51 protein-coding genes (1 of these 51 running past the window's edge) are annotated in these 55,967 nt (G+C 70.8%); 32 read left to right on the top strand and 19 right to left on the bottom strand.

Translation table 11 applies throughout. The annotated features are described in order from the left end of the window. The 3 genes in view from ACK4UM_RS04310 to ACK4UM_RS04300 are tightly spaced (each overlapping or abutting the next) and all read left to right on the top strand, a layout consistent with a single transcriptional unit that may run on beyond the window. Positions 1-754: the 3' portion of an ABC transporter ATP-binding protein gene (locus tag ACK4UM_RS04310; RefSeq protein ID WP_409796137.1), read on the top strand. 332 nt of this gene lie to the left of the window's left edge; 754 of the gene's 1,086 nt are visible here — the last part of the coding sequence; its start codon lies off the left edge, out of view; it ends in the stop codon at positions 752-754. Then, a complete protein-coding gene (locus tag ACK4UM_RS04305; RefSeq protein ID WP_409796134.1) occupies positions 747-1,628 on the top strand; it encodes an ABC transporter permease in 882 nt (293 codons plus the stop codon). The genes ACK4UM_RS04310 and ACK4UM_RS04305 overlap by 8 nt, the downstream gene beginning before the upstream one ends. Further along, positions 1,625-2,485 carry an ABC transporter permease gene (locus ACK4UM_RS04300; protein WP_409796132.1) on the top strand — a complete coding sequence of 287 codons (861 nt, stop codon included), beginning with the start codon at positions 1,625-1,627 and terminating at the stop codon, positions 2,483-2,485. The genes ACK4UM_RS04305 and ACK4UM_RS04300 overlap by 4 nt, the downstream gene beginning before the upstream one ends. 22 nt (positions 2,486-2,507) lie before the next feature. Here the strand turns inward: ACK4UM_RS04300 and ychF are convergent, their stop codons facing one another. The 6 genes from ychF to ACK4UM_RS04270 all read right to left on the bottom strand — a co-directional run bounded on the left by ychF (position 2,508) and on the right by ACK4UM_RS04270 (position 6,763). After that, positions 2,508-3,605, bottom strand: a complete 1,098-nt coding sequence (gene ychF / locus ACK4UM_RS04295; protein ID WP_409796130.1) for a redox-regulated ATPase YchF — start codon at positions 3,603-3,605, stop codon at positions 2,508-2,510. Between the two features lie 21 nt (positions 3,606-3,626). Then, positions 3,627-4,067 (bottom strand): PIN domain-containing protein, encoded by a 441-nt coding sequence (locus ACK4UM_RS04290; protein WP_409796128.1) that lies wholly within the window; start codon positions 4,065-4,067, stop codon positions 3,627-3,629. Next, a complete protein-coding gene (locus tag ACK4UM_RS04285) occupies positions 3,976-4,281 on the bottom strand; it encodes a hypothetical protein (RefSeq protein ID WP_409796126.1) in 306 nt (101 codons plus the stop codon). Before ACK4UM_RS04285 ends, ACK4UM_RS04290 begins: the two co-directional genes overlap by 92 nt. 68 nt (positions 4,282-4,349) lie before the next feature. Beyond that, positions 4,350-4,961 carry an aminoacyl-tRNA hydrolase gene (gene pth / locus ACK4UM_RS04280; protein WP_409796124.1) on the bottom strand — a complete coding sequence of 204 codons (612 nt, stop codon included), beginning with the start codon at positions 4,959-4,961 and terminating at the stop codon, positions 4,350-4,352. Positions 4,962-5,044: 83 nt separating this feature from the next. Continuing rightward, a complete protein-coding gene (locus ACK4UM_RS04275; RefSeq protein ID WP_409796122.1) occupies positions 5,045-5,665 on the bottom strand; it encodes a 50S ribosomal protein L25/general stress protein Ctc in 621 nt (206 codons plus the stop codon). A 165-nt stretch (positions 5,666-5,830) separates the two neighbouring features. Next, complete coding sequence (locus ACK4UM_RS04270) at positions 5,831-6,763, bottom strand: ribose-phosphate pyrophosphokinase (protein WP_409796120.1); 933 nt, start codon at positions 6,761-6,763, stop codon at positions 5,831-5,833. Positions 6,764-7,010: 247 nt separating this feature from the next. Here ACK4UM_RS04270 and ACK4UM_RS04265 point away from each other — a divergent pair, with 247 nt between their 5' ends. The 7 genes from ACK4UM_RS04265 to ACK4UM_RS04235 all read left to right on the top strand — a co-directional run bounded on the left by ACK4UM_RS04265 (position 7,011) and on the right by ACK4UM_RS04235 (position 17,679). After that, a complete protein-coding gene (locus tag ACK4UM_RS04265; RefSeq protein ID WP_409796117.1) occupies positions 7,011-8,213 on the top strand; it encodes an MFS transporter in 1,203 nt (400 codons plus the stop codon). A gap of 76 nt (positions 8,214-8,289) precedes the next feature. Next, a complete protein-coding gene (locus tag ACK4UM_RS04260) occupies positions 8,290-9,000 on the top strand; it encodes a hypothetical protein (protein ID WP_409796114.1) in 711 nt (236 codons plus the stop codon). Positions 9,001-9,190: 190 nt separating this feature from the next. Next, a complete protein-coding gene (locus tag ACK4UM_RS04255) occupies positions 9,191-12,037 on the top strand; it encodes a cation-transporting P-type ATPase (protein WP_409796111.1) in 2,847 nt (948 codons plus the stop codon). A 288-nt stretch (positions 12,038-12,325) separates the two neighbouring features. Beyond that, positions 12,326-13,903 carry a trehalose-phosphatase gene (gene otsB, locus ACK4UM_RS04250; protein ID WP_409796108.1) on the top strand — a complete coding sequence of 526 codons (1,578 nt, stop codon included), beginning with the start codon at positions 12,326-12,328 and terminating at the stop codon, positions 13,901-13,903. Continuing rightward, complete coding sequence (locus ACK4UM_RS04245; protein ID WP_409796105.1) at positions 13,900-16,326, top strand: glycoside hydrolase family 65 protein; 2,427 nt, start codon at positions 13,900-13,902, stop codon at positions 16,324-16,326. Before otsB ends, ACK4UM_RS04245 begins: the two co-directional genes overlap by 4 nt. Positions 16,327-16,413: 87 nt before the next feature. After that, the gene (locus tag ACK4UM_RS04240; protein WP_409796102.1) at positions 16,414-16,605 is read left to right on the top strand and encodes a hypothetical protein; all 192 of its coding nucleotides are present in this window, start codon (positions 16,414-16,416) and stop codon (positions 16,603-16,605) included. A gap of 63 nt (positions 16,606-16,668) precedes the next feature. Next, positions 16,669-17,679: a L,D-transpeptidase family protein gene (locus ACK4UM_RS04235; RefSeq protein WP_409796099.1), complete on the top strand. Its 1,011-nt coding sequence runs from the start codon at positions 16,669-16,671 to the stop codon at positions 17,677-17,679. Positions 17,680-17,700: 21 nt separating this feature from the next. Here the strand turns inward: ACK4UM_RS04235 and ACK4UM_RS04230 are convergent, their stop codons facing one another. After that, complete coding sequence (locus tag ACK4UM_RS04230; RefSeq protein ID WP_409796096.1) at positions 17,701-18,426, bottom strand: GntR family transcriptional regulator; 726 nt, start codon at positions 18,424-18,426, stop codon at positions 17,701-17,703. A 110-nt stretch (positions 18,427-18,536) separates the two neighbouring features. On the opposite strand from ACK4UM_RS04230, the gene ACK4UM_RS04225 reads away from it, so the two are divergent. Then, positions 18,537-19,565: an aldose epimerase family protein gene (locus ACK4UM_RS04225; protein ID WP_409796093.1), complete on the top strand. Its 1,029-nt coding sequence runs from the start codon at positions 18,537-18,539 to the stop codon at positions 19,563-19,565. Between the two features lie 8 nt (positions 19,566-19,573). On the opposite strand, the gene ACK4UM_RS04220 is transcribed toward ACK4UM_RS04225, so the two are convergent. The 4 genes from ACK4UM_RS04220 to ACK4UM_RS04205 form a co-directional block, all read right to left on the bottom strand. After that, complete coding sequence (locus tag ACK4UM_RS04220; protein ID WP_409796090.1) at positions 19,574-20,395, bottom strand: carbohydrate ABC transporter permease; 822 nt, start codon at positions 20,393-20,395, stop codon at positions 19,574-19,576. A gap of 13 nt (positions 20,396-20,408) precedes the next feature. After that, complete coding sequence (locus tag ACK4UM_RS04215) at positions 20,409-21,404, bottom strand: carbohydrate ABC transporter permease (RefSeq protein WP_409796087.1); 996 nt, start codon at positions 21,402-21,404, stop codon at positions 20,409-20,411. A 374-nt stretch (positions 21,405-21,778) separates the two neighbouring features. Beyond that, positions 21,779-23,041: an ABC transporter substrate-binding protein gene (locus ACK4UM_RS04210; protein WP_409796085.1), complete on the bottom strand. Its 1,263-nt coding sequence runs from the start codon at positions 23,039-23,041 to the stop codon at positions 21,779-21,781. A 96-nt stretch (positions 23,042-23,137) separates the two neighbouring features. Further along, positions 23,138-24,232, bottom strand: coding sequence for an ABC transporter ATP-binding protein (locus ACK4UM_RS04205; protein WP_409796081.1), 1,095 nt, complete (start codon positions 24,230-24,232; stop codon positions 23,138-23,140). A gap of 127 nt (positions 24,233-24,359) precedes the next feature. Here ACK4UM_RS04205 and ACK4UM_RS04200 point away from each other — a divergent pair, with 127 nt between their 5' ends. The 6 genes from ACK4UM_RS04200 to ACK4UM_RS04175 all read left to right on the top strand — a co-directional run bounded on the left by ACK4UM_RS04200 (position 24,360) and on the right by ACK4UM_RS04175 (position 32,691). Continuing rightward, positions 24,360-25,274: a PfkB family carbohydrate kinase gene (locus ACK4UM_RS04200; RefSeq protein ID WP_409796078.1), complete on the top strand. Its 915-nt coding sequence runs from the start codon at positions 24,360-24,362 to the stop codon at positions 25,272-25,274. Next, the gene (locus tag ACK4UM_RS04195; RefSeq protein WP_409796075.1) at positions 25,274-26,299 is read left to right on the top strand and encodes a tagatose 1,6-diphosphate aldolase; all 1,026 of its coding nucleotides are present in this window, start codon (positions 25,274-25,276) and stop codon (positions 26,297-26,299) included. Before ACK4UM_RS04200 ends, ACK4UM_RS04195 begins: the two co-directional genes overlap by 1 nt. A gap of 3 nt (positions 26,300-26,302) precedes the next feature. Further along, on the top strand, positions 26,303-27,706 hold the full coding sequence (locus ACK4UM_RS04190) for an L-fucose/L-arabinose isomerase family protein (protein WP_409796072.1): 1,404 nt from the start codon (positions 26,303-26,305) through the stop codon (positions 27,704-27,706). Positions 27,707-27,717: 11 nt separating this feature from the next. Continuing rightward, complete coding sequence (locus ACK4UM_RS04185; protein ID WP_409796069.1) at positions 27,718-29,721, top strand: TIM-barrel domain-containing protein; 2,004 nt, start codon at positions 27,718-27,720, stop codon at positions 29,719-29,721. 464 nt (positions 29,722-30,185) lie between these two features. Further along, positions 30,186-31,901 carry a hypothetical protein gene (locus ACK4UM_RS04180; protein WP_409796066.1) on the top strand — a complete coding sequence of 572 codons (1,716 nt, stop codon included), beginning with the start codon at positions 30,186-30,188 and terminating at the stop codon, positions 31,899-31,901. Between the two features lie 109 nt (positions 31,902-32,010). Further along, entirely contained in the window at positions 32,011-32,691 is a 681-nt protein-coding gene (locus ACK4UM_RS04175; RefSeq protein ID WP_409796426.1) for a 3-oxoacid CoA-transferase subunit A, read from the top strand. Positions 32,692-32,943: 252 nt separating this feature from the next. On the opposite strand, the gene ACK4UM_RS04170 is transcribed toward ACK4UM_RS04175, so the two are convergent. Then, positions 32,944-34,371, bottom strand: coding sequence for a carotenoid oxygenase family protein (locus ACK4UM_RS04170; protein ID WP_409796063.1), 1,428 nt, complete (start codon positions 34,369-34,371; stop codon positions 32,944-32,946). Positions 34,372-34,925: 554 nt separating this feature from the next. Here ACK4UM_RS04170 and ACK4UM_RS04165 point away from each other — a divergent pair. Further along, positions 34,926-35,525: a pyridoxamine 5'-phosphate oxidase family protein gene (locus ACK4UM_RS04165; protein WP_409796060.1), complete on the top strand. Its 600-nt coding sequence runs from the start codon at positions 34,926-34,928 to the stop codon at positions 35,523-35,525. A gap of 12 nt (positions 35,526-35,537) precedes the next feature. On the opposite strand, the gene ACK4UM_RS04160 is transcribed toward ACK4UM_RS04165, so the two are convergent. Continuing rightward, positions 35,538-36,875, bottom strand: coding sequence for a dihydroorotase (locus tag ACK4UM_RS04160; protein ID WP_409796057.1), 1,338 nt, complete (start codon positions 36,873-36,875; stop codon positions 35,538-35,540). A gap of 226 nt (positions 36,876-37,101) precedes the next feature. Here ACK4UM_RS04160 and ACK4UM_RS04155 point away from each other — a divergent pair, with 226 nt between their 5' ends. The 4 genes from ACK4UM_RS04155 (at position 37,102) to ACK4UM_RS04140 (ending at position 40,767) form a co-directional block, all read left to right on the top strand. Continuing rightward, positions 37,102-38,796, top strand: a complete 1,695-nt coding sequence (locus tag ACK4UM_RS04155) for a methyl-accepting chemotaxis protein (protein ID WP_409796055.1) — start codon at positions 37,102-37,104, stop codon at positions 38,794-38,796. Positions 38,797-39,028: 232 nt separating this feature from the next. Next, positions 39,029-39,955: a glycine--tRNA ligase subunit alpha gene (locus ACK4UM_RS04150; RefSeq protein ID WP_409796052.1), complete on the top strand. Its 927-nt coding sequence runs from the start codon at positions 39,029-39,031 to the stop codon at positions 39,953-39,955. 115 nt (positions 39,956-40,070) lie between these two features. Then, a complete protein-coding gene (locus ACK4UM_RS04145; protein WP_409796049.1) occupies positions 40,071-40,436 on the top strand; it encodes a type II toxin-antitoxin system RelE/ParE family toxin in 366 nt (121 codons plus the stop codon). Between the two features lies 1 nt (position 40,437). Beyond that, positions 40,438-40,767, top strand: a complete 330-nt coding sequence (locus tag ACK4UM_RS04140) for a helix-turn-helix domain-containing protein (RefSeq protein ID WP_409796047.1) — start codon at positions 40,438-40,440, stop codon at positions 40,765-40,767. A 108-nt stretch (positions 40,768-40,875) separates the two neighbouring features. Here ACK4UM_RS04140 and purC read toward each other — a convergent pair whose 3' ends face one another. Further along, positions 40,876-41,670, bottom strand: coding sequence for a phosphoribosylaminoimidazolesuccinocarboxamide synthase (gene purC / locus ACK4UM_RS04135; RefSeq protein ID WP_409796044.1), 795 nt, complete (start codon positions 41,668-41,670; stop codon positions 40,876-40,878). Between the two features lie 299 nt (positions 41,671-41,969). Between purC and ACK4UM_RS04130 the strand changes: the two genes are divergently transcribed. Continuing rightward, positions 41,970-42,287, top strand: coding sequence for a DUF1476 domain-containing protein (locus ACK4UM_RS04130; RefSeq protein ID WP_409796041.1), 318 nt, complete (start codon positions 41,970-41,972; stop codon positions 42,285-42,287). Positions 42,288-42,385: 98 nt separating this feature from the next. After that, positions 42,386-42,646: a DUF6455 family protein gene (locus ACK4UM_RS04125; protein WP_409796038.1), complete on the top strand. Its 261-nt coding sequence runs from the start codon at positions 42,386-42,388 to the stop codon at positions 42,644-42,646. Positions 42,647-42,654: 8 nt separating this feature from the next. Here ACK4UM_RS04125 and ACK4UM_RS04120 read toward each other — a convergent pair whose 3' ends face one another. Next, a complete protein-coding gene (locus ACK4UM_RS04120; RefSeq protein ID WP_409796035.1) occupies positions 42,655-43,236 on the bottom strand; it encodes a histidine phosphatase family protein in 582 nt (193 codons plus the stop codon). Between the two features lie 139 nt (positions 43,237-43,375). Between ACK4UM_RS04120 and ACK4UM_RS04115 the strand changes: the two genes are divergently transcribed. Then, the gene (locus ACK4UM_RS04115) at positions 43,376-43,762 is read left to right on the top strand and encodes an acyl-CoA thioesterase (protein WP_409796033.1); all 387 of its coding nucleotides are present in this window, start codon (positions 43,376-43,378) and stop codon (positions 43,760-43,762) included. 488 nt (positions 43,763-44,250) lie between these two features. After that, entirely contained in the window at positions 44,251-45,405 is a 1,155-nt protein-coding gene (locus ACK4UM_RS04110) for a M20 family metallopeptidase (RefSeq protein ID WP_409796030.1), read from the top strand. Between the two features lie 14 nt (positions 45,406-45,419). Here ACK4UM_RS04110 and ACK4UM_RS04105 read toward each other — a convergent pair whose 3' ends face one another. Next, on the bottom strand, positions 45,420-45,629 hold the full coding sequence (locus ACK4UM_RS04105) for a hypothetical protein (RefSeq protein WP_409796028.1): 210 nt from the start codon (positions 45,627-45,629) through the stop codon (positions 45,420-45,422). Continuing rightward, positions 45,626-46,138: a transposase gene (locus ACK4UM_RS04100; RefSeq protein WP_409796025.1), complete on the bottom strand. Its 513-nt coding sequence runs from the start codon at positions 46,136-46,138 to the stop codon at positions 45,626-45,628. The genes ACK4UM_RS04105 and ACK4UM_RS04100 overlap by 4 nt, the downstream gene beginning before the upstream one ends. A gap of 462 nt (positions 46,139-46,600) precedes the next feature. Here ACK4UM_RS04100 and ACK4UM_RS04095 point away from each other — a divergent pair, with 462 nt between their 5' ends. Both ACK4UM_RS04095 and ACK4UM_RS04090 read left to right on the top strand, forming a co-directional pair. After that, positions 46,601-47,845 carry a cytochrome P450 gene (locus tag ACK4UM_RS04095; RefSeq protein ID WP_409796022.1) on the top strand — a complete coding sequence of 415 codons (1,245 nt, stop codon included), beginning with the start codon at positions 46,601-46,603 and terminating at the stop codon, positions 47,843-47,845. Then, positions 47,842-48,744, top strand: a complete 903-nt coding sequence (locus ACK4UM_RS04090; RefSeq protein WP_409796019.1) for a histone deacetylase — start codon at positions 47,842-47,844, stop codon at positions 48,742-48,744. Before ACK4UM_RS04095 ends, ACK4UM_RS04090 begins: the two co-directional genes overlap by 4 nt. 10 nt (positions 48,745-48,754) lie before the next feature. Here the strand turns inward: ACK4UM_RS04090 and purQ are convergent, their stop codons facing one another. After that, positions 48,755-49,441 carry a phosphoribosylformylglycinamidine synthase subunit PurQ gene (gene purQ / locus ACK4UM_RS04085; protein WP_409796016.1) on the bottom strand — a complete coding sequence of 229 codons (687 nt, stop codon included), beginning with the start codon at positions 49,439-49,441 and terminating at the stop codon, positions 48,755-48,757. Further along, on the bottom strand, positions 49,441-49,680 hold the full coding sequence (gene purS / locus ACK4UM_RS04080; protein ID WP_409796013.1) for a phosphoribosylformylglycinamidine synthase subunit PurS: 240 nt from the start codon (positions 49,678-49,680) through the stop codon (positions 49,441-49,443). Before purS ends, purQ begins: the two co-directional genes overlap by 1 nt. Positions 49,681-49,884: 204 nt before the next feature. Here purS and purH point away from each other — a divergent pair, with 204 nt between their 5' ends. The 4 genes from purH to ACK4UM_RS04060 all read left to right on the top strand — a co-directional run. Next, a complete protein-coding gene (gene purH / locus ACK4UM_RS04075) occupies positions 49,885-51,477 on the top strand; it encodes a bifunctional phosphoribosylaminoimidazolecarboxamide formyltransferase/IMP cyclohydrolase (RefSeq protein ID WP_409796010.1) in 1,593 nt (530 codons plus the stop codon). Positions 51,478-51,603: 126 nt separating this feature from the next. Continuing rightward, a complete protein-coding gene (gene xdhA / locus ACK4UM_RS04070) occupies positions 51,604-53,091 on the top strand; it encodes a xanthine dehydrogenase small subunit (RefSeq protein ID WP_409796007.1) in 1,488 nt (495 codons plus the stop codon). Positions 53,092-53,107: 16 nt separating this feature from the next. Continuing rightward, positions 53,108-55,447, top strand: coding sequence for a xanthine dehydrogenase molybdopterin binding subunit (gene xdhB / locus ACK4UM_RS04065; protein ID WP_409796004.1), 2,340 nt, complete (start codon positions 53,108-53,110; stop codon positions 55,445-55,447). 14 nt (positions 55,448-55,461) lie between these two features. Continuing rightward, positions 55,462-55,967: XdhC family protein (locus ACK4UM_RS04060; protein WP_409796001.1), on the top strand; the 506-nt coding region annotated here is incomplete at its 3' end.

Genomic DNA, 55,967 nt, shown 5'->3' with positions numbered 1-55,967 from the left:
CAAGCGCACCCGCCGTCGCCGCGCGGAAGAGCTCCTGGAGCTCATCGCGCTGCCCGGTTTCGCGGATCGGCGCATCGACGAATTGTCGGGCGGACAGAAGCAGCGCGTCGCCATCGCCCGCGCGCTCGCGGTGGAGCCGCAGGTGCTGCTCCTCGACGAGCCGCTCTCCGCGCTCGATCTCAAGCTCCGGCAGCACATGCGTGCGGAATTGCGCGACATCCAGAAGCGCACCGGGGTGACCTTCCTCTACATCACCCACGACCAGTCCGAGGCGCTCGCCATGTCGGATCGGGTGGCGGTGATGTCGGAGGGCGTGGTCCAGCAGGTCGACGCCCCGCGCGTTCTCTACGACGACCCCGCGACGCCCTTCGTCGCGCGCTTCGTCGGCGAGACGAACGTGTTCGCCGGCCGCGTCGCGGCGATCGCCGACGGGATGGCGCGGATCGAGACGGGCGAGGGGCTTCTCCTCGGCCGCGCCGGGCCCGGTATCGCGGAGGGCGCGCGCGCGAGCCTCTACGTCCGCCCCGAGGCGATGGCGCCCGCGCGCGACGACGAGGGCGACAACGGGATCCCCGCGCGCGTCGAGCGCCTCGATTTCGAGGGCGCCTACGGCCTCCTGCACGCCCGCACGGCGGGCGAGGCGCCGCTCCTCGTCGCGATCACGTCCACCGGGCTCGGCGGGGCGCCGGCCCCGGGCACGCGAGCCCGCTTCGCCTTCGCGCCGGGCAATGCCGTGGTGCTCGCCGATGCGTGAGCTCGCCCACCGCTTCGGGCCCGGCCTCTCGGGCGTCCTCGTCACCCTGGTCGGGCTGTGGCTCGCGGTCCTCGTGATCGCGCCCAACCTGATGATGATCGACTTCGCGCTGAGGCCGAACCTCCTCCCGGCGGAGGTCGGCGGCCCGCGCGACGTCTATTCCCTCGACAACCTCCTTTTCCTCGCGGGCGAGGCGACGCACCGGTCGATCTTCCTCAAGACGATCTGGGCCTCGGCGCTCGTGACGCTCGTCACCTTCGTCGTGTGCTACCCCCTCGCCTTCTGGCTCGCGCAGACGGCACGGCCGGGGGTGGTGCCGATCGTGATCCTCCTCCTGATCGTGCCCTTCTGGATCAACGAGGTCCTGCGCACGCTCGCCTGGTACATCCTCCTCGCCTTCCGCGGGCCGATCAACGTCGTGCTGCTGGAGCTCGGGATCATCGACAGCCCGGTGCGCTGGTACGGCGACGGCGGCGTCGTCGCGGGCATGGTCTACGCCTACATCCTGTTCATGCTCTTTCCGATCTACAACGCGATCGAGAGCCTCGAGCGCGCGCAGATCGAGGCGGCGCGCGATCTCGGCGCCTCGGTCTGGCGCATCCACGCGCGCATCGTGATCCCCCACGCCAAGGCGGGCATCGCGACGGGATGCGTGTTCACCTTCATGCTGGCGGCGGGAAGCTACGTCGCGCCCGCGCTGCTCGGCGCCCCGGGCAGCCGCTGGTTCACGCAGATCATCTACAATTGGTTCTTCGAGGGCGGGGACTGGAATCGCGGGGCGGCCTACGCCCTCGTGCTCCTGGTGCTCTGCCTTGCCTTCGTGCTCGTGGCCCTGCGCGTCGCGCGCGTCGATCTCGCGGACGTCGCCAAATGAGGCAGGCGCCCGCGCTCCCCCGCACGCGCACGCCGCGCGCCGCCGCCGACAGGCTGATCCCGGCCCTCGTGACCGGCATCCCGAAGCTCCTGTTCGGGCTCTATCTGGCGGCCTTCTTCCTCTATCTCTTCGCGCCGCTCGTCGTGATGTCGGCGGCCGCCTTCAACACCAGCCGCTTCCCGACCGTGACGCCCTGGCTCGGCACCACGCTCGACTGGTTCGAGGCGATGGCGGCGGATCAGGCGATGTGGCGGGCGCTGTGGACCTCGGCGCTCGTGGCCCTCGGCGTCGTCGTCGTGGCGGTGCCGGTGGGGACCGCCGCCGCGCTCGTGCTGACGAGCCTGCATTCGCGCGCGCGCGGTTTCCTCTACGCGCTGATGGTCTCGCCGCTCCTGATGCCCGGCGTCGTCATCGGCATCGCGACCTTGATCCTGTGGCGGCAGATCGGGGTCGGCGGCGGCACCTTCCTCATCGTGATCGCGCAGGCGAGCTTCATCACGGCCTACGTCATGCTGATGGTGACGGCGCGCCTGCAACGCTTCGACCGCACGCTGGAGGAGGCCGCGCTCGGGCTCGGGGCGTCGCGCGCGATGATCCTGCGGCGCATCCTCCTGCCCTTCCTGCGCCCGGCGCTCCTCGCCGCCGCCTTCATCGCGGTGCTCCAGAGCGTCGAGAACTACAACACGACGCTCTTCGTGCGCGGCTTCGACACGCCGCTGACCGTCTACATCGCGACGAAGGTCCGCACCGGCCTCACGCCGGCCGTGAACGCGCTCGGCCTCGTGATGATCGCGATCACGGTCGCCGGCGCGGTGATCTGGGAGATCGCGCGCCGGCTCGACGCGAGGCGACGGTGAGGCGAGTGGGGCCGCGCGCGCCTTACGGCGCGAAGCGGAAATGCATTACGTCGCCGTCCTGGACGACGTATTCCTTGCCTTCGAGGCGCATCTTGCCGGCTTCGCGCGCGCCGGCCTCGCCGTCGAGGCGCACGTAGTCCTCGTAGGCGATGGTCTCGGCGCGGATGAAGCCCTTCTCGAAATCGGTGTGGATCACGCCGGCGGCCTGCGGCGCGCGGGTGCCGCGCACGATCGTCCAGGCGCGCGCCTCCTTCGGCCCCACCGTGAAATAGGTGAGGAGACCGAGCAGCGCGTACCCTGCGCGGATGACGCGGTTCAGCCCCGGCTCCGTAAGGCCCACCGCCTCGAGATAATCCGCCTGCTCGTCCGCCGGCAGCACCGCGATCTCGCTCTCGATGCGCGCCGACACGATGACCGCCTGCGCGCCCTCCGCGACCGCGCGCTCCATCACCCGCGCCGAGAAGGCATTGCCCGCATCGGCGGAGGCTTCTTCCACGTTGCAGACGTAGAGGACGGGCTTGGCGGTGAGGAGCTGGAGCATGTCGAAGGCGCGCGCCTCCTCCGGCTTCACCTCGACGAGGCGTGCGGGCTTGCCGTCGCGCAGGAGGACGAGGGCGCGGTTGACGAGCTCGAGGCTCTCCTTGGCCTCCTTGTCGCCGCCGCGCGCCCGCTTCTCGAGGGCGACGACGCGGCGCTCCAGGCTGTCGAGATCGGCGAGCATCAATTCGGTCTCGATCGTCTCGATGTCGGCGATCGGATCGATCTTGCCCTCGACATGGGTGACGTCCTCGTCCTCGAAGCAGCGCACCACGTGGGCGATGGCATCGACCTCTCGGATATTGGCGAGGAACTGGTTGCCGAGCCCCTCCCCGCGCGAGGCGCCGCGCACGAGGCCGGCGATGTCGACGAAGGTGAGCCGCGTCGGCACGATCTGCGCCGATTTCGCGATCGCCGCGAGCTTGTCGAGCCGCTCGTCGGGCACGGCGACGTCGCCCACGTTCGGCTCGATCGTGCAGAAGGGGTAATTCGCCGCCTGCGCGGCGGCCGTCTGCGTCAGCGCGTTGAAGAGCGTCGACTTGCCGACGTTCGGCAGCCCGACGATACCCATCCGAAAGCCCATCTCGTAATCCCGTCTCGTCGCTCAGATGTCCCGAAGGACCGTGTTGATGTCTGCGGTGAAGGGGTTCAGGACGCGCAGTCCTTCGATGGTCCAGCCGTCGTGCAGGTCCTCGCTGAGCAGCATCTCGCAGCCATGATCGAGTGCCGACGCGACGAGCAGAGCGTCCCACCAGGACACCATCCGTCCCTCCCGTATCTCCAGCGCCCGAAGCGCCGTGCGCGCCGTCGTCTCCGCCTTGCAGAAGGCCGCGAGGAACCGCGCGCGCGTGACGATCTCATCGGTCGTCTCGTCGAAGCGCCTCAGCGAAACCGAGAGGAACTCGTTGAGGACCTGCGGGCTGATCACGATGCTGCCGCGTTGCGCCAGTCGCTCAACCCAGGCCCTCGCCGCTTCCCGTTTCGTCGGCTCCCCGGGGTCGCGCATGTAGATCAGCACGTTCGTATCGACGAAGACGCTCTTCATAGATCTCCTCCCGCTTGGGGAGAGGGCCGCCGCGGGACCGCCAATCGGGGCCGGCGAGGAACCCCTCGAGCGCCTCGGATTGCGTCATCTGCCGCCCGATCCGCTCCTCGATGAGCTCGCCGACGTAACGCGACAGGCTCTTGCCCTGCTTGGCCGCCTCGACCCGCGCCCGCGCCGCGAGCTCGTCGTCGAGGCTGATCGTGACGTTCTTCATGGGGCCGGCCTCCGTCACGGGAACACGAGATCCGTGTTTGTGTGATTTCGTGCAGCGCGCCTGCGAAGTCAACCGCCCTTCTCGCCCGGCCGCTTCACGTCTCCCCAGCCGCGGCCCTCCATGGCGAGGTGGACCTTGTTCTGGAAGGAGGCGTCGTCGCCGCGGGCGAGAAGCTCGGCGTGATCCGCGACTGCCCGGCAGAGATCCTCCACCCAGGGCTGCTCGGACTTGGCGAAATCGTTGAGGACGTATGCGTGGACGAGCGCCTTGTCGCCGGGATGGCCGATGCCGAGGCGCACGCGGCGATACTCGTTGCCGCATTGCGCCGTGATCGAGCGCAGGCCGTTGTGGCCGGCATTGCCGCCGCCCTTCTTCGTGCGCAGCTTGGCGGGGGGCAGGTCGAGCTCGTCGTGCAGGACGGCGACGTCGTTGAGCGGGATCTTGTAGAAGCGCATCGCCTCGGCGACGGCCCGCCCGCTCTCGTTCATGTAGGTCTGCGGCTTGAGGAGCAGCACGCGCTCGCGGCCGATCAAGGCCTCGGTCGCCTCGCTTTGAAAGCGGCGGCGCCAGGGGGCGGCGTTGTGCACGCGCGCGATCTCATCGATCGCGAGGAAGCCGATATTGTGCCGGTTGCCGGCATATTTCTGGCCGGGATTGCCCAGCCCGACGATGAGGCGCACGTCTTCCTCCCCGTCGAAGGCGGAGCGCTCCGGGCTCTCGGCCGGAGCGCTCGCCGGGAACAAGCGGCGGAGGAGGGCCCGGATCAGCCCTCGCTCCCCTCGCCGGCGGCAGCCTCCTGCTGCAGCGCCTCGCGGACGCCCGCGGGCACGGCGATGGTCGCGATCGTGAAGTCGCGATCCTGGATGACGGGCTTGGCGCCCTTCGGCAGCGTGACGGCCGAGATGTGCAGGCTGTCGCCGAGCTCGAGCTTCGAGACGTCCACCTCGAGCGCGTCGGGGATCGCGTCCGCCGGCACGTTCAGCTCGACCGTGTGGCGCACGACGTTGAGCGTGCCGCCGCGCTTGAGGCCGGGCGACTTCTCCTGGCCGACGAAGTGCACCGGCACCTCGACCGCCACCGTCTGGCCGGCGCCGACGCGCAGGAAGTCGACGTGGATCGGGAAGTCCTTGACGACGTCGAGCTGGTAGTCGCGCGGGATCACGTGCTCGGTCTCGCCGCCGACCGTGATCTCGAAGGTCGTCGTCTTGAAGCCGCCGGCGAAGATCAGCTTCTTGAGCGCGTTGAAATTGATGGCGATGGCGCGCGGCGGCTGGCCGGCCCCGTAGATGACGGCGGGCGTGAGTCCCTGGCGACGACATTCCCGAGCGGCCCCCTTGCCGACCCGGTCGCGCGCCACGGCCTCGAGCGTCTTGGTCTCGCTCATGGCGGTGGTCCTTATGTAAGAGTATGTGCGAAAGCGTAAAGCCGCCCGATCGGGCGGCCTCCAGCCGACGCGCGCCCGTGCCTCCAAGGGTGTCTCGCGGGCGCGAGGGGCTTATAGGGGGGATGAGCGGGGTTGGCAAGCCGGGGCGGCGTCAGGCCCACCCCGTCAATCGAACAGGCTCGACACCGAGCTCTCCGTCGCCGTGCGGGTGATCGCCTCGCCCATCAGGGGGGCGATCGAGAGGACGCGGATGTTGCGGGCGACCTTCACGGCCTCGGTCGGCTGGATCGAGTCCGTGATCACGAGCTCTTTCAGCTTCGAATTGGCGATGCGCGAGACGGCGCCGCCCGACAGCACGCCGTGGGTGATGTAGGCGTAGACCTCCTTGGCGCCGTTGGCGAGGAGCGCGTCGGCGGCGTTGCAGAGCGTGCCGCCGGAATCGACGATGTCGTCGAGGAGGATGCAGGAGCGGCCCGAGACGTCGCCGATGATGTTCATCACCTCCGATTCGCCCGGCCGCTCGCGGCGCTTGTCGACGATCGCGAGCGAGGCGTCGAGCCGCTTGGCGAGCGCGCGGGCGCGCACCACGCCGCCGACGTCCGGCGACACCACGATCCGGTCGCCCTCGGCGAGGCGCTCCTTGAGATCGCGGGTGAAGACCGGGGCGGCGAACAGGTTGTCGGTCGGGATGTCGAAGAAGCCCTGGATCTGGCCGGCATGCAGGTCGATCGTGAGCACGCGGTCGGCGCCGGCTTCCGTGATCAGGTTCGCGACGAGCTTCGCCGAGATCGGCGTGCGGCTCGCGGTGCGCCGGTCCTGCCGGGCATAGCCGAAATAGGGGATGACCGCCGTGATCCGCCGCGCCGAGGAGCGGCGCAGGGCGTCGATCAGGATGAGCAGCTCCATCAGGTGGTCGTTCGCCGGAAACGACGTCGATTGCAGCACGAAGACGTCCTCGCCGCGCACGTTCTCCTGCAATTCGACGAAGATCTCCATGTCGGCGAAGCGCTTCACCGTGCAGCGCGCGAGCGGCACGTCGAGATAGGCGGCGATCGCCTCCGCGAGCGGACGGTTCGAGTTTCCGGCGACGAGCTTCATGGGGGATCGGACCTTCGTCGAGCTGGCGCGCCGCGCGGAGCGCCTGGGGCGCGGGCGTCATATCAGCGATGCGGGTGACGGGGCAAGTCGCGGGGGTGGGGGGCGGGGGTGGATGCTCACGCCCGGGGCACACAAGAGGGCGCATCTATAGATCGTAGCGAGTAATTGAAGATCTCCTCGGGTTGACTCGGCCGCGGTCGTCGCGATCATGCGCGCGGGGCAGTGCGAACATCCGAGGTGGCTTCTCTTGCGCGAGCGATCCCGTCTCCCCATCGCTATGGCCGCCGCGGCCTCGTTCTTCGTCTGGGGCGTGCTCAGCGTGCTCGTCGGATCGATCCTGCCGCAGGTCACGGATGCGCTTGCGCTCTCGTCCTTCCAGGCGGGGATGATCTTCGTGGTCTGGTCGGCCGGGTTCGTCGCCGGATCGGCGGCGGCGCAGAGGTTGTTGCAGGCCGCTCCGGCGCATCGCCTGCTCCTCGTCCTCTCCGTCGCGACGGGAGCGGCGGCGCTCGCCCAGACGCAGGCGCAGAGCTACCTCGTGTTCACGGCGCTCTACGGTGCGCTCGGCCGGTTCGGGGGCGCCGTGTTCACGTCGTCGCACACGCTCTACGGCGCGCTGTACCCGGAGCGGCGGACATCGGCGCTCGCGAGCCTCGATCTCGTCTTCAGCGCCGGCAACATCGCAGCCCCGCTCCTCGTCGTGGCGCTCATTGCGGGCGGCCTGTCCTGGCGCGTGGCCTTCGCGCTGATCGGCGCGGCGTTCCTCCTGTGCGCCGTCGGCTTCGCCGTCGCGGGGCGCTTGGCGAAGCGGCCGGCGGCGCGGGAAGCGCACCGACGGGAGGCGCCGGCCGACGAGGCCAGGCCTGCGGCGGAGCCCCTCGATCGGCTGCGCCTCGCCGCGCTCGCGATCGGCGCCTTCGGGCTCGGCGCGACCGAATGGGCGCAGCACGTGTGGTTCGTCACCTACGCCCTCGCGATGGGCGCCGACGACGTGTTCGCGCGGCTCGCTCTGTCCGCGTTCACCGCTGGCATGGTCGTGGCGCGCGTCGGCGCGATCGCCATGGGCGACGCGCTGCGGTCGGCTTCATGGGTGCGCTTCCTGCTCCTCCTCGCTGTCGTATCGCATGCCACGCTGGTCGCGGCGCCGAGCGTGCCGACGATGCTCGTCGCCAATCTCGCGCTCGGCCTCGGCATCGGCGCGCTCCTGCCCGTCTTCCTCGGGCTCGCCATGGATGGCGACCCCGCCCGCGGCGCGAGCTTCTCCGCCGTGATGATCGTGAGCCTCACCCTCGGCGGACAAGCGGCGTCCTTCACGATCGGCGCCCTCGCCGAACGCGCGGACGTCGCGACGGCCTATGCCGCCGCCTTCGGCGCCGTCGTGATCATGGCGGTGGGGTTCGAGACGTTCCGCATCGCCGCGCACCGCGCCGCGCTCGCGGCGGCGCGGTGATGCGCGCTCGAGCGCGGCGCTTTCGGCGGGGCGGGGGATGTGCGATGCTCGCGTTGCTCTCCGCCTCGGATCCGCCATGACCCGTCCCGTCTCCGATCCCGCCCGCACCCTCCGCGACCTGCGCGAGGAGGTCGCCGCCCTTGCGCGCGAGAGCCGTCTTCGGCGCGCGAGCGGGGGGCGGCGGCGCGAGCGGCTGCACGCGCTCCTCGTCCGCCACGGCGAGGCGGGGAGCGCCGAGCCCGTCGAGCCGGCGGATTTCGAGATCGCCGCGCGGCTCGAGCGCCTGCACCGGGCCGAGCGCCTCGCCGCGCGCCCGCTCGCGGCGCTGCGGCGCGGCTATGCGATCACCGCCGCGGGCCCCCTCGCGCTCCTCGCGGTCGGGCTCCTGACGCAAGGCGGGGCGCAGATCGAGAGCGTGGCGATCGTCGTCGGCGGCGTCGCGCTCTGGGACGTCGCGACCGGGCCCTTGCGGGCGACGGCGTCCCGGCTGCGGCGCGCCCGCGCGGAGGCCGGCGCGCGCATCGCACGTCTCGTGGAGGAAGCCGTCGCGCTCGGGCGCGAGCACCTCTACGCCGTCCTACCCGGCGCGGGCGGCGCGCCGCTCGCCTCGGCGATCGCCTATCGCGCCATCCTCGCCGCCCGCTACGAGCCGACGGACGGCGCGGTCTCGCTCGTGGGGCTCGACGGGCGCGAGATCGTGCGGCTCGAGGCGGTCGACCGCGCGGCCTGCGCCGAGATCGCGCGGCGGATCGCGGCGGCGAAGGAGCTCTCCGGCCGCGCCGCCTGACGCCGCCGCCCCGCCTGGCGCGTGCGCTCCGGTGGGAAAACATGCCGCATACGGCTCAGCCCGGACGACGGGAACAAACGATTGAAGTAGAGGCTTGGCAAGCCGTGCGCCTCGCGCCGCAGCGAGCGCGCTCGCCTGCGCGCGCGTACGGGTCCGCACGAGCGTTCCCTCACGAGGACGAGGAGCCGCCATGGCCGAGAAGAGCCTATCCAGAGACGAGGTGCGGGGTCGCGACTGGCATGCGCTCCCCCCCGGCGAGGTCGTCGGCGCCCTCGGCGTCGATCCGGAGATCGGGCTCGACGACGCGACGATCGAGGAGCGCCGCCGCGTCTTCGGGGCGAACGCGCTGACCCCGGCCTCGCAGCGCACGAGCCTGCAGCGCTTCCTCTCCCAGTTCAACAACCTGTTCATCTATCTGCTGCTGGTCGCGGGCGCGATCACCGCCGCGCTCGGCGAATGGATCGATGCGGGCGTCATCTTCGGCGTCGTCTTCATCATCGCGATCATCGGCTTCATCCAGGAAGGCCGCGCCGAGAAGGCGCTCGAGAGCGTGCGCGGCATGCTCTCCACCAAGGCCTGGGCGATCCGCGGCAAGCGTCGGCGCGAGATCGCGGCCGACCGGCTCGTCGTCGGCGACGTCGTGGTGCTCGACGCGGGCGACCGCGTGCCGGCGGACGTGCGGCTGATCCGGGTCAAGAACCTGCAGGCGCAGGAGGCCGCGCTCACGGGCGAATCGACCGCCGTCGAGAAGACGAGCGACGCCGTCGAGAAGGAGGCGGAACTCGGCGACCGCGTGTCGATGGCCTATTCCGGCACCGTCGTCACGGCGGGCCAGGGCATCGGCATCGTCGTCGCGGTGGGCGACGACACGCAGATCGGCCGCATCTCGGGCATGCTCTCGGAGGTCGAGAAGACGAGGACGCCGCTGATGGAGCGGCTCGACGGGTTCACGAAGCTGCTCAGCGTCGTGATCGTCGGCGTCGCGCTCCTCACCTTCGCCGTCGGCGTGCTCGTCTGGGGGCGCGATTGGGGCGAGATGTTCCTTGCCGCCGTCTCGATCGCGGTCGCGGCGATTCCCGAGGGCCTGCCCGCGGTGATGACGGTGACGCTCGCGATCGGCGTCGAGCGGATGGCGCGGCGCAACGCCGTCATCCGCCGCCTCCCCGCCGTCGAGACGCTCGGCTCGGTGACCACGATCTGCGCCGACAAGACCGGCACGCTCACCCGCAACGAGATGACCGCCAAGACCGTGCGCACCGCGAAGGACGACATCGAGGCGGAGGGCGTCGGCTACGCGCCGCACGGCGGCTTCCTCGGCGGCGGCGAGGCGATCGAGATCGAGGCGCGTGCGAGCGCGCTCGAGGCGATCCGCATCGGCCTCCTGTGCAACGACGCCTCCGTCGAGCAGGAGGGCGACGAGTGGAAGCCGGAGGGCGACCCCACCGAAGCCGCCCTCGTGGTGCTCGCCCGCAAGGCGGGGCTCGATCCCGAGCGCGAGAAGGAGGAGCGCCCCCGCCGCGACGTCATCCCGTTCTCGTCCGAGCGCCGCTACATGGCGACCCTGGTCCACGATCACGAGGGGCAGCGTTTCGTCTACGTGAAGGGCGCGCCCGAGCGCGTGCTCGACATGTGCACCCACGAGGACCGCGACGGCGAGAGCGTGCCGCTCGATCGCGCGGCCTGGGAGGCCTGGGCGGAGGAGATCGCCGCGCGCGGCCAGCGCCTTCTGGCGGCTGCGCGCAAGAAGGTCGAGGGGCTCGACGAATTGACGGAGGCCGACGCCGAGAGCGGCTTCGTCCTCGTCGGCCTCTACGGCCTGATCGACCCGCCGCGCGACGAGGCGATCGCGTCCGTCGCCATCTGCCACGAGGCCGGGATCGGCGTGAAGATGATCACCGGGGACCACGCGCTGACCGCGAAGGCGGTGGCGCAGGCGCTCGGCCTGCGCAAGACCGAGCGCGCGGTGACGGGCCGCGAATTGGAGGGGCTCGACGACGACGCTTTGCGCGGGATCGTGCGCGACACCGACGTCTTCGCCCGCGCGAGCCCCGAACACAAATTGCGCCTCGTGCGCGCGCTCCAGGAGGAGGGCGAGGTCGTCGCGATGACCGGCGACGGCGTCAACGACGCGCCCGCGCTCAAGCGCGCCAATGTCGGCATCTCGATGGGCAAGAAGGGCACGGAAGCCGCCCGCGAGGCCTCCGAAATGGTGCTCGCCGACGACAATTTCGCCTCGATCGAGAAGGCGGTGGAGGAAGGCCGCACCGTCTACGACAATCTGCGCAAGGCGATCCTCTTCATCCTGCCGACGAACGCCGCACAGGCGCTGATCGTCGTCACCGCGATCCTCGCCGGGCTGACGCTCCCCGTCACGCCGGTGCAGATCCTGTGGGTGAACATGATCACGGCGGTGACGCTCGGCATCGCCTTCGCCTGGGAGAAGGCCGAGGGCGATCTGATGCGCCGCCCGCCGCATCCGGTCGAGGAGCCGCTCCTGACCGGCTTCGTGATCTGGCGGGTCGCCTTCGTGGGCGTGCTGCTGCTGGTGGGCGCCGGCGGGCTCTTCCTGTGGGCCGAGGCGGACGGGAGCATGACGCAAGCCTATGCGCGCACGATGGCGGTGAACGCGCTCGTGATGGGGCAGATCTTCTACCTCCTCAACACGCGCTATTTCTACGCATCCTCGGCGAGCGCGGAGGGCATCTTCGGCAATCGCGTGGCTTTGATCGCGATCGGCGCATGCATCCTCTTCCAGCTCGCCTTCATGTATCTGCCGATCATGAACCTCCTGTTCGAGACGCAACCCCTCGATCTCGGCGCCTGGGCGCTGACGATCGGCGTCGGGATCGCGGTCTTCGCGATCGTCGAGCTCGAGAAGCTCGCCGCGCGGCGCGGGCTCCACCCCCTCGTCTCGGCGGCGGATCGGGGCGAGGCGAAGCCCGCGCGCCGGATCGCCTCCGACGGCACGCCAGGGGTCGACCCGAGCGCCCGCATGCCGCAAAAGGAGACGGAACGCGCCGGCGCGCGCGAGGAATAAGCCAGCGCCTCGGCCGCGCTGTCGTGCACGGTCGCGAATGTCGGGCCGCGCCCCTTGTCCTTCCCCCTTGGGGGAAGGTGGCTCCGGGCGAAGCCCGGAGACGGATGGGGGTCGTGCAGGATGTGGCGTTACGGTGCCTCCTGCACGACCCCCACCCCAAAAGGGGGAGGGGAGACCGTCGCGCTCTTCGTCGGCGATGGAGATCGGGCGAACGATTGGGCGCCCCTTGTCCTTCTCCTGAGCGCAAGGAAAGCGGCGTTGCAACGAAAACCGAAGGGAGAGAACGACATGAACGGCGGTGAACGCAGCGTGAGGATCGAGGCGGCCCTTCTCGACATGGACGGGGTCGTCACCGATACCGCGCTCGCGCATGCCGCGGCCTGGAAGCGGCTCTTCGACGATTGGCTCGGCGCCCGCGCGCAACGCACCGGGGAGAGCTTCGTCCCCTTCGACGCGGATGCCGATTACCAGACCTTCGTCGACGGCAAGCCGCGCCTCGACGGGATCGCGAGCTTCCTCGCCTCGCGCGGCATCGACCTGCCCCGCGGCGACGAGAGCGACGCCCCCGGCAGCGACACGCTCTGGGGCCTCGGCCACGCCAAGAACGCGCATTTCCAGGCCTGGCTCGGCGAGAGCGCCGTCGAGGCCTTCCCCGGCACGCTCGCCTTCGTCGCCGACCTGCGCGCGGCGGGCGTGAAGGTCGCGCTCTTCACCTCGAGCCGCAACGCGCAGGCCGTCCTGCGCTCGGCGGGGATCGCCGATCTGTTCGACGCGATCGTCGACGGCGAGGCGACGGCGCAGGCGGGCCTGCCCGGCAAGCCCGACCCCGCGATCATGCTGGAGGCCGCCCGGCGGCTCGGCATCGCGCCCGAGCGCGCGCTCGTGGTCGAGGACGCCACGGCCGGCGTCGAGGCGGGCGCGCGCGGGCCCTTCGCCTGCGTCGTCGCCGTCGATCGCGAGAAGCACGCGGACGCGCTCGCGCGGGCCGGCGCCGACATCGTGGTCGCGGATCTCGCGGAACTCGCCTACGACGCGCGCGAGGGCCTGCGCGTCAAGACGCTCCGGAACCTCCCCTCCCTCTTCGATCGCGAGGACGAGATTCGCGCCCGGCTGCGGGGAAAGAGCATCGCCGTCTTCCTCGATTACGACGGCACGCTGACCCCCATCGTCGAGGACCCGAACGCCGCCCGCTTCGGCGAGGCGATGCGCGAGGCCGTGGTGGGGCTCGCGCGCGCGTGTCCCACCGCCATCGTGTCGGGCCGCGATCTGCCCGACGTGCAGCGCATGGTCGCCCTCGACGCGGTCTATTACGCCGGCAGCCACGGCTTCGACATGGCCGGCCCCGACGGCTGGCGCGAGACGGTGGCGCTCGGCCGCGCCTTTCAGCCCGATCTCGCCCAGGCCGCCGATGCGCTCGAGGCGGCGCTCGTCGGCATCGACGGGACCGCGGTCGAGCGCAAATCCTTCTCGCTCGCGGTGCATTATCGCCGCGTCGCCCCCGCCGACGAGGCGCGCGTCTTCGAGGCGGTCGAGCGGACGATCGCCGCCTTCGGGCGCCTGAAGCTGTCGCGCGGCAAGAAGGTCTTCGACGTCAAGCCGCGGGCGGATTGGCACAAGGGGCGCGCCATCCGCGCGCTCATCGCCAAGCTCGGGCTCGACCGCCCGGACGTGGTGCCGGTCTTCGTCGGCGACGACGTGACCGACGAGGACGCCTTCCGCGCCATCGCCGATCGGGGCTTGTGCGTCGTGGTGCGCAGCGAGGAGCCCCGCCCGACCTCCGCCCGCTACGCGCTCGACGACGTCCCCGACGTCGCCCGCTTCCTCCAGCTGCTGCGGAGGATGCAGGACGAGGGAGGCCCCGCATGAGCCCTTGGTCGCTCGTCTACGACGCCTACGATCCGCAAGCGGAGGGCTTGCGCGAGGCGCTCTGCACGCTCGGGAACGGCTATGTCTGCACGCGCGGCGCGGCGCCCGATTGCGACGCCGACGGCGTCCATTATCCGGGCACCTATGTCGCCGGCCTCTACGACCGCGCGACGAGCCGCATCGCCGGGCGCGACGTCGAGAACGAGGACCTCGTCAACCTGCCCAATTGGCTGCCGCTGACGTTCCGCATCGAGGACGGCCCGTGGGTCCGCCTCGACGACATGGAGATCCTCTCCTTCCGCCAGGAGCTCGACCTGAAATCCGGCATGCTGCGGCGCGACATCTCCTTGCGCGACCACGAGGGCCGCACCACGCTCTGGCGCGAGCGCCGGCTGGTCAGCATGGACGACCAGCACATCGCGGCGATCGCGCTCGAGATCGAGCCTCAGGACTGGTCCGGGCGGATGTGGGTGCGCTCCTGCATCGACGGCGGCGTCATCAACGACAACGTCGCCCGCTACCGCGCTCTCGAGAGGCGCCATCTCGAGACCCTCGCCAAGTCCTCGCCGGAGGAGGATACCGTCTTCCTGCGCTCGCGCACGCGCCAATCCCGGCTCGAGATCGTGCTCGCCGCGCGCACGCGACTCTATCGCGGGGACGCGCGCTGCGACGGCGAACGCCGCGCCTGCCCGCCGGTGCAGGACCGGCTCGGCCACGAGATCGCGGTCGACATGCGCGAAGGCGAGGCGGTCGCGATCGAGAAGATCGTCGCGCTCCACACCTCCGACGACCGCGCGATCTCCGAGCACGGGCTCGAGGCCTGCGCGGCGGTGAAGCGCGCCCCGCGTTTCGAGGCGATCGCGCGCGCCCACGTTCTCGCCTGGGCGCGGCTGTGGGACGATTTCGACATGTCGATCGTGGCGCCCGCGATCCCCGACGCCGACATGAAGCTGCGGCTGCACGCCTTCCACCTGCTCCAGAGCGTGAGCGAGCATTCGATCGACCGCGACGTCGGCGTGCCGGCGCGCGGCTGGCACGGCGAGGCCTATCGCGGGCACGTGTTCTGGGACGAGCTCTTCATCTTCCCCTTCCTGAACCTGCGCCGTCCGGTGATCACCCGCGCGCTCCTGCGCTATCGCTATCGCCGCCTCGGCGCGGCGCGGCGGCACGCGGCGCAGAGCGGGTATGCGGGCGCGCTCTATCCCTGGCAGAGCGGCAGCGACGGGCGGGAGGAGACGCAGGTCATCCACCTCAACCCGAAATCGGGCAAGTGGAAGCCCGACGCCAGCCACCGCCAGCGCCACATCGACGCGGCGGTGGCCTACAATGTCTGGCACTATTACGAGGTGACGGGCGATCACGAATTCATGCGCGATTACGGCGCCGAGATGATCCTCGAGATCGCGCGCTTCTGGTCGAGCATCGCGCAGTGGAACGCCGCGCGCGGGCGCTTCGACATCCGCGGCGTGATGGGCCCCGACGAGTTCCACACCGCCTATCCCGGCCGTCCGCCGGAGGAGGAAGGCGGGCTCGACAACAACGCCTACACGAACGTCATGGCCGCCTATTGCCTCCACCGCGCGCTCGACGTCGTCGACATGCTCCCGCCCGCGCGGCGCACGCGCCTGCTCGAGCGGCTCGGCATCTCGGACGACGACCTCGCGCGTTTCGACGAGATCAGCCGCAAGCTCTTCGTGCCCTTCCACGACGGGTGCATCATCAGCCAGTTCGAGGGCTACGAGCGGCTCGACGAGCTCGATTGGGACGGTCTGCGCGCGCGCCACGGCGACATCCAGCGGCTCGACCGCATCCTCGACGCCGAAGGCGACGACCCCAACCGCTACAAGGCCTCGAAACAGGCCGACGTCCTGATGCTGTTCTACCTCTTCTCGGCCGAGGAGCTGACGATCCTCTTCGAGCGGCTCGGCATTCCGTTTCGGCGCGAATGGATCCCGGCGAATATCGACTATTACATGGCCCGCACCTCGCACGGCTCGACGCTCAGCCACGTCGTCCATTCCTGGGTGCTCGCGCGCGCCGACCGCCCCGCGGCGCTCGACCATCTGCGCCGCGGCCTCGACGCGGACATCGCCGACATCCAGGGCGGCACGACGAGGGAGGGCATCCATCTCGGCGCGATGGCGGGCACCGTCGACATCGTCCAGCGCTGCCTCACGGGGCTTGCGACGCAGGGCGGCATCCTGCATTTCGACCCGGTTCTGCCGAAGGGCCTCGACCGCATCCAGGCGATCCTCCACTACCGCCGCCACCGCCTCCACCTCGACATCGACCGCAAACGCCTGACCGTCCACAGCGAACAGACCACCGCCCCCCCGATCACCATCGCCTATCGCGGCCATTACCGGGAGATGTCGCCGGGCGACACGTACGCGTTCAGGCTGGTGGTGCGGGGGGAGGGATGAATGCCCCCCTTTCATCTCCCGTACATCCGGGTTCCCGCTTGCTCCCGCATTCCCTCCGTGCGATGATTCGCACCTCAGGAGATGCAGATGACCTACAAGGTGCAAGCCCGCGGCGAGAACGGCGCGGTGGCTGTCATCGTCGACGACGAGGCGCAGGCGCGCGAGAAGGCGCAGGAGCTGCGCGAGGCGATGCGCGGCGACGTGTCGGTGGAGCCGGCGCTCGCGTCGCCGGAGCCGGCGGGCTCGGTGCGCGACGCGGAGCGCTCCGAGAAGGCCTGATTCGGAACTCATCTCCCCTCGCTCGTATTCGCCGGTGGGGGCGCTCGTTCGACGAGGCCCCTCATGCTGCTCCCGAGTGCCAATCCCCCTTCGGTCTCCTCTTCCTGCCTCGCAGCGCGATTGCGGGCGGGCGCGCTCGCCATCGCGCTGCTGCTGCCCGGGTCGCTCGCGCACGCGATCTCCGCGGACGCGGTCGAGGACGCCGCGCTGTCGGACATCGTCGGCGAGGGTCGCGAGCCGGCCGTGGTGCGCCTCCAGATCCTGCTCGACCGCGCGCGCTTCTCGCCCGGCGCGATCGACGGCTATGTCGGCCGCAACCTGGAGGAGGCCGTCGCCGCCTTCGCGCGCGCCAAAGATCTCTCCGAGACGACGCTCGGCGAGGCCGTGATCGAGGCCCTCGCCCGCGACGAGGGCGATGTGCTGCGTAGCCACACGATCGCCGAGGAGGATGTCGAGGGGCCGTTCCGCGAGACGATTCCCGAGCGCTACGACGAGATGGAGGCGCTCGATCGTCTGCCCTATCGCGGGCCGGCCGAGGCGCTCGCGGAGCGCTTCCACATGGACGTCGCGCTCCTGCGCATGCTCAACCCGGAGGCGGATTTCGGCGCGGCCGGCACCGAGATCGTCGTCGCCGCCGTGCGTGAGGCGCCGCCCGAGCGGAGGCTCGCGCGCATCGAGGTCGACGCGGATCGCGGCGTGCTGCGCGGCTACGACGAGGACGGCGATCTCGTCTTCTTCTACCCGGCCACCGTCGGCAGCGAGGAGATGCCGAGCCCGGAGGGCACCCACGCGATCGAGATCATCGTGCACGAGCCGAACTGGACCTACGATCCGGACGGGCCGGTCCGTCAGGCGGGCGTCGAGGAGGCGGCGATCGTGCCGCCGGGGCCGAACAATCCGGTCGGCCTCGTCTGGATCGGCCTCGACGAGGAGGGCTACGGCATCCACGGCGCGCCGGACGCCACGAGCGTCGGCCACGCCGCCTCCCACGGCTGCGTGCGGCTCACGAATTGGGACGCGCTGGAACTCGCCGTGCTGGTCGAGGCAGGCGTGAGCGTGGAATTCGTGCGGTAGGGGGGTGCGCCCGTGAAGCCCTCACCGCAGCTCCGCCTTGTAGTGCCAATGATCCGTGCGGCAGATCGAGACGCGCCATTCGCCGATGCGGCCGTCGAGCGCCGTGGCGATGCGGTCGACGACGAGGAGGGGCGTGCCCGGCGCCACCGCCAGGTGCTCCGCCTCGTGGGGCCCGGCGACCATCGCCTTGAGCCGCTCCGTCGCCCCGGCGATGGTGACGCCGAAGGCGGTCGCGTAGAGATCGTAGAGGTTGTTCGGCAGGCCACGCGCGGCGAGGCCGGGGAACATCGCCTCGCTGAGCACGATCCGCTCGAGAATGCACGGCGTCTCGTCGAGGAAGCGCACGCGCTCGAAGGCGATCACCGGGGCGCCCGCCGCGATGCCGAGCGCCTGCGCGTCCGCTCGCGTCGCGGGCCGCGCCGTCACGCCGAGCACCCGGCTCTCGGGGAAGCGCACCTCGCCGGTATCGGGCAGGAGGCGGAAGAACTGGAACAGGATGCGCGCGTCGTCGTGGCGGGCGACGAAGGTGCCCTTGCCCTGGAGGCGCACCACGAGCCGCTCGGCCGCCATCTCGTCGAGCGCCTTGCGCACCGTGCCCTGGCTGACCCCGAGATCGGCGGCGATCTCGAACTCGCTCGGGATCGCCTGGCCGGCGGCCCAGGCGCCCTCGACGATGCGCCGGACGAGCTCGTCGCGCACTTGGCGATAGAGCGGTTTGGGCTTGAGGCTGCGCGGGGCGACCTCCATGCTGCGTCCTCGTCGCGGATGCCGAGCTTTTCTCGGCGCGGAAGACCTTTATCTTATACAAGAGTGAGGCGGTGTCCACGGGAGACGCCGCGAATCGGGAGTGGGCGTCGATGACGGTACGGGATTTCGGCACGTTCGAGGGCGAGGGCGTCGTCGAGGCGACGATCCGCTCGGAGGCAGGGGCCGAGGCGAAGGTGATCTCCTGGGGGGCGGTTCTGCGCGATCTCGTCGTGCCGACGCGCGCCGGAGCGCGCCGCGTGGTGCTCGGCCTCGGCAGCCTCGAGGATTACGTCGCGCGCTCCCCGCATTTCGGCGCCATCGCCGGCCGCTTCGCGAACCGCATCCGCGAGGGCCGGTTCACCCTCGACGGCACCACCTACCAATTGCCCAAGAACGAGAACGGCCGCACCTCGCTGCACGGCGGCGGCAAGGGTTTCGGCAAGCGCGCCTGGCGGCTCGTCGAGGCGCGCGCCGATGCGGTGACGCTCGCGCTGCGCTCCCCCGACGGCGATTGCGGCTATCCCGGCGCGCTCGACGTCGCCTGCACCTACACGCTCGACGGCGCGACGCTGCGGGTCGCGCTCGAGGCGCGCGCGGACGCGCCGACGCCGGTCAATCTCTGCCACCATTCCTATTTCACGCTCGACGATGCCGACGACATCCTCGACCACGAGATCGAGATCGACGCCGCCTTCCGCACCCCCGTCGACGCCGACAACGTGCCGACGGGCGAGATCCTGCGGGTGGACGGCACGCCCTTCGATTTCAGGACGCCGCGCCCGATCCGGCGCATGGTCGAGGGGGAGCGGCTGCGCTACGATCACAATTGGGCGCTCGCGCGCACGCGGACCGAAAAATCGGGGATCGACGAGCCGCTCGCCTTCGCCGCGCGGGTGCGCTCCCCGCGCAGCGGCGCGACGCTGGAGGTCTGGACGACGGAGCCCGGGCTGCAATTCTACGACGGCTGGAAGACCGATCTCGACGTCCCGGGCCACGACGGGCGCCGCTACGGCCCCTGTTCGGGTTTCTGCCTCGAGCCCCAGCACTTCCCCGACAGCCCCAACCATCCCCACTTTCCCGGGACGATCCTGCGTCCCGGTGCGGTCTATCGGCAGGTGACGGAATATCGGTTCGGGTGAGGCGCGCCTCACCCCTTCACCCCGCCCTGCGTCAGTCCGCCGACGACGCGCTCCTGGAAGACCGCGATCAGGATCGAGATCGGCACGATCGCGATGATCAAGGCCGCCGAGATGATCGGCCAGGGAAAGGCGAACTCGCCCTGGTAGAGCGTGATCCCCACCGGCAGGGTGCGGCTCGACACGCGCGGGGCGAGGGTGAGCGCGAGCAGGAACTCGTCCCAGGCATTCACGAAGGCGAGGATCGCCGCCGTGAACACGCCGGGCGCGGTGAGCGGCAGGATCACGTGCCAGAGCGCGCCGAGCCGCGAGCAGCCGTCGATCATCGCGGCGTTCTCGAGATCGCGCGGGATGTCCTGGAAGAAGGCGATCAGCACCATGGTGCAGACCGGCATCGAGAGGACGGCGTAGGGGAAGATCAGCGCCCACCAGGTGTTCAGGAGGCCGACCGTGCGCATCGTCTGGAAGAGCGGCACCATCAGCGAGATGAGCGGGAACATCGCCACCGCGAGCAGCGCGGAGAGGATCAGCCCGGGCGCGGGCAGGCGCAGGCGCACGAGCGCATAGGCCGCGAGCGCCGACACGAAGACGCAGAGCAGCGTCGAGAGGGTCGCGACGCCGAACGAGTTCCACATGAAGAGCAGGATCGGCTGGTCGGTGAACACCCGCACGTAATTGTCGAGCGTCGGCGCGGTCGGCAGGATCGTGATCGGGATGCGCATCAGCTCGCTCTCGGTCTTGAGCGAGGTGAAGAGGATCCAGAGCGCCGGAAAGAAGCCGTTGGCGGCGACGATGAGCGCGGCGAGCCAGACGACCGCGCGGCGCGACGGCATGCGATAGCCCATCTCAGGCCCCCTTTCCGGACGGATCGCGGCGCGTGTAGCGCAGATATCCCGAGGTGACGATCACCGAGACGACGAACATCAGCACCGCGAGCGCCGAGCCGTAGCCGAGATCGAGAAAGTCGATCGTGGTCTTGTGGATGTACATCGCGAGCGACTCGGTCGAATTGCCCGGCCCGCCATTCGTCATCGCGTAGGGGATGTCGAAGGTCTGGATGGCGGTGATGGTGCGGAAGATCAGCGCCACGACGATGGCCGGGCGCAGCATCGGCAGCGTGATCTCCCAGAATTGCCGCCAGCGCGAGGCCCCGTCGATCTCCGCCGCCTCGTAGAGCGAGCGCGGGATGGTCTGGAGCCCCGCGAGCAGCACGAGCGCGACGAAGCTCGACGTCTTCCAGACGATCGCGATGCAGATCGCCACGAAGGCGAGATCGGGGTTCGTCAGCCAGGGCTGCGGCGCGAGGCCGACGAAGACGAGCGCGTTGTTCACGAGCCCTTGCGAATATTCGAAGAACCAGCGGAAGATCAGCCCCGCGAAGACGAGCGGCAGTGCCCAGGGCAGCAGGAGCCCGAGCCGCACCGGCCATTTCACGCGAAACGGCTGGTTGGCGAGGAGCGCGAGCCCGAGCCCGACGACGACCGCCCCGGGCACCGTCACCAGGATGTAGAGGAACGTGTTGATGGTCGCGTTCCAGAAGGCCGGATCGTCCATCGCCCGCTGGAAATTCTCGAGCCCGACGAAGGGCGTGCCCATCCACGGCTGGGTGAGCTGGTTGAAGCGCAGGCTCGTGATCAGGAGCTGCGAGATCGGGTAGAGGACGATCGCGCAGAGCAGCAGGAAGGCCGGCGCGAGCAGGAGAAAGCCGAGGCGGCGCTCCGAGCGCTCGAGCGGGGTGAGCGGCACGCGCGCCTTCTTGCCGCGCGCGGGCACGCCCTCGCGCGCGCCTTCGACGAGGCTCTCGGGGTGCGGTGGCGGCGTCGAGACGGTCGCGCGCGGCATCGGTCACGGGCTCTCGGGCAGGGGAAGGGAAGAGTCACGCATCGTGATCTGCGCAGGGGTTCGAGACGCGGAGGCGGCCGCCCCTCTCCTTCCCCTCAGGGGAAGGTGGCCCGGCGCCGGAGGCGACGGGTCGGATGGGGTTTTTCGCCGCGCGAGCGGCGAAGGGGCGTCGTCATAGAGCTCCGTACGTAAGGCGGCTCCCGACGCCCCTTCGACCCTGCGGGTCGAAAGACCCCATCCGTCTCCGGACGCTGTGCGCGTCCGGAGCCACCTTCCCCTGAGGGGAAGGAGAGGGGTGGCGATTCCGTCACACGGACGGCGATGAAAGAACCGGCGCGGGCCGGAGGGAGAGCCCGCGCCGGTGGAGGAGGGGGTCAACGCAGGATCGGCCCGAGCCGGTTGCGCATGTCGGCGAGCGCGTCCTCGGCCGAGCGGGTGCCCGAGAGGAAGGCGTTCATGTTGGTACGGATGATCTCGGAGACCTCCGTATAGCGCGGGCTCACCGGCCGGGCGCGGGCCGTCTCGACGACGGGCAGCGCGTCCTCGAACCACGGATTGGCCTCGAGCACGTCCGGATCCGTATAGACCTCGGGGAAGACCGGCAGATGCGAGGCGAGGATCGCCTGCATCTTGGAGATTTCCGGGCTCGACAGGAATTCGGCCAGCGCGAAGGCCGCGTCCTTGTTGTTCGAGAAGGCGCTCACCGCGATCTGCCAGCCGCCGATGCAGGTCGCGGCGGCGTCCGCCGTGAAGCCCGGAAGCGGCACGACGCCGACCGCGCCCTTCACCTGGCTGTCGTCGTCGTTCTGGGTGCGGTTCCAGACATAGCCCCAGTTCATCGCCGTCACGAGATTGCCGGCCTGGAAGTTCTGGCGGATGCGGTCGGTGGCGATCTCGCCGATATTGGGCGGCAGCACGCCGCTCTCGCGGAAGGAGCCCCACAATTCGAAGGGCTTCATCGCGGTCTCGTCGTCGAGCGCGAGCGAGCCGTCCTCGGCCTGAAGCCGCCCGCCCGCGCCCCAGAGCGGGACGAGATAGGTGCAGACCGCGCCCTCGATCGGCGCGCCCGCCGTCTCGAAGCCGCGCAGGTTGGGATTGCCCTCCGCCTCCATGATCCGCAGCGTCGCGGCCTGGAGCTCGTCCCAGGTCTGCGGCGGTTCGACGCCGTGCTTCTCGAAGAGGTCGCGGCGGTAATAGAGGAATTGCGCGTCGGCGAAGTACGGCAGAGCGATCACCTGCCCGTTCACGATGTTCGCCTCGCGATAGGCGGGCAGATAGCGCGCCATGACCTCGTCGCGACGATCGCCGAGGAAGTCGTCGAAAGGCGCCGCCCATTCCGCGGCGGCGTATTGGGCCGGGCGGATCACGTCGATCAGCATCAGGTCGATCGCCGAATCGCGCGAGGCGAGGACGGTGTTGAGATATTGCTGCTGCTGCTCCGAGGTGGCGCCGCCGACCTCGATCTCGACGCGCACGTCCGGATTGCGCTCCTGATAGAGGTCGAGGATCTGGCGCATCACGTCCGGGCGCTGCTGGCCGCCGGTGAAGATGCGCAGTTCCGTCTGCGCGGCGGCGGTGCCGAGGCTGCCCGTCACCATCAGAGCGGCGAGCGACGCCGCTACGAACAGTTTCCTCATGGTTTCCTCTCCTTGCCTTTTGGTTCGGCGGTTCCTCTCGGGTGTTCTCGTCCGGGCTTGTCGCCCTGTTGTGTCGTGGTGCTCGTCGCGGCCCGCTCAGGCGGCGAGCGCGGCGCCGGTCTCGCGGTCGAACAGGTGCATGCGGCTCATCGCGAGCGTGACGCGCACCCGCGCGCCGGGCCGCGCCCCGGCTTCCGGGGGGAAGCGGCCGGTGAGGCTGACCTCGCCGACGCGCAGCCAGGTGAGCGTCTCCGAGCCGAGCGGCTCGACGATCTCGACGGGCGCCTCGAGGCTATGGTCGCCCGGATCGCGGGCCTCGCCGGCGCGCACGTGCTCGGGCCGCAGCCCGAAGGCGATGTCGCGCCCGCGGGCGCTCTCCATCCGCCCCCGCAGCGGCTCGGGCACCGGCAGCGCGACGCCGCCCGAAATCTCGATCCGCTCCCCGCAAGCGCTGAGCGCGGCGGGCACGACGTTCATCGGCGGCGAGCCCATGAAGCTCGCGACGAAGCGCGAGGCGGGGCGGTTGTAGATGTCGTCGGGGCTCGCGAATTGCTCGAGCACGCCCGAGCGCAAAACCGCGATGCGATCGGCCATCGTCATCGCCTCGACCTGGTCGTGGGTGACGTAGACGATCGTCGAGCCGAAGCGCTGGTGGAGCTTCTTGATCTCGATGCGCACCTCGCCGCGCAATTGCGCATCGAGATTGGAGAGCGGCTCGTCGAACAGGAAGACCTGCGGCCGGCGCACGATGGCGCGGCCCATGGCGACGCGCTGCCTCTGGCCGCCGGAGAGTTGGCCGGGGCGGCGATCGAGCAGGTGGCCGATCTGCAGGATCTCCGCCGCTTCGCCGACGAGCGTCTCGATCTGCGGCTTCGGCGTGCCGCGCATGCGCAGGCCGAAGGCCATGTTGTCGTAGACGGTCTTGTGCGGATAGAGCGCGTAGTCCTGGAACACCATCGCGATGTCGCGATGGCGCGGGGCGAGGTCGTTCACGACCCGCCCGCCGATCGCGATCTCGCCGTCGGTGACGGATTCGAGCCCGGCGATCATGCGCAGCAGCGTCGACTTCCCGCAGCCGGACGGGCCGACGAGGACCACGAATTCCCCGTCGCGCACGGATAGGTCGATGCCGTGGATGACGGGCACCTGGCCAAAGACCTTCCTGACGCTTCGGATCGCGACGTCCGCCATTCGATCCTCCCTGACCGCCCGCGTGAAGCGGATCTCGTTCAAGTCTTGTAAAAGACATAAGACATGATAGCGTGCCGCAAATCAAGGGGCGCGTCGAGACGCCCCGCAGCGGGGCGACGGGAGGAGCATGTCGCAGATGTCGGAGGCGCCGCTGGTCGTCTGTGTCGGCATCGCGGTCCTCGACCTCGTCTTCCGGGTCGAGGCGATGCCGCGCGCGGCCGAGAAGTATCGTGCGCGCGATTTCGCGAGCGTCGGCGGCGGCATCGCGGCCAATGCCGCGGTGGCGATCGCGCGGCTCGGCGGACGCGCGGCGCTCGCGACGCGGCTCGGGGATGATGCGATCGGCGCGGAGATCGTCGCCGGGCTCGAGGCGGAGGGCGTCGATTGCGCGCTCGCGCGGCGGATCGAAGGCCGCCGCTCGCCGCTCTCCTCGATCTACGTGGACGGGGAGGGCGAGCGCCAGATCGTCGCCTATGCCGATCCCGACATGCCGATCGACCCCGCTTGGCTGCCCGAGCGGCTCGCGGAGGGCACCCGCGGCGTCCTCGGCGACACCCGCTGGTCGGCGGGCGCGATCCGGCTGTTTCGCGCGGCGCGCGAAGCGGGGGTGCCTTCCGTGCTCGATGCGGACCGGAGGCCGGACGATCCCGACCTCCTCGCGCTCGCGACCCATGCCGTCTTCGGCCAGCAGGGCCTCGCCGAGACGACCGGGATCGACGATCCGCGCGCGGCGCTCGCCGCGCTCGCGCGGAGCCATCGCGGCTTCCTCGCGGTGACGCTCGGCGCGGACGGGGTTCTGTACACGGGGGAGGGGGGTGCGATCGTCCACGCGCCCGCGCCCCGCGTGGCGGTCGTCGACACGCTGGGCGCCGGCGACGTCTGGCACGGCGCCTTCGCGCTGGCGCTCGCCGAGCGCATGGACGAGGCGCGCGCCGTCGCCTTCGCGAGCGCGGCCGCCGCGCTCAAATGCACCGCCTTCGGCGGCCGCGCGGGCGCGCCGACGCGGGAGGCCCTGGAAGAATTCATGAGGGAGCGTTCGTGATGGAGCTGTCGCCGGGCAAATTGTGGGGCATGCGGCGCATGGCGGACGAGGCCGGCCGCTTCAAGATGGTCGCGGTCGACCAGCGCCCGCCGATCAAGAACCCGATCCGCGAAAAGCGCGGCACGGCGGAAGCGCCCTACGAGGACGTCGCCGGCTTCAAGCTGATGCTGGTCGCGGAATTGCAGCGCCACGCGACCGCCATGCTGCTCGACCCGCATTTCGCCCTCCCGCGCGGGTTCACGCTCCTCTCCCCGCGCATCGGCCTCGTGGTGACGCTCGAGGATTCGCTCTTTCGCGAGACGGATGGCGGGCGGCTTTCCGCCGAGATCGACGATTGGTCGGTCGAGAAGATCAAGCGCTGCGGGGGCGATGCCGTGAAGGTGCTCGCCTGGTACCGGCCGGATGCGGAGGCGTCGGTCATCGCCGCGCAGAAGGATTTCGCCGCCCGCATCGGCGAGGCATGCGCGCGCTTCGACATCCCTTACGTCTTCGAGCTCCTGGTCTACCCGCTGCCGGGCGAGAAGAACCAGACGAGCCAATATATCGAGATGGCCGACAAGCGCGCGGACCTCGTCCTCGACAGCGTGCGCGCCTTCGCCGAGCCGCGCTTCGGCATCGACCTGTTCAAGGTCGAGAGCCCCGTCCCGGCGCGCGCGGTGGCTGATGGCGGCGATGCGGCGCAGGCCGCGTTCGACGACTTGGGGCGCCTGTGCGGGCGGCCCTGGGTGATGCTCTCGGCGGGCGCAGGGATGGCGGAATTCGAGGCGATCCTCGCGCGCGCCTACCGCGCCGGCGCCTCCGGCTATCTCGCCGGCCGTGCCATCTGGGCCGAGCCGTTCAAGGCGTTCCCCGATTGGGAGGCGATCCGGGCGGGGCTGCGCGCGACGAGCGTGCCCTATATGGAGCGCATCAACGCGCTCACCGACGCGCAGGCGACGCCCTGGCACGCGCATCCGCTCTTTGCGGACGGCGTCTCGGTGCCGTCGCCCGATGCCGGCTTCCGCCACGCCTATGAGGGGTTCTGAGCCATGGCCCGCATCGGAACGCTCGCGCTCGCGCGGCCCACCTTCGACGTCCCCTTCGCCGAGGAGATTGCCGCCGCCGCCTTCGCGGCTCTCGAACGCGAGGGCCACGAGATCGTCGGGCCGCGCACGCTCCTCTGCGACGCGGTCGCCGCCGAGGCCGCGCTCGCGGCGCTCGAGGGGGAGGCGCTCGATCTCCTCCTCCTCCTGCAGGTGACCTTCACCGACGCTTCGATGACGGTCGCGATCGGAAAACATGCCGGCGCGCCGCTCGCGCTCTGGGCCTTTCCCGAGCCGCGTACGGGCGGGCGGCTGCGGCTCAATTCCTTCTGCGGGCTGAACCTCGCGGCCCACGCGCTCGGCCGGGCGGGCATCGCCCATCGCTGGCTCTACGCGGCGCCGGACGCCGCCTCGCTCGACGCCGATCTCGCCGAGCTCGTCGCCGGCACCCGCGCCGTCGAGCCGCCGCTCCCCCACCCGCCGCCGGAGCCGGAGGAGGCCGACGCCCGCGCCGCCGATTCCGTGCTCGAGCGCTTGGCCGGCACGCGCATCGGGCTCGTCGGCGAGCATCCCGTCGGTTTCGACACCTGCCGCTACGATCCCGGCGCGCTGCGGGCGATGGCGGGGATCGGGGTGGAGCCGATCGCGCTGCCCGATCTCTTCGCCGCCGCCCGCGCGGTCGCGCCCGAGCGCATCGCGCAGACGAAGAGCGAGGTCGCCGCGCGGCTCTCGGGGACGGAGGCGCTCGATCAGGAGCAGCTCGAGCGCTCGCTCGCGGTGTACCATGCGCTCGCCGGGCTCGCGCGGGAGAAGAACCTCTCCGCGCTCGCGGTGCGCTGCTGGCCGGAAATGTTCACGGAATTCGGCTGCGCGTCCTGCGGGCCGATGGCCTTCCTCTCGCAGGAGCGCACCCCTTGCGCCTGCGAGGCGGACGTCTACGGCGCGCTCACCTCGCTGATCCTGCAGGAGCTCGCCGGCGCCCCCGCGTTCCTCGCCGACATCGTCGACATGGACGCGGCGAGCGAGACGGGCGTGCTGTGGCATTGCGGGCTCGCGCCGGCCTCGATGGCCGATCCCGCGACGCCGCCCGCGGCGCAGATCCACTCGAACCGCAAGATGCCGCTCCTCCAGGAATTCGCGCTCGCGCCGGGCCGCATCACGCTCGCGCGGCTGAGCCAGGCGCATAACGCGCCCGCTCTCGTGATCGCAGGGGCCGAGATCGTGGCGGGGCCGAAGAGCTTTTCGGGGACGTCGGGCCTCGTGCGCTTCGACAAGCCCGTCGCCGACGTCACGCGCGCGCTGATCGACGGCGGCCTCGAGCACCACGTCTCCCTCGTCTATGGCGACGTGCGCCCCGCTCTGCGGGCGCTCGCCGCGCGCCTTTCCCTTCCGATCGTCGAGCTTTCCTGAGATCGCACGCCATGCACGCCTTCGACGTCGTCGAGCCGAATTGGGGCCGCATCCCGCCCGTCGCCGCCGCCGCACGCCCCGAGCGCCTCGCGGACGGGCGCATCCGCATCGCGACGAGCGCCGGGCCGCTCCTCGTCGCGGGCCTCGCCGACGGCGTGCGGCTCACGCTCGGCGAGACGAGCGCGCCGACCTATCCGATCCTCGTCGCCGAGCCGGGGGTGCGCCCGGCGACCCTCTCCGAGGACGCGGACGGGGGCGTGCGCGTCGCCTGGGACGATTTCGTCCTCACGCTGACCCTCGACCCGCTCGCCTTCGTGCTCGCGCGCAAGGCCTGTGTGGTGCAGCGCTCCTCGCAGGACGGCCATTTCGTGCGCCGCCACCGCCTGCCGCCCTTCGCGCGCACCGAGCGCGGCACGCTCGTGTCGCTCGACCTCGCGCCCAGCGAGCGGGTCTACGGCTTGGGCGAGAAATGGGGGCGGCTCGACAAAGCGGGGCAGCTCGTGCGCTCGCACGTCGTCGATGCGCTCGGCGTCAATTCCGACCGCGCCTACAAGAACACGCCCTTCGCCTGGTCGCCGCGCGGCTGGGGCGCCTTCCTGCACACGCCCGCCGAGGTGACTCATGCGGTCGGCCACCCGCTCTGGTCGCACCGCACCTATGCCGCGCTCGTGGCGGAGGAGGTTCTCGACCTCTTCCTCCTCGCCGGCGAGACGGGCGCCGACATCCTGCGCGCCTATACGGACCTGACCGGCCGCGCCCCCGAGATCCCCGATTGGTCGATGGGCGTGATCCTCTCCAAGGCCTATTACCGCACGCCCGACGAGCTCCTCTCGGTCGCCCGGGAGGTGCGCGCGCGCGGCATGCCCGTCGAGACGATCACCTTCGACGGGCGCGCCTGGCAGGACACGCAGACCCGCTTCGCCTTCCAATGGGACCCCGCGCGCTTTCCCGACCCGAAGGCGGTGCTCGACGAGGTCCGCGCGCTGGGGCTGCGCGTCTGCGTGTGGGAATACCCGCTCGTGTCGGAGGCGAACCCGCTCCATGCGGAGATGGCGGCGAAGGGCTGGCTCCTGCGCGATCGCCGCACCGGTGCGCCCTATCGCTACCGTTTCGACCCCGAGCCCTTCGGCGCCGTCCTCACCCAGCTCCCCGATTCCGGCATCGTCGACTTCACCCACCCGGACGCCTATGCCTATTGGCGCGACCGCCACCGCGAGCTGTTCGAGGCTGGCGTCGAGATGATCAAGTCCGATTTCGGCGAGCAGGTCGAGGACGATTGCCTCGCGCATAACGGCGATGAAGGCGCGCGGCTGCGCAACGTCTATCCGCTCCTCTACAATGCCTGCGTCCACGAGGCGGCGACCCTTTATTGCCCCTCGGGTGCCTATCTGTTGGGGCGCGCGACATGGGCCGGCGGGCAGCGTTATCCCGGCCATTGGGGCGGCGATCCGCAGGCCGACTGGGGCGGGCTCGCGGCCTCCCTGCGGGGCGGCCTCTCCTGGGGCCTCTCGGGCGGACCCTTCCACGCGACCGATATCGGCGGCTTCTACGGCGACACGCGCGATCCCGAGCTCTACGTGCGCTGGACGCAGGCCGCGATCTTCTTCTCCCACATCCGCTTCCACGGCATCGGCCCGCGCGAGCCCTGGAGCTACGGCGCCGATGCCGAGGCCGCGGTGAACGCCGCGCTCGTTCTGCGCGAGCGGCTGCGCCCGCGTCTGCGCGAGGCGGCCCGCGAGGCGAGCGCGACCGGTCTGCCCGTCCAGCGCGCCATGGTGCTGGCCTGCCCCGACGACCCCGCCGCCTGGGCCTTCGAGGAGCAGTTCTTCTGCGGAAGCGATGTCCTGGTGATGCCCTGCGTCGAGCCGGGCGGGCGCGTGGTGGGATATCTGCCCCACGGCCTTTGGCGGCGCTGGCCGGACGGGGCGGTGGTCGAGGGCGGACGGGTGGTGCGCCTCACCCTCGCGCTCGACGAGATCGCGGCCTTCGAGCGGGTGCGACATCCCTCCCCGTAGGGGAGGGTGGCCTCGGAGGCGCAGCCGAACGAGGTCGGGTGGGGCCGACGCTTCGAGGAGAGACTCCCACCCGGGCCCCACCCGACCCCTGTCGCTGACGCTCCAGGGGCCACCCTCCCCTCCGGGGAGGGATAGGGCGGCAGAATCCCTCCCCGTAGGGGAGGGTGGCCTCCGCGGCGGAGCCGCCGGAGGTCGGGTGGGGCCCCACGCTTCGAGGAAAGCCTCCCACCCGGGCCCCACCCGACCCCTGTCGCTGACGCTCCAGGGGCCACCCTCCCCTCCGGGGAGGGATAGGGCAGCAAAATCCCTCCCCTCCGGGGAGGGAGTACCGTTCGGGATGAAACTCCCGCCGCATCCGTTCTTCTACCGATCACGAGAATGCGATCGCGGATCGCCGTGGTTTCTTTTGCACAGGAGGCGCGGCTGTGGCTTCCTGCGGGGCAACGTTCGTCGGGAGGCAAGACATGTCAGCCAGCGTGCCGAAGCGCGAGTGCGATCTGATCATGAAGGGCGGCGTCACGTCCGGCGTCGTGTATCCGAAGGCGGTGCTGCGCCTCGCGCGCGACTACCGCTTCCGCTCGATCGGCGGCACCTCGGCGGGGGCGATCGCGGCGGCGATCACGGCGGCGGCCGAGCTCAACCGCGCCGGCGGCGGCTTCGAGCTCGTCGCGAGTCTGCCCGCGAAGCTGCGCACGAGCCTCGCGAGCCTGTTCCAGCCCTCGCCCGAGGCGCGGCCGCTGTTCCGGGCGCTCGGCGCGCTCCGCGGCGGCGCCTTCTGGCCGGCTCTGCGCATCCTGATGTTCTCCCATGCGCAATACCTCATCGTCGCGCTGATGCTGTTCGTGACGCTGGGCCTGTTCTCCAGCGCCGTCGCGGGCGGGCCGTTCGGCGTGCTCTTCGCGCTGATCGTGTTCGCGGTCGGCGCCGTCCTGCTGTTCGGGCTGTCGGTGCTCAAATCGGCGCGCGACGTGCTGGTCGAGGGCGATTTCGGGATGTGTCCCGGCACGACGCAGGAGGACGAGGAGGGCGTCGGCCTCTCCGATTGGCTCGCGGAAGAGATCGAGGCGGCGGCCGGGCGCGGCCTGCCGGAGGATCCGGACGCGCTGCGCGTGCCGCTCACCTTCGGCGATCTCGAGCGGGCGGGCATCAAGCTGCGGGTGATCACCACCAATCTCGGCCAGCGCCGCCCGCACGTCCTGCCCGAGCTCGCCGCGACCGCGGCCGCCACCGGCGAGGCCTTCTATTTCGATCCCGCCGAGCTGCGCCGCGTCGTGCCGGGCTGGGTGGTCGATTGGATGACCCGCGAGGGGGTCGAGCCCGATGCGTCCGGCCTCTATCCCTTCCCCGCGGCGCAGGACCTGCCGGTCGTCCTCGCGGTGCGCATGAGCCTCTCCTTCCCGCTCCTGATCGCCGCGGTGCCGCTGCATCACGAGGCGGCGGGCCATCGCAGCCGGGTCCTGTTCAGCGACGGCGGGATCACGAGCAATTTCCCGATCCAGTTCTTCGACGCGCTCCTGCCCTCGCGGCCCACCTTCGGCATCGCGCTCGAGCCGCTGCGCGAGGAGGACGGGCGGCGCGTGCGCCTGCCGATGTCCGATCCGAAGGGCGCGCCGCTCGGCGTCGTCCCGATCACGGGGCTGCGGGCCTTCGCCGCGACGCTCTTCGCCGCCGCCGCCGATTGGCACGACCGGCTGCAGGGCACGCTGCCGGGCTATCGCGAGCGGATCGTCACGATCGGGTTGAAGAGCGGCGAGGGCGGGCTCGACCTGACCATGTCGCCCGAGGCCGTCGACGCCATCGGCGCGCTCGGCCAACGCGCCGCCGCGCTCCTCGCCGGCGGCCCGGCGGAGAGCCCGGACGACCGCGAGGATTTCGACTTCGACCACCACCGCTTCCGCCGCTTCCTCGTCGCCTACATGGTGCTCGAGCACACGCTCGCCGACGCGGCCAAGGCCTGGGGCGACAAGGACGACGCGGAGAGCTTCTGCGCCTTCGTCGAGAGCCGCATCGACGACGAGGCCTATCTCGGCGGGGCGAGCCCGGAGATCCGCCGCGCCATGGTCGATCGCTTCGCGGCCCTGATGGCGCTCGCCAAGGGCTGGGAGGAGAAGCTCGCGGGCCGGCCCGACGCGGCGATGCCGGGTCCGCGCCCGCACCTGCGCCTCACGCCGCATTACTGAAGCGACCTCTGCCGCAACAACCCAATCCGGTTCGAGCCCCCGCGCGGCTTCTCGCGCGGGGGCTCCTCGTTTATGCCTGGGCGTGGACCCAAGCGGAGGCTCGCGCATGATCGACAAGATCGTCCCTGACCCGGCGGCGGCGCTCGCGGGCGTTCCGGACGGCGCGACCGTGCTGATCGGCGGCTTCGGCACCGCCGGCATGCCCTTCGCGCTGATCGACGCGCTCATCGCCCAGGGCGCCCGCGACCTTACGGTCGTCTCCAACAATGCCGGCAACGCCGATACGGGCCTCGCCGCGCTCCTCGCGGCCGGGCGCGTGCGCAAGGTGATCTGCTCCTTCCCCCGCCAGCACGACAGCTGGGTGTTCGAGCGCCTCTACCGCGCGGGCGAGCTCGAGCTCGAGGTCGTGCCGCAGGGCAATCTCGCCGAGCGCATCCGCGCCGCCGGCGCCGGCATCGGCGCCTTCTACACGCCCACCGGCGCCGGCACGCTGCTGGCGGACGGCAAGGAGACGCGGATGATCGGCGGGCGCGAGCACGTGCTCGAATACCCGATCCACGCCGATCTCGCTCTGATCAAGGCTCGCGCCGGCGATCGCCACGGCAACCTCGTCTACAACAAGACCGCGCGCAATTTCGGACCGATCATGGCGACGGCGGCGAAGCTCACGGTGGCGCAGGTGAGCGAGATCGTCGAGCTCGGCGCGATCGACCCCGAGCACGTGGTCACGCCGGGCATCTTCGTCTCGCGGGTCGTCGCCGTCGCCGAGGCGACGCCGCCTTCCTGGTGAGCCGCCACTCACCTGTCGCCGTGCGATGCTCAACCCACCGTCATTCCGGGGCGCGATAGCCAAGCCCGGAACCGAGACCCCCGACGTTGGATGAGCAGCCTATAGGCTGCGTCGCTCAACCTGTGGCTCGGTGCGCGGTGTGCCGCGAGCGCGACATGCGCGCTCGAACGAGCGTCGTGGGTCTGGGTTCCGGGCCCGCTTCGCGACCCGGAATGACGGCGTCATGGCCCTTGAGAGACAAGGTCGAAGCAATCATCCCCGCTTGTGCAGGAATGTCCCGTGGAAGCCGAGCGTGACGATTTCGGGCGTCTCGGCGCGGGCGATCTCGGTCATGCGCGCGGCGTCGAGGACGAGCAGGAACGAGCGGCGCGTGCGCGTGTCGAGGACGACGCTGAGCAGCACCCCGTCGTCCTCCCCGCGCCCGCCCGGCCGCGCCACGAAGATCGGCTCTCCGGGATAGGTGCCGGGCTCGTGCCAGAGCCGCGCGTTGCCGCCCTTCTCCTCCGAGAGGTCGATGCGCGCGAGCGTGTCGAGGAAGGCCCCCGGCGCCGACGCGCTCGCGCCCCAGACGATCCGGTAGGGCTCGCCCGCGCGCCGCTCGTAGTCGATCCGCGGCAGCTCGATCGGCGTGTCGGAGAGGACGCGGACGTCCGGCTCGCCCCCATCGGTCGGCAGCGTCAGCCGCACGAGCCGGCCCGCGATCGTGGGCGGCGCCTCGCGGCGCAGCCGCTCGAGATAGAGCTCGTCGATGACGCGCGCATCGTCGTAGGCGACGAGGTCGACGACGAGCGCGCGCTCCGCCTCGAAGGCGTTGACGTGGTGGAAGGAGAACAGAGCCGGCAGCCGCCAGACGCCGCGCGCGGCGCCCGTCTCCTTGTCGAAGGCCCGCACCAGCGTGCCGCGCTCCGGGCGCCAGCGGAAATTCTGGATGAAGGGCGCGTTGACGAGCATCATCAGGAGCGGATCGACGACGAGCGGCCCCTCGACGAGAACGAGGCTCTTCGCGCTCATGCCGAAGCTGTGCATGTAGGCCGGGCGCTCGACGGGGATCTCGACGAGCGTCCGCTCCTGCATCCCCTCCCGCACGATCAGCCGGTAGACGCTGCGGCGGCCGAAGCGGGTGAGATAGGTGTAGGCACGCGCGCCGTCGCGATGGGGGTGGGCGGTCGTCGTCGCGCGGTCGACGTCCGCTTCGTAGGCATGGTTGCCGAGCGTCTCGAGCGTGTCGGGGTCGAAGACGACCGGCAAACGCGTCTCGGTGAGCGCCACCACCGCCTCGCCGATCCGGTCGATCGCCACGACGCCGTTGTCCGTCGGCGGCGCGCCGAGCATCACCGCCATCGTGCGCCCGAACAGCGTGCGGCAGGGATCGGTCGCGAACTCGCCGCGGCTGATGCCGCCGCGCGCCTTCGCCTCCTCGAAGGAGGCCGAGCGGAGGAAGCGGCTCGCATAGGTCACCCGCCTCCCCGCGATGTCGAAGCGGTGGAGCATGGCGAGCCCGTCGAACCAGTGGCGATAGCGCTGCGCGCCGACCTCGAAGCGCGCGGGCGCGACGCGCAGGAGCGTGCCGGCGAGCCATGGGGGGAGATCGCCGCGCGTGAGGATCTCCACCGCGTCCACCTCGCGCGCCGCGCTCTCGAGGCCGATCGCCCACGGCGCCTCGCCGCTCCCGCTCGTCATGCCGCCAGCCTCCGCCTCGATCGGATCGTCGCACGGCCGATGCGGCGCCGACAATGCGACGTCCCCGCCCCCGGCTGCACGACGCGCCCGGGCCCGCCGGAGTTCACCGGAAGATGCGCGACCCAGGACGCGGGCGCGCCTGCCTGACTCGGCGACTGGAACCTCGACGTCGTCATTCCGGGGCGCGATAGCGAGCCCGGAATCCAGACTCCCGACGTCGGATGAGCAGCCTATAGGCTGCGTCCTTCGACGTGTGCATTGTCTTATGTTGCGCGACGAGCGCGCATGCGCGCTCGAATCGACGTCGTGGATCTGGGTTCCGGGCTCGCTTCGCGCCCCGGAATGACGGCGCAGAGTAATCAGGAGAAGGATTCACAATCTCTGAGCGGAAAGACAGTGGGCGTCGTTCCTGCACGGCGCCGGGCACGAGGAGAAACACGCGAGACGAGCCCTCGAAACGTCTCTCGCCCCCGGGCACCGAGCCCCGCCGCTTGATGACGCCCCTGCGCGCCCTCTATCAGGAGCGGCGTCCACGAGCTCCCTGGGGGAAAGGCATGCCCGATCCGCGCGCGACACCCGCCTTCGCCGACGATCTCGCAGGCACGCTCGCCCATGCCTGGGCCTGCCTCGCGCGCGGGGTGGCGGACCGGCGCAGCGCCTTCCACACGATCGGCGTCGCGACGATCGGGCTCGACGGGCGCCCGCGCCTGCGCACGGTCGTCCTGCGCGCGGTCGAGCCGTCGGCGGCGCGGCTGCGCTTCCACACGGATGCGCGCGCCGACAAGGTTGCCGAGCTCGCCGCCGACCCGCGCATCGCGCTCCACGGCTACGATCCCGGCGGCAAGCTCCAGATCCGCGTCGAGGGCCGCGCTTCCGTCCATGGCGAGGACGCGGTCGCCGACGCCGCCTGGGCCGCCTCGCGCCCGATGAGCCGGGACTGCTACGGCACGCGTCCCGCGCCCGGCACGCCCCTCTCCGCCCCCGACGCCTTCGCGCTTCCCGCCGACGAGGCGGAGCGCGCGGCGGGCCGCGTGCATTTTCGCGCGGTGACCGTCGCCGTGGAGACGATCGAGACCCTCTACCTCGCCCATGGCGGCCACCGCCGCGCCCGCTTCGACATCCCCAACCGCGAGGCCGCGTGGCTCGTGCCGTGAGGGCGGTGCCGATCAGGCGTCCGGCAGCGCCTCCTCGAACAGGACCGGCTCGCCGAGCGAGGGCGCGGCGAGATCGCCGTCCCACATCACCACGTTCCCGCGCACGATCGTGCCGATCGGCCAGCCGGTGACCTCGCGGCCGTCGAAGGGCGTCCAGCCGCAGCGCGAGGCGATCCAGGCATTGGTGATCGTCTCGCGCCGCGCGAGGTCCACCACCGTGAAATCCGCGTCGTAGCCGAGCGCGATGCGCCCCTTGCGGGCGATGCCGAACAACCGCTTCGGCCCCGCGCTCGTGAGGTCGACGAAGCGCTCGAGCGTGAGGCGGCCCTGCGCGACGTGGTCGAGCATGATCGGCACGAGCGTCTGCACGCCGGTCATGCCGGACGGCGTTGCCGGATAGACCTTGTCCTTCTCCTCGCGCGTGTGGGGCGCGTGGTCGGAGCCGAGCACGTCCACCACCCCGTCGCGAATGCCGGCCCAGATGCCTTCCTGGTGGTCGATCTCGCGCACCGGCGGGTTCATCTGCGCGTAGGCGCCGAGCCGCTCGTAGCATTCGGGCGCGACGAGGGTGAGGTGGTTGGGGGTCGCCTCGCAGGTCGCGACGTCCTTGTGGCGCGCGAGATAGGCGATCTCCTCCTTCGTCGTGATGTGCAGCACGTGGGTGCGGGCGCGGGCGCGGCGCGCGATCTCGACGAGGCGCCGCGTCGCCTTGAGCGCGACCTCCGGCGAGCGCCAGACGGGATGCGAGCGCGGATCGCCTTCGACGCGCAGGTGCTTGCGCGCGCGCAGCATCTCCTCGTCCTCGGCGTGGAAGGCGGCGCGGCGGCGGATGCGGCGCAGGATCTCGTAGACGCCGTCGTCGTCCTCGACGAGGAGCGAACCCGTCGAGGAGCCCATGAACACCTTCACGCCCGCCGCCCCCGGCAGCCGCTCCAGATCCGGCAGCGCCTCGACATTGTCGTGCGTGCCGCCCACCCAGAAGGCGAAATCGCAATGCATGCGGTGGCGCGCGCGCGCGATCTTGTCGTCGAGGGCGCCCTCCGTCGTCGTCTGCGGATCGGTGTTGGGCATCTCGAAGACGGTGGTGACCCCGCCCATCACGGCCGCGCGGGCGCCGGTCTCGAGATCCTCCTTGTGCTCAAGCCCCGGCTCGCGGAAATGGACCTGGCTGTCGATGACGCCCGGCAGGACGTGCAGCCCGCGGCAATCGATGCGCCGGCCCGCATCCGCGCGGGCGAGGTCGCCGAGCGCGACGATCCGCCCCTCGCGCACGCCGACATCGCAGAGATGGACGCCGTCCTGGTTCACGACCGTGCCGCCGGACAGGATCAGATCGTAGGTTTCGGGCATGTCTCGCCTCCCTCGCGCCTCGCGGGCCTCGCTCGCGTCGAATGGACCGAAACGCGCGCCGTGTCGAGGGGGAGCCGCCGGGGAGAGGGTTGACGGGCGTTAACGATTCGGCTGCGACGCCCTGACGCACGTCCCCGCAAATCTTAAACGATCCACGGGTGTCCTTGGGTTAATCCTCCAGGGACGGGAAACGCTCCGAACGAAACCGAGAGCCCGGGGGTAGGTCATGGCATTGCTCGCACGTTTGCGCATCACGACGAAGGTGCTCGCCGTCGTCGTCCTGCTCGGCCTCGTCGCAGGATCGGTGGCGCTCGCCGCCGCTCTCGCCCTGCGCGAGGTCGCCGCCGCGGCGGACTACATGGAGAAGCGCGCGGCCAACGCGCTCCTCGCGATGGAGGTCAACGCCAATCTCATCGCCCTCTCGCGCGAGCAATACCGCCTCCTCGCCGCCGCCGACGCCCAGGCGCGCGCGGGCGTCGAGGCCGCGATCCTGCGCGAGGTCGACACGCTCGAGGGGCGGCTCGACCGGCTCATCGCGCAGGTCGACGCGGACGATCGCCCCGCGCTCGACCGCGTGCGCCGCGACGTGGACGCCTACGAAGTCGGTCTCGACGCGATGAAGCGGGCGGCCAGCCTCGCCGCCGGCGCGGACGACGCCCAGACGCTCGCCGCGCTCGCCGCTCGCAATTCCGCCATGGCCGAGGATCTGCGCGGGCAGATGAACGCGCTCGCCGGTGCGATCCGCGCCAAGGTCGACGGCGCGGCGGCGCGAGCGGACGCGCAATACCGCACCGCGAGCCTCGTCATCGCGCTCGTCGCGGGCATCGGCATCGTGGTGGGCCTCGCGCTCGCGGCCGCGGTCGCGCATCTGGGCATCGGCAAGCCGCTCTCGGGCATGGTCGGCGTGCTCGAGCGGCTCGCGCGCGGCGAGTTCCACATGCAGGTGCCGGGCACCGAGCGTGGCGACGAGGTCGGCGACGTCGCCCGCGCGGCCCTCGTCTTCAAGGAGAACGGCCTGGAGGCCGAGCGTCTGCGCGCCGAGAGCGCGCAGGCTCAGGCGGCGCGCGCGAAGCGCCAGGCCGCGATCGAGGAGGCGATCGCCGCCTTCGAGGCCGCCGCCGCCTCGGTCACGCAGGCGCTCGCGCGGTCCTCCGGCGAACTCACCCAGGCCGCCGGCGCCATGAGCGCGACGGCCGAGGAGACGACGAGCCAGGCGACCGCCGTCGCCGCCGCCTCCGAGCAGGCCGCCTCCAACGTCGAGACGGTCGCCGCCGCGACGACCGAGCTCGCCGCGACCGTGCAGGAGGTCGGACGGCAGGTCTCGCAGACGGCGAGCCTCGCCGGCGGCGCGGCGGCACAGGCCGGCGAGACGGTCGCCAAGGTCGCGCGCCTCAACGAGGCGGCGAGCCGGATCGGCGACATCGTCGGGCTCATCCAGCAGATCGCCGAGCAGACGAACCTGCTCGCCCTCAACGCCACGATCGAAGCCGCGCGCGCGGGCGAAGCCGGCAAGGGCTTCGCCGTCGTCGCCTCCGAGGTGAAGACGCTCGCCGCCCAGACGGCACGGGCGACCGAGGAGATCGCCGGGCAGATCCGCGCGATCCAGGACACGACGGGGGATGCGGCCGGCGCGATCTCCGCCATCGCCGAGGCGATCCGCACGCTCGACGGCTACGCGACCGCGATCGCCGCCGCGGTCGAGGAGCAGAACGCCGCGACCCGCGAGATCGCGCGCAACGTCACCGAGGCCGCGACCGGCACCAACGAGGTGTCCGCCAACATCTCGGGCGTGCGCGAGGCGGCCGCGACGACGGGCACCGCCGCCGCCCAGATCCGCGCCACCGCCGGCGGGGTCGACGCGCAGGCCCGCGAATTGTCGAGCCGCATCGAGACCTTCCTCGGCGCCGTGCGGGCGGCGTGACGGAGGGCGGGCGCCGCCCCTCTCCTTCCCTTGAGAGCCTGTGAATCTTTCGGAAGGTTGTCATCCCGGGTCCGCTTCGCGGCCCGGGATGACACCGCAACGAAAGATTTTCGAACTTCGAAGGGAACGAGAAGCGCGGTGGGTCGCGAGCGCTCGCCGTCCTCCGCTTGACTTCGCCGCGCGGGCTCTCCATCCCTGGCCGGCCATCGCCCGACGAGAGAGCCCGCGCCCGATGACCGACCTGCCTCCCCATATGGACCCGAAGCGCTCCTTCCAGGCGCTGATCCTGACGCTGCAGCGCTTCTGGGCGGACAAGGGCTGCGTCGTGCTCCAGCCCTACGATCTGGAGGTCGGCGCGGGCACCTTCCACCCGGCGACGACCCTGCGCGCGCTCGGGCCGCGGCCGTGGAACGCGGCCTTCGTGCAGCCCTCGCGGCGGCCCAAGGACGGGCGCTACGGCGAGAACCCGAACCGGCTCCAGCACTATTACCAGTTCCAGGTCATCCTCAAGCCGAGCCCGCCCGACATCCAGGAGCTCTACCTCGCCTCGCTCGCGGCGATCGGGATCGACATGCGCGTCCACGACGTGCGCTTCGTCGAGGACGATTGGGAGAGCCCGACGCTGGGCGCCTGGGGGCTCGGCTGGGAATGCTGGTGCGACGGCATGGAGGTGAGCCAGTTCACGTATTTTCAGCAGGTGCTCGGCTTCGAATGCGCGCCGGTCTCGGGCGAGCTGACCTACGGTCTCGAGCGGCTGGCGATGTACGTGCAGGGCGTCGAGAACGTCTACGATCTGAACTTCAACGGCCGCGACGGCGCCGAGCGGGTCACCTACGGCGACGTCTTCCTGCAGGCCGAGAAGGAATATTCCCGGCACAATTTCGAGCATTCGGACGTCGAGATGCTGTTCCGGCATTTCCGCGACGCCGAGAACGCCTGCCGGGCCTATCTCGAGGCCGGCGACCGGGGCGAGACGCACGACATGGTGCTGCCCGCCTACGACCAGTGCCTCAAGGCCTCGCACACCTTCAACCTGCTCGACGCGCGCGGCGTGATCTCGGTGACGGAGCGGCAGAGCTACATCCTGCGCGTGCGCGAGCTCGCCAAGGCCTGCGGCGCCGCCTGGCTGCGGACCCCGGCCGGCAGCGCTCCGGCTTGACGCCACGCTCGGATCGGAGGGCTGGCATCGTCCTGCGGCGGCCTACATCGGCCCGCCGCCCGACTTGAATCCGTAACACGGAGTGTTATAATTTCGGCGAACTTCGAGAGGCGGCTTGAGGCTTTTCAAGAACAAATGGTTCGTGCGGTTCGCACGACGTGAGGCTATCGCCGACGTCGAGCTATGCAATGCGATCGCGCGGGCCGAAAGGGGACTTGTCGATGCCGATCTCGGGGGCGGAGTGATAAAACAGCGGATCTCGCGTCCCAACGAAGGAAAGTCTGGCGGCTTTCGCGCCATCGTTTTGTTCCGCTCTGGCGATAGATCCTTTTTCGTCTACGGATTTCCGAAGCACGCGCGCGAAAACATCCGGAATGACGAGGTGGAAGCTTTCAAGAAGCTTGCGAGTGAAATGCTATCGTTTTGCGAAGAAGAATTGCAAAAGGCGATCGGGGCGGGGTTGCTGATGGAGGTGAAGTGAGATGACGAAGACGGACCGACGCACCTACCGCACTGACGCGTTGGCTGCGATCCACGAGACCGCGTCCGATCTCCACGATATACAGCTCCTGGACAAGCAGACGATGCGGCGTTTCGACGAGCTGTGCCTCACGCCGGTGCGATCGTTGGCGGCAGAGGAGATTCGAGAGATCAGAGAGCGCGAGCGGGTGAGCCAAGCCGTTTTCGCGCGTCATCTGAACGTGACGACCGGACTCGTCAGCCAATGGGAGCGGGGAGAGAGGAAGCCGGTCGGTGCGTCGCTGAAATTGCTGACGCTCGTTCGCGAGAAAGGCCTCGACTCGATCCGGTAGGAGAGCCCACGCGAATCGAGCGGCTCAGGCCCGAACGCCTCCCCCAAAAGCAAGAGGCCGGGCGCGGGCCCGGCCTCTCGCGACGACGTCTCGCGCGCGGCGCGGGTCTCACTGCACCAGGCGCGGGCCGCCCATGGGCACGCCGTCGGTCTCGGAGAGGATGCCGAGCCGGCGCGCGACTTCGGTGTAGGCCTCGATGAGGCCGCCCATGTCGCGGCGGAAGCGGTCCTTGTCGAGCTTCTCGGCGGACTTCATGTCCCAGAGCCGGCACGAATCGGGGGAGATCTCGTCGGCGACGACGATGCGCATCATCTCGCCCTCCCAGAGCCGGCCGCACTCCATCTTGAAGTCGACGAGGCGGATGCCGACGCCGAGGAAGAGACCCGACAGGAAGTCGTTCACCCGTATGGCGAGCGCCATGATGTCGTCGATCTCCTGCGGCGTCGCCCAGCCGAAGGCGGTGATGTGCTCTTCCGACACCATCGGGTCGTCGAGCTTGTCGTTCTTGTAGTAGAATTCGATGATCGAGCGGGGCAGCTGCGTGCCCTCTTCGAGGCCCAGCCGCTTGGCGAGGGAGCCGGCCGCGACGTTGCGGACGACGACCTCGAGCGGGATCACCTCCACCTCGCGAATCAACTGCTCGCGCATGTTGAGCCGCCGGATGAAGTGCGTGGGCACGCCGATGTCGTTGAGGTGCTGGAACACGAACTCGCTGATGCGATTGTTCAGCACGCCCTTGCCGTCGATCACCTCGTGCTTCTTCGCGTTGAAAGCTGTCGCGTCGTCCTTGAAGTGCGCGATCAGCGTACCGGGCTCCGGCCCCTCGAAGAGGACCTTCGCCTTGCCCTCGTAGATCCGACGGCGGCGATTCATGGGCGTGTACCGTGGCTTGTGGAAATCCATGGGAAGGACTCGAGGCTCCTTGCTCTCGAACGCGCCCGCCCCTGGGGAGGGAACGGAAGCGGTCGAGCGGCATCGACGAGGCCGCCCGCTCGCGGGGCAACCTATCCGAAGACATGGGGAGACACAACGCGCGTTTCATCCCCGCGCCGGCTCTTCCCCCGCTTGCGTGAACGAAGTGCCGCACGCGCGCGAAACGCCACGCTCGGCGGGTGGCGCGGGGCGCCGCGTCTCGCTATATCGCCGATGACGGGCCGATGCGAGCCCGTCGTGCACGAGACTGCCGAGGGGTGACGACAGCCATGACCACGTTCGACGAGCGCGAAGCAGCCTTCGAGAAGAAGTTCGCCCACGACGAGGAGCTGCGCTTCAAGTCGATGGCGCGCCGCAACCGCATGCTGGGCCTCTGGGCGGCCGAGCGGCTCGGCAAGTCCGCGGACGAGGCCGAGGACTATGCCCGCGCCGTGATCCGCGCGGATCTCGCCGAGCCGGGCGACGAGGACGTCTATCGCAAGGTCCGCGGCGATCTCCCGGCCTCGATCTCGGACGCCGACATCCGCGCCAAGATGACCGAGCTCCTCGCCGTGGCGGTGCGCGAGGTCGAGGGCGAGCGCAAGTGATCCGCGCCACGTCGCATTGATCCAACGCAAGGCGCGCCGTGACGCGGCGCGTCAGGCTCCCCTCGCGTTCGTCACGATCGCGACAGGGGGAGCCCGTCATGAAAGCGCTGATCTCGCGGCTCGAGGCCGCCGCCGCCCGCCCCGAGCTCATGGGCGAGATGATGGACCGGCTCGGCCTCGATCCGCAGGCGCTCGTCGAGGAGGGCCGCGTCCTCGATCTCGCGCTCGCCGCCCGCCGCTGCGCCGGCTGCACAGCCGAGGAACCCTGCAAGAGCTTCCTCGCTGCGACCGAACGCGCCGAGCACGCGCCCGGCTTCTGCGCCAACGCCCTGTTCTTCGAGACCGTCCGCGAGGGCTGAGCCCGCGCTCACGCCTCCTCCAGCGGGCGCCAGCGATGGAGCACGCGGCCGGTGCCGCGCTCCATCGTCCAGACATGCCCTTGCCGCTTCTGGTCGAGCGCGCGGTCGATCGGCACGCCGAGGCGATGGCACAGGCACAGCGTGCCGACGCCGCCATGCGCCACGATCGCGACGGCGCCTTCGGGCGCGCGCGCGAGCACGTCCGCCAGCGCCGAGACGATGCGCGCCTGCGCGTCGACCGCCCGCTCCCAGCCGCGCACGCTCTCCTCGGGTCGCGCGAAGAACGCGTCCGCGACGGCCTCGAACTCGGTGGGCGGCAGGAAGCCCGTCGCGCTGCGATCGTTCTCGCCGAGGGCGGCGTTCACGCCGACCGGCAGGCCGTGGCGCGCGGCGAGGATCCCCGCGGCCTCGATCGCCTTCGTCTCGGTCGAGGCCCAGACGGCGGCGAGCCCCGCGAGCGCCGGCCGCTCGGCGAAGGCCCGCATCCGCGCGATGCCCGTCGCCGAGAGATGCCAGCGCGGCACCGGGATCGCCGGGTCGACGACCACCTCCGGGTGGGAGACGAAGAAGACGTGGCTCGTCGCTGTCATCGGGGGATCCTCGGCGCCCGGGGGCGTGGACAGCCTACAGGCTGCGCTCCCGGAACCGAAGGGCCTTCGCGTCGGCCGAGGGCTTGATCCCGCGCGTGCGATGGGCCACCAGATCTCGTCACGGATGATGGAGGGGGCGATGAGCGGGGAGCGCGAGGAGCCGCGGGGCGAATTGACGGTGCGCACGATGGCGATGCCGGCGGACACGAACGCCAATGGCGACATCTTCGGCGGTTGGGTCTTGTCCCAGATGGACCAGGCGGGCGGCATCGCGGGCGTCGAGCGCGCGCGCGGGCGCGTCGTCACCATCTCGGTCGAGACCATGAAGTTCATCAGGCCCGTGCGCGTCGGCGACGTCTTGTGCGTCTACACGGAGATCGAGCAGATCGGCCGCACCTCGATGAAGATCCACATCGAGGCCTGGGCGCGCCGCTTCCAGACCGACCTGCGCGAGAAGGTGACGGACGCGACCTTCACCTTCGTCGCCATCGACGACGAGGGCCGCCCCCGGCCGATTCCGCGGTGAACAGGGCCGCGCCCGCACATCGTACACGCGCGCTTCCTCCTTCGCCTCGGGGCTGCGGAGTGCGCACATCGCGGGTCCTGCACGCCTTCGAGGCAGACAGGACGCTCCCTCTCCTTCCGCCGAGAGCTTGCGAATCTTTCCCCGCCCGTCATTCCGGGGCGCGAAGCGAGCCCGGAACCCAGATCCACGAGGTCGGTTCGAGCGCGCATGCGCGCTCGCCGCGCAACTTCAGACAATTCACACGTGGAAGGACGCAGCCTATAGGCTGCTCATCCGACGTCGGGAGTCTGGGTTCCGGGCTCGCTTCGCGCCCCGGAATGACGGCGTGGAGAAAACAGCGAAAGATTCTCAAACTCTGAGGGGAAGGAGAGGGGCTGCGCCCCTCGCGCTCGCGTCTTCGCAGGCGGGATCGGCGTGCGGGCACTCGCCAGGGGGCATTCGCGCGCTTAAGGTCGGGCGCATTCCCGACCACGAGAGCGAAAGTGCCGATGTCGATCCCTCAGAACTCCGCCGCCCATGCCTTCGCCCATCCGGACGCGACCGACCGCATGGTCGCCGACATCCGCGCCTGGGCGGCGATCGAGAGTCCGACGAGCGAGCCGGCGGCGGTGAACGCGATGATGGATCACCTCGTCGCAGGCCTCGCCGGCGAGCCGGTCGCCGTCGAGCGCATTCCCGGCCGCGACGGGCTCGGCGACAGCGTGATCCTGCGCGCGGGGCCGACGACGGACGACAAGCACGCCCTCGTGATGTCCCATCTCGACACCGTCCACCCGATCGGCACGCTCGCCGACCTGCCGGTGCGCGTCGAGGGCGATCGGCTCTACGGGCCCGGGATCTACGACATGAAGGGCGGGGCCTATCTCGCGCTCGCGGCCTTCCTGGAGGTCGCCCGCCGCGGCACGGCCTCGCGTCCGCTCGTCTTCCTGTTCACGCCCGACGAGGAGATCGGCTCGCCGACGACGCGCGGGCTCATCGAGCATCTCGGCCGCGCCGCCGCCGCCGTCCTCGTGACCGAGCCCGCCCGCGACGGCGGCAAGATCGTCACGGCGCGCAAGGGCGTCGGGCGCTTCGAGGTGCATGTCGAGGGCCGCCCCGCCCATTCCGGCTCGCGCCATCCCGACGGCCGCAACGCCATCCACGAGGCGGCGCGCCAGATCCTCGCGATCGAGGCGATGACCGATTACGGGCGCGGCGTCACGACGACGGTCGGGCTCGTCTCCGGCGGCACGGCCTTGAACACGATCCCGCAGCATTGCCGTTTCGGGGTGGATCTGCGCGTCGAGACGGCGGCGGACGGGGAGGAATTCGCGCGCGCGATTCTCGGCCTCGCGCCGCAGCGGCCCGATTTCCGGGTGACCGTCACCGGCGGCATGAACCGGCCGCCCTTCGAGCGCACGCCGGGCGTCGCCGCGCTCTACGAGCGGGCGCTCGCCTGCGCCGCCGAGATCGGTCTGCCTCTGTCGGAGACGACGCGGACCGGGGGCGGCTCGGACGGGAATTTCACGGCGGGCCTGGGCGTGCCGACCCTCGACGGGCTCGGCATCGACGGCGACGGGGCCCACACGCTCGCGGAATACGGGCTCGTCTCCTCGATCGGGCCGCGCGCGCAGCTGATGGCCCGCCTGCTCGAGACGGCCTGAGGGTCGTCTCGTCCTCAGTCGCGATCGCGAGGCGAGCGGCTGCGCGCGGCGAGTTCGAGCGTCTCCTCGCGCAGACGGTCCGGGGTGATCTCGGGGAGGAGCTTGCGCAGGAGCGCGTCGAAGCGGTCCTGCGCGCCCTCGCAGCCGAGGTCGCGGGCGGTGTCGACGAAGATCTCGGCCTGGATCTCCGCCCATTTGCGACGCGGCGAGGTCGGCGCGGTCATCGGAAGGCTCCCTGCTGCGCGTGGATCGGGGCGCGCCGCTCCGGCGTCGCCGTGCGGCCCGAGCGGCGCATCGCGGCGGCCCTGGAGGCGGCCCGGGCCGCCGCGCGCGGCGACGACGCGCCGTGGTCTCCCATCCCGTCGTCGTCCGCCAGCGCCGCCCGGATGCGCTGGGCGATCATCCAGCTCGTCCGGCTCGAGACGCCGAGGACCTTCTGCAGGCGGTTCACGCTGAGCGGCCGCTCGCAGGCATGGAGCAGGAACAGGGCCTGGAGCCACAGGTGCAGCGGCACGTGCGTGCTCTCGAGCCGCGTCCCGATCTTCACGTTGAAGGGCTTGCGGCAGGAATAGCATTTCAGCGTGCCGGGCCGCGGCATGCGCCCGCCCAGACGCCCGATCCGTTCCGACCCGCCGCAATGCGGACAGACGGGGCCTTCCGGCCAAACGAGGGCCTCGATGCGCCGATAGGCAGCGTCTTCCGAAAAGAACGCTTCGTCACGTGCCACGTCCATCGTCAGCTCCGTTCATCACAATCTTCGGAAATCGGCGAGCCTGGACAAGGCCCGCTGGGATGGATGCGCCCCCCGTAAACCTGCTAAATCTTGTTTGTCGTTCTACTCATACAAAACTGCGCCCCGCGATGCAATAAGTACAGTCCGGCATATCGATTAATCTATGCGAGATTCAGGTTGCATGTTGTGCTGAGAGCAGGTGAAGAGACTCTAAATAAAGGTTGTCACTGCTGGAATTCGGGTGATATTCGCTCTCACTTATGTTGTGTTCAATGGCGACCCTGCGGTGTCTTTGCGAGCAATCTTCGGAAGCGCGCAATTTGAAATTTTCAGATCTCGGCAAAGTCGTCGGGCGGCTCGCGCGGCTCGGATGCGCGCTTTTTTCGCAGGGCGAAAGCCGAAGGTCGCACAGGATTCGAAGGCGCTTGCGGAGGTGCGGCGGTCCCCGTTAAGTCGGCGGACATGAGCGCATCCTCTCCTCCGCCGATCGATCCCGCCACCCGTACGCTGACGCTCGATCCGCGCGACCCGTCGTTCTACGGCGATCCCTACGCGGCCTATGCCCGTATTCACGCGGTCGCGCCCGTCGCTTATTGGCGCGAATACGGGATCTGGTGCTTCTTCGCCCATGCGGACGTCGATCGCCTCCTGCGCGACCGCCGTCTCGGCCGCGAAATCCTGCACGTGGCGACCCGCGCCGAGCTCGGCCTGCCGGAGCCCGCCGCCCATACGCGCGATTTCGACGCGGTCGACGCCCATTCGATGCTGGAGCGCGAGCCGCCGGTGCACACGCGTCTGCGCACGCTCGTCAACCGCGCCTTCGTCTCCCGTCGCGTGGAGGGCTATCGCCCGCTCGTGGCGCGCATGGCGCACGAGCTGATCGACGCCTTGCCCTCAGGCGAGCCCTTCGATCTCCTCGAGGCCTTCGCGACGCCGATCCCCGTGCGCATCATCGCGCGCATGCTCGGCGTGCCCGAGGAGACGGCGCCGCGTCTCCTCGACTGGTCGCATCGGATGGTGGCGATGTACGCCTTCGGGCGCGATCGCGCGGTCGAGGAGGACGCGAATGCCGCCGCGCGCGATTTCGCCGCCTTCATCCGCGAGACCGTCGGCGCACGCCGCGCGGCGCCCGGCGACGATCTCCTCTCCGTGCTGATCGCGGCCGAGGAGCAGGGCGACAAGCTCTCCGAGGACGAGCTCGTCTCGACCGCCATCCTCCTCCTCAATGCCGGTCACGAGGCGACCGTGCACGCGATGGGCAACGCGATCGCCGCGATCCTCGCCCATACGAGCGCGCCCGCGGCGCTCTTCGCCGACGAGGCGGCGGCGGCGCGCACGGTCGAGGAGGCCCTGCGCTACCGCCCGCCTCTGCACATGTTCACGCGCTTCGTCCTGACCGATTGCGAGATCGCCGGCATCGGCTTCCGGAAGGGCGACCGGATCGGGCTCGTGCTGGGCGCCACCGGACACGACCCGCGCGCCAATCCCGATCCGCAGCGTTTCGATCCCGCCCGCGAAGCGCCGGCGCATACGGCCTTCGGCGCGGGCATCCATTTCTGCATCGGCGCGCCGCTCGCCCGCATCGAGATGGCGGCGGCGCTCTCCGTCCTCTTCGCCCGCTGCCCCGCCTTGCGCCTCGCCGAGCCGCCGCGCGTGCGCGACGCCTACCATTTCCACGGGCTCGAGCGGCTGATGGTCGTGCGATGAGGCGGTTTCCGATCGTCTCGCACCATCATTACGAGGCGAAGCTTCCCGAGCGCCATCGCTTCCCGATGGCGAAATACGGGGCGTTGCGGCGCGCCCTCGAGACGATGGGCCTCGTGCCGGACGGGTTCGTTCGGCCCGATCCCGCGCCGCTCGAGACGATCGCGCTCGCCCATGCGCGCGCCTATGTCGACGCGGTGGCGGCCTGCGCGGTGGAGCCGGCGATCGAGCGGCGCATCGGGCTTCCCGTCGACGAGGGCGTGACGCGCCGCGCGCGCGCCTCGGTCGGCGGCACGCTCCTCGCGGCCCGGCTCGCGCTCGAGCACGGGCTCTCCGGCTCGACCGCCGGCGGCAGCCATCACGCGCAGGTGGCCGGCGGGGCGGGGTTCTGCGTGTTCAACGACGTGGCGATCGCCGCCAAGGCGCTTCTCGCCGAGCGTGCGATCGCCCGCGCCCTCGTGGTCGATCTCGACGTCCACCAGGGCGACGGCACCGCCGATTGCCTCGCCGACGCGCCCGATCTCGTGACGCTCTCGGTCCATGCCGAGAAGAACTATCCCGTGCGCAAGATCCCGTCCGACCGCGACGTCGGCCTGCCCGACGCCATGGGCGACGCCGACTATCTCGCGACGATCGCCGAGCACGTGCCGGACATGCTCGACCGCGTGGCCCCGGACCTCGTGTTCTACAATGCCGGCGTCGATCCGCATGCGGACGATCGGCTCGGCCGCCTCGCGCTCTCCGACGAGGGCCTCTTCGCCCGGGACCGCTTCGTCGTCCGCGAGGCGCGACGGCGGGGAATCCCCCTCGTCGCCGTCATCGGCGGCGGCTACGGCGAGGACGCGGAGGCCATCGGCCGCCGCCACGCGCTCGTGTTCCGGGCGATGGCGGAGGCGGGGTGAGACGCGGCCCTCAGGCGGCGCGCACGAGGCTCTCGAACAAGCCGAGCCCGTCGGTGCCGCCGACGAGGGCGTCGACGAGGTTCTCCGGGTGCGGCATCATGCCGAGCACGCGCAGCCGCTCGTCGTAGATGCCGGCGATGGCGTTCAGCGAGCCGTTGCAATTCGATTCGGGCGTGATCGCGCCCGCGGCGTCGCAATAGCGGAAGGCGACGCGACCGTCGCCCTCGAGGCGGGCGAGCGTGTCGGGATCGGTGACGTAATTGCCCTCGCCATGGGCGGAGGCGACGTGGATCACGGCGCCCTTGCGATAGGCGGCCGTGAAGGCGGTGTCGGCGCGCTCGACGCGCAGATGCTGCCGGCGGCAGACGAAGCGGCGCTCGGCGTTGCGCATCAGGACGCCGGGCAGGAGGCCCGCTTCGCACAGGATCTGGAAGCCGTTGCAGATGCCGAGCACGAGCCCGCCGCGGGCCGCATGCGCCCGCACCGCGTCCATCGCCGGCGAGCGGGCGGCGATCGCCCCGCAGCGCAGATAATCGCCGTAGGAGAAGCCGCCGGGCAGGACCGCGAGGTCGATGCCCGCGGGCAGGGCGGTCTCGGCGTGCCAGACGCGCACCACGTCCGCGCCCGCCTTGGCGAGGGCGCGCTCGACGTCGCGGTCGCGGTTCGAGCCGGGGAAGACGACGATCGCGGCGCGCATCAGGCGATCTCGATCCGGTAATTTTCGATGACGGTGTTGGCGAGGAGGCGCTGGCAGGCCTCCTCCAGCGCCGAGCGGGCGGCGTCCTCGTCGGTGCCGGAGAGCTCGACGTCGAACACCTTGCCCTGGCGCACGCCGTCGACGCCGTCGATGCCGAGCGCGCGCAACGCGCCCTCGATGGCCTTGCCCTGCGGATCGAGGACGCCGTTCTTCAGGGTGACGATGACACGGGCCTTCATGGGCGATGGTCCTCCGGACGCTTCGGGCGCTCGGGCGCGCGCCGCACCTGTACCCGCGACGGGCGCGCGACACAACAGGCTCGGCACGCGCTCGCGCCCGCTTCCCCGAATTGATGGGGCAGGCGCCGGCGCGCGCCTGTTTCGCGCTGCGGCGATCCGTGCTAACGCGCCCGCAAATTCCGGCACCAGAGGACGAGAGCCGACATGCCGACCAGAACCGAGCGCGTCGAGCGCGCCCTCCTCTCCGTCTCCGACAAGACGGGCCTCGTCGATTTCGCGCGGGCGCTCGTCGAACGGGGCGTCGAGCTCGTCTCGACCGGGGGCACGCACCGTGCGCTCGCCGAGGCCGGTCTGCCGGTGCGCGAGGTCTCCGATCTCACGGGCTTTCCCGAGATGATGGACGGGCGCGTCAAGACGCTGCACCCCAAGGTGCATGGCGGCCTCCTCGCGATCCGCGCCAATCCCGAGCACCAGGCGGCGATGCTCGCCCACGGCATCCCGCAGATCGACCTCCTCGTCGTCAATCTCTATCCCTTCGAGGCGACGCTCGCGGCGGGCGGCGATCGCGAGGCGCTCGTCGAGAACATCGACATCGGCGGCCCGGCGATGATCCGCGCAGCCGCCAAGAACCACGACGCGGTCGCCGTCGTCGTCGATCCGGCCGATTACGACGCGGTGCTGGCCGATCTCGCGGCGCATGACGGCGCGACGACGCTCACGCTGCGCCGCCGCCTCGCCCAGAAGGCCTATGCCCGCACCGCCGCCTACGACGCGACGATCTCGAATTGGCTCGCCGAGGATATCGGCGAGAGCGCGCCCGACTATCGCGCCATCGGCGGCACCCGCGGCGAGCCCCTGCGCTACGGCGAGAACCCGCACCAGCAGGGCGCCTTCTACCGCACGGCGGAGGCGCGGCCGGGCGTCGCCACCGCCCGTCAGGTCCAGGGCAAGCAGCTCTCCTACAACAACATCGCCGACACCGACGCGGCCTACGAATGCGTGGCCGAATTCGCCCCGGAGGTCGCGCCCGCCGTCGTCGTCGTCAAGCACGCCAATCCCTGCGGCGTCGCGATGGGCGCCACCCTGCGCGAGGCCTACGAGCGCGCGCTCGCCTGCGATCCGGTCTCGGCCTTCGGCGGCATCGTCGCGCTCAACCGCACGCTCGACGCGGAGGCGGCGGCCAAGATCGTCGAGATCTTCACCGAGGTGATCATCGCGCCCGACGCGACCCCGGACGCGATCGCACTCGTCGCCGCCAAGAAGAACCTGCGCCTCCTGCTCGCGGGCGCGCTGCCCGATCCGCGCGCGCCGGGGCTCACGTTGCGGACGGTCGCCGGCGGTTTCCTCGCCCAGGCGCGCGACGCGGCCACCGTCGACGACATGGAGCTGCGCGTCGTCACGAAGCGCGAGCCGGATGCGCGCGAGCTCGCCGATCTGCGCTTCGCCTATCGCGTCGCCAAGCACGTGAAGTCGAACGCCATCGTCTATGCCCGCGACGGGGCGACGGTGGGGATCGGCGCGGGCCAGATGAGCCGGGTCGATTCGTCGCGCATCGCCGCCTGGAAGGCGGAGGAGGCGGCGCGCGCCCAGTCGCTCCCGCAGAGCCTCGCCCGCGGCTCCGTCGTCGCGTCCGACGCCTTCTTCCCCTTCCCCGACGGCCTGCTGGCGGCCGCGCAGGCCGGCGCCACCGCCGTGATCCAGCCCGGCGGCTCGATGCGCGATTCCGACGTGATCGCCGCCGCCGACGAGGCCGGGCTCGCGATGGTGTTCACGGGGCACCGGCATTTCCGGCATTGAGGGGGTGGGGCGCTCGCCAGCCCCCCTGACACGATGGCACGGCGCATGCCTGTTGGCAGCGCCGCGCGGTTCGCTATCCTGACGGAAGGCGGCCCGGCGCGTGCGGGTCGATGCGTTGCGAGAGGGATGGCGAGCATGAGCCGAGGGATCCGGTTCCGGTCGGGCGGTCGCGTGGTCGAGGTGGCGGACGCGCATCCGCGCGCGACGCTGCTCGATTGGCTGCGCCTCGAGGCCCGCCGCACCGGCACCAAGGAGGGCTGCGGGGAGGGCGATTGCGGGGCCTGTACGGTCGCGCTCGGGCGCCTGCGCGACGGGCGGATCGTCTACGAGCCGGTCAATGCCTGCATCCTGCTGCTCGGCCAATGCGACGGGGCGGAAATCGTCACGGTGGAGGATCTGGCGGAAGGCGGCGCGCTCCACCCGGTCCAGGAGGCGATGGTCGCCCATCACGGCTCGCAATGCGGCTTCTGCACGCCTGGCATCGTGATGAGCCTGTTCACGCTCCACGAGGACGAGGCGCGCGATCCCGCCGCCCCCGTCGCCCGCCGGACGATCGACGATGCGCTCGCGGGAAATCTCTGCCGCTGCACCGGCTATCGCCCGATCGTCGACGCCGCCCGCGACGCGCTCGCGCAGCCCCACGACCCGCGGGTGCGCGCGCGCCGCGAGGCGGCCGCGCGCGATCTCGCCGCGCTCGCCGATGACGATGCCGACCTCTTCGTCGGCGACGAGATCCGCTTCTTCGCCGCGCCTGCGAGCGCGCAAAGCCTGTCGGCGCTCTATGCCGCCCATCCGGACGCGACGCTGCTCGCCGGCGCCACCGATGTGGGCCTCTGGATCACGAAGAACCTCGCCGAGATCGAGAAGGTGATCTGGCTCGGCCGGGTCGCGGGGCTCGACGCGATCGAGGAGACGCCCGATCGGCTCGTCCTCGGCGCGATGGTCAGCCATTGCCGCGCGCAGGATCGCCTCGGCGCGATCGATCCCGATCTCGGCGAAGTGATGCGCCGCTTCGGCTCGGCGCAGGTGCGCGCGTCGGGCACGGTCGGCGGCAACATCGCCAACGGCTCGCCGATCGGCGACCTGCCGCCCGCGCTCATCGCGCTCGGCGCGACGCTCGTGCTCGAGAGCGCGGAAGGCCAGCGCCGATTGCCGCTTGAAGACTTCTTCCTCGCCTATCGCTCGCAAGATCGCCGCCCCGGCGAATGGGTGCGCGCGGTCGCGGTGGAGAAGCTCGGCGCCGCCGACGCCTTCCGCGCGCTGAAGGTCACGAAGCGCTTCGACGAGGACATCTCCGCCGTGATGGGCGCCTTCCGGTTCGCGCTCGACGGGCGCCGCATCGCCTCGGCGCGGATCGCTTATGGCGGCATGGCGGGGACGCCCAAGCGCGCGCCGGCGGCCGAGGCGGCGCTCGTCGGCATCGATCTCGACGATCCGAGCGCCTTCGCGCCCGCGCTCGACGCGCTCGCCTCCGATTATACGCCGATGAGCGACCATCGCGCCTCCGCCGCCTATCGCGCGCTCGTCGCCCGCAACATCCTCCTCAAGGCGCTGACCGAGATCGCCGGGGCGGACGACACGCGCATCATCGCGCGCGACCCCGCCGCCGCCTGAGACCCGAGTGCCCCCCATGAACCTGCACCAGACCCCCGATCAGGCCCGCGACGAGAGCGAGAGCCTGCGCCACGTCAGGAAGCCGCTCCCCCACGATTCGGCGCGCCGCCACGTCCAGGGCGCGGCCGATTACATCGACGATCTGCGCGAGCCGCAGGGCACGCTCCACATCGCGATCGGCACCTCGCCCAAGGCGCGCGGCCGGCTCGTGCGGCTCGACCTCGCGGCCGTGCGCGCCCATCCGGGCGTCGTCGCGGTTCTCACCGCCGCCGACATCCCGGGCGCGAACGACGTCTCGCCCGCGATGGGCGACGATCCGATGTTCGCGAACGAGCGGATCGGCTTCCACGGCCAGGCGCTCTTCGCCGTCGTCGCGCAGGATCGCGACGCGGCGCGCCGGGCCGCCCGCAAGGCGATCGTCGAGATCGAGGCGGAGGCGCCGAGCGTCACGGTGGAGGACGCGCTCGCACGGGCCGAGACGGTGCTCCCCGATTACGGTTTCGGCCGCGGCGACGTCGCGGCCGCGATCGCGGGCGCCGCGCAACGGCTCTCGGGGAGCATCCGCATCGGCGGGCAGGAGCATTTCTATCTCGAGAGCCAGGCGGCGCTCGCGATCCCCGGCGAGGAGGGCGACATCCACGTCTTCTCCTCGACGCAGCACCCGACCGAGGTCCAGCACGTGATCGCGCGCGTGCTAGGCATTCCCGACGCCTTCGTCACCTGCGAGGTGCGGCGCATGGGCGGCGGCTTCGGCGGCAAGGAGAGCCAGGCGACGCAATGGGCGGCGATCGCGGCGCTCGGCGCCCATGTCACCGGGCGTCCGTGCAAGATCCGGCTCGACCGCGACGACGATTTCGTGCTCACCGGCAAGCGCCACGATTTCCGCTGCGACTGGGAGGCGGGCTTCGACGCGGAGGGAATCGTGGAGGGCTTCCACGTCGTCCACAATGCGCGCTGCGGCTATTCGGCGGACCTGTCGCAGGGCGTCGTCGACCGCACGATGTTCCATTCCGACAATTCCTACTTCCTCCCCGCGGTGCGGATCGACACCAAGCGGCTCCTCACCAACACCGTCTCGAACACCGCCTTTCGCGGCTTCGGCGGCCCGCAGGGCATGCTGATGATCGAGCACGTGATGGACCGGATCGCCTGGGCGACCGGCCGCGACCCGCTCGATATCCGCTACGCCAATCTCTACCGCCCCGGCCGCGACCTCACGCCCTACGGCCAGAGCGTCGAGGAGACGGACACGCTGCGCGCCTTGATCGAGACGCTCGAGCGCACGAGCGAATATCGCACGCGACGCGAAGAGATAGCCGGCTACAATGCGGCCTCGCGCTTCCTCAAGAAGGGCATCGCGCTGACTCCGGTCAAATTCGGCATCTCCTTCACCCTGATGCATCTCAACCAGGCGGGCGCTCTCGTCCACGTCTATCAGGACGGCTCGGTCCACCTGAACCACGGCGGCACCGAGATGGGCCAGGGTCTGTACATGAAGATCGCCCAGGTCGTCGCGGAGGAGTTCGGCATCGACATCGCGCGCGTGCGCATCACCGCGACGACGACCGCGAAGGTGCCGAACACCGCCCCGACCGCCGCCTCGTCCGGCACCGATCTCAACGGCATGGCGGCGAAGATCGCGGCGGGGAACATCAAGGCGCGGATGCGCGCACGCGCCGCCGAGCGCTTCGGCGTGGCGGAAGAGGAGATCGACTTCCGCGACGATCGCGTCTTCGTCGGCAACGAGAGCCTCTCCTTCGCCGAGCTGGCGAAGGATTGCGTGCTCAACCGCATCCAGCTCTCGGAGGCGGGCTTCTACAAGACGCCGGTGATCTCCTGGAACCGCGCCGAGGCCAAAGGCCGGCCGTTCCTCTATTTCGCCTTCGGCGCCGCCTGTTCGGAGGTGATCGTCGACACGCTCACCGGCGAGTACCGGGTGACGCGCGTCGACATCCTCCACGACGTCGGCAAGTCGCTCAATCCGGCGATCGACATCGGCCAGATCGAGGGCGGTTTCGTGCAGGGGATGGGCTGGCTCACCACCGAGGAGCTCGTCTTCGACGCGGAAGGGCGGCTGCGCACGCACGCGCCCTCGACCTACAAGATCCCGGTCTCCTCCGACGTGCCGGAGGATTTTCGCGTGGCGCTCTTCCCCAACGCCAACCGGATGGAGACCATTTATCGCTCGAAGGCGGTGGGCGAGCCGCCGATCATGCTCGCCAATTCGGTCTTCTGCGCCATCGCCGACGCGATCCATGCGCTCGCGCCCGGCGAGCCGGTGCCGCTCGACGCCCCCGCGACGCCGGAAGCGGTGCTGCGCGCCTGCGAGCGGCTGCGCGGCACCCCGCTCGCCTGACGGGAGGAGGCTCTTTGCGCGCGTTCGAGCGAGTGGCGGAGATGGTGCGCGCCCACGGCGCGGCCGCCCTCGTGCGCGTGATCGCGGTCCGTGGCTCGGCCCCGCGCGAGGCGGGGGCGTGGATGGCGGTTCGCGCCGATGGCGCCTTCCACGGCACGATCGGCGGCGGCGAGCTCGAATGGCGGGCGCTGGCGCTCGCCCGAGAGGCGCTGGCGCGCGGACGCGGCCCGATGCGGCGCATCGACCAGTCGCTCGGGCCCGATCTCGGCCAATGCTGCGGCGGGCGCGTGATCCTGCATGTCGAGACGTTCGATGCGCGGGATCTGCCTGAGCTCGACGAGCTCGCGCGGGCCGAGGGGGAGATCCTTTGCCAACTCGACGAGGCGGGGCGGGTCGTGCGCACATCCCTCCCCGCCACATCCCTCCCCGTAGGGGAGGGTGGACTTGCGAGCGAAGCGAGAAAGGCCGAGTGGGGCCCGGGTGGAGAGTCTACTTCGAGCGTCGGGCCCCACCCGACCCC

This window comes from Salinarimonas sp., from assembly GCF_046292825.1.
Taxonomy (GTDB): domain Bacteria; phylum Pseudomonadota; class Alphaproteobacteria; order Rhizobiales; family Beijerinckiaceae; genus Salinarimonas.
Note: the sequence above shows the minus strand (reverse complement) of the source record. Positions and strands in the feature narration are given on the sequence as shown.

Excerpts from the sequence above, each read along its gene's own strand:
- ACK4UM_RS04305 (WP_409796134.1), top strand. The coding sequence starts at position 747 with ATGCGTGAGCTCGCCCACCGCTTCGGGCCCGGCCTCTCGGGCGTCCTC.
- ACK4UM_RS04300 (WP_409796132.1), top strand. The coding sequence starts at position 1,625 with ATGAGGCAGGCGCCCGCGCTCCCCCGCACGCGCACGCCGCGCGCCGCC.
- ychF (WP_409796130.1), bottom strand. The coding sequence starts at position 3,605 with ATGGGCTTTCGGATGGGTATCGTCGGGCTGCCGAACGTCGGCAAGTCG.
- ACK4UM_RS04290 (WP_409796128.1), bottom strand. The coding sequence starts at position 4,067 with ATGAAGAGCGTCTTCGTCGATACGAACGTGCTGATCTACATGCGCGAC.
- ACK4UM_RS04285 (WP_409796126.1), bottom strand. The coding sequence starts at position 4,281 with ATGAAGAACGTCACGATCAGCCTCGACGACGAGCTCGCGGCGCGGGCG.
- ACK4UM_RS04275 (WP_409796122.1), bottom strand. The coding sequence starts at position 5,665 with ATGAGCGAGACCAAGACGCTCGAGGCCGTGGCGCGCGACCGGGTCGGC.
- ACK4UM_RS04270 (WP_409796120.1), bottom strand. The coding sequence starts at position 6,763 with ATGAAGCTCGTCGCCGGAAACTCGAACCGTCCGCTCGCGGAGGCGATC.
- ACK4UM_RS04260 (WP_409796114.1), top strand. The coding sequence starts at position 8,290 with ATGACCCGTCCCGTCTCCGATCCCGCCCGCACCCTCCGCGACCTGCGC.
- ACK4UM_RS04255 (WP_409796111.1), top strand. The coding sequence starts at position 9,191 with ATGGCCGAGAAGAGCCTATCCAGAGACGAGGTGCGGGGTCGCGACTGG.
- otsB (WP_409796108.1), top strand. The coding sequence starts at position 12,326 with ATGAACGGCGGTGAACGCAGCGTGAGGATCGAGGCGGCCCTTCTCGAC.
- ACK4UM_RS04245 (WP_409796105.1), top strand. The coding sequence starts at position 13,900 with ATGAGCCCTTGGTCGCTCGTCTACGACGCCTACGATCCGCAAGCGGAG.
- ACK4UM_RS04240 (WP_409796102.1), top strand. The coding sequence starts at position 16,414 with ATGACCTACAAGGTGCAAGCCCGCGGCGAGAACGGCGCGGTGGCTGTC.
- ACK4UM_RS04235 (WP_409796099.1), top strand. The coding sequence starts at position 16,669 with ATGCTGCTCCCGAGTGCCAATCCCCCTTCGGTCTCCTCTTCCTGCCTC.
- ACK4UM_RS04230 (WP_409796096.1), bottom strand. The coding sequence starts at position 18,426 with ATGGAGGTCGCCCCGCGCAGCCTCAAGCCCAAACCGCTCTATCGCCAA.
- ACK4UM_RS04225 (WP_409796093.1), top strand. The coding sequence starts at position 18,537 with ATGACGGTACGGGATTTCGGCACGTTCGAGGGCGAGGGCGTCGTCGAG.
- ACK4UM_RS04220 (WP_409796090.1), bottom strand. The coding sequence starts at position 20,395 with ATGCCGTCGCGCCGCGCGGTCGTCTGGCTCGCCGCGCTCATCGTCGCC.
- ACK4UM_RS04215 (WP_409796087.1), bottom strand. The coding sequence starts at position 21,404 with ATGCCGCGCGCGACCGTCTCGACGCCGCCACCGCACCCCGAGAGCCTC.
- ACK4UM_RS04210 (WP_409796085.1), bottom strand. The coding sequence starts at position 23,041 with ATGAGGAAACTGTTCGTAGCGGCGTCGCTCGCCGCTCTGATGGTGACG.
- ACK4UM_RS04205 (WP_409796081.1), bottom strand. The coding sequence starts at position 24,232 with ATGGCGGACGTCGCGATCCGAAGCGTCAGGAAGGTCTTTGGCCAGGTG.
- ACK4UM_RS04200 (WP_409796078.1), top strand. The coding sequence starts at position 24,360 with ATGTCGCAGATGTCGGAGGCGCCGCTGGTCGTCTGTGTCGGCATCGCG.
- ACK4UM_RS04195 (WP_409796075.1), top strand. The coding sequence starts at position 25,274 with ATGGAGCTGTCGCCGGGCAAATTGTGGGGCATGCGGCGCATGGCGGAC.
- ACK4UM_RS04190 (WP_409796072.1), top strand. The coding sequence starts at position 26,303 with ATGGCCCGCATCGGAACGCTCGCGCTCGCGCGGCCCACCTTCGACGTC.
- ACK4UM_RS04185 (WP_409796069.1), top strand. The coding sequence starts at position 27,718 with ATGCACGCCTTCGACGTCGTCGAGCCGAATTGGGGCCGCATCCCGCCC.
- ACK4UM_RS04180 (WP_409796066.1), top strand. The coding sequence starts at position 30,186 with ATGTCAGCCAGCGTGCCGAAGCGCGAGTGCGATCTGATCATGAAGGGC.
- ACK4UM_RS04170 (WP_409796063.1), bottom strand. The coding sequence starts at position 34,371 with ATGACGAGCGGGAGCGGCGAGGCGCCGTGGGCGATCGGCCTCGAGAGC.
- ACK4UM_RS04165 (WP_409796060.1), top strand. The coding sequence starts at position 34,926 with ATGCCCGATCCGCGCGCGACACCCGCCTTCGCCGACGATCTCGCAGGC.
- ACK4UM_RS04160 (WP_409796057.1), bottom strand. The coding sequence starts at position 36,875 with ATGCCCGAAACCTACGATCTGATCCTGTCCGGCGGCACGGTCGTGAAC.
- ACK4UM_RS04155 (WP_409796055.1), top strand. The coding sequence starts at position 37,102 with ATGGCATTGCTCGCACGTTTGCGCATCACGACGAAGGTGCTCGCCGTC.
- ACK4UM_RS04150 (WP_409796052.1), top strand. The coding sequence starts at position 39,029 with ATGACCGACCTGCCTCCCCATATGGACCCGAAGCGCTCCTTCCAGGCG.
- ACK4UM_RS04140 (WP_409796047.1), top strand. The coding sequence starts at position 40,438 with ATGACGAAGACGGACCGACGCACCTACCGCACTGACGCGTTGGCTGCG.
- purC (WP_409796044.1), bottom strand. The coding sequence starts at position 41,670 with ATGGATTTCCACAAGCCACGGTACACGCCCATGAATCGCCGCCGTCGG.
- ACK4UM_RS04130 (WP_409796041.1), top strand. The coding sequence starts at position 41,970 with ATGACCACGTTCGACGAGCGCGAAGCAGCCTTCGAGAAGAAGTTCGCC.
- ACK4UM_RS04125 (WP_409796038.1), top strand. The coding sequence starts at position 42,386 with ATGAAAGCGCTGATCTCGCGGCTCGAGGCCGCCGCCGCCCGCCCCGAG.
- ACK4UM_RS04120 (WP_409796035.1), bottom strand. The coding sequence starts at position 43,236 with ATGACAGCGACGAGCCACGTCTTCTTCGTCTCCCACCCGGAGGTGGTC.
- ACK4UM_RS04115 (WP_409796033.1), top strand. The coding sequence starts at position 43,376 with ATGAGCGGGGAGCGCGAGGAGCCGCGGGGCGAATTGACGGTGCGCACG.
- ACK4UM_RS04110 (WP_409796030.1), top strand. The coding sequence starts at position 44,251 with ATGTCGATCCCTCAGAACTCCGCCGCCCATGCCTTCGCCCATCCGGAC.
- ACK4UM_RS04105 (WP_409796028.1), bottom strand. The coding sequence starts at position 45,629 with ATGACCGCGCCGACCTCGCCGCGTCGCAAATGGGCGGAGATCCAGGCC.
- ACK4UM_RS04100 (WP_409796025.1), bottom strand. The coding sequence starts at position 46,138 with ATGGACGTGGCACGTGACGAAGCGTTCTTTTCGGAAGACGCTGCCTAT.
- ACK4UM_RS04095 (WP_409796022.1), top strand. The coding sequence starts at position 46,601 with ATGAGCGCATCCTCTCCTCCGCCGATCGATCCCGCCACCCGTACGCTG.
- ACK4UM_RS04090 (WP_409796019.1), top strand. The coding sequence starts at position 47,842 with ATGAGGCGGTTTCCGATCGTCTCGCACCATCATTACGAGGCGAAGCTT.
- purQ (WP_409796016.1), bottom strand. The coding sequence starts at position 49,441 with ATGCGCGCCGCGATCGTCGTCTTCCCCGGCTCGAACCGCGACCGCGAC.
- purS (WP_409796013.1), bottom strand. The coding sequence starts at position 49,680 with ATGAAGGCCCGTGTCATCGTCACCCTGAAGAACGGCGTCCTCGATCCG.
- purH (WP_409796010.1), top strand. The coding sequence starts at position 49,885 with ATGCCGACCAGAACCGAGCGCGTCGAGCGCGCCCTCCTCTCCGTCTCC.
- xdhA (WP_409796007.1), top strand. The coding sequence starts at position 51,604 with ATGGCGAGCATGAGCCGAGGGATCCGGTTCCGGTCGGGCGGTCGCGTG.
- xdhB (WP_409796004.1), top strand. The coding sequence starts at position 53,108 with ATGAACCTGCACCAGACCCCCGATCAGGCCCGCGACGAGAGCGAGAGC.